The sequence below is a fragment of the Skermanella rosea genome (assembly GCF_016806835.2).
GTDB lineage: Bacteria > Pseudomonadota > Alphaproteobacteria > Azospirillales > Azospirillaceae > Skermanella > Skermanella rosea.
The window spans coordinates 3,952,482-4,010,152 of sequence record NZ_CP086111.1; the positions used below are offsets into that span (position 1 = coordinate 3,952,482).

A 57,671-nucleotide genomic window follows, 5' to 3' on the forward strand; every position below is an offset into this window, starting at 1 on the left:
CAAGTTCTACATGGACACCAGCGACCGGAAGTGGGGCAGCGCTTATCTGAACCGGAAATTCTTCCGCCAGCTGGGCGAGACCATGGCCGACCGGGTCGTGCTGATCCTGGTCGAGGACGACGGCGACTGGGTCGCCGGCGCCCTGAACCTTCTCGGCAGCGATACGCTCTACGGCCGCAACTGGGGCTGCCTCGCCACGTACAAGCACCTGCATTTCGAGGCGTGCTACTACCGCGCCATCGACTTCGCGATCGAGCGAGGACTGAAACGGGTCGAGGCCGGCGCCCAGGGCCAGCACAAGATCCAGCGCGGCTACCTGCCGACCCCGACATACAGCGCCCACTGGATCCGCGATCCGGGATTCCGCGCGGCGGTCGCCGACTATCTCAGGCGCGAGCGGCCCGCCGTGGAAAGCGAGATCGCGATCCTGATGCAGGACAGCCCGTTCCGGCAGGAGAATAGCTGCGGCTGACCCGCGTCAGGCGGTCTTCCAGCGATCCAGTACGGCTTCCGCATCGACCTGCCGGAGAGGCGGCCGGGCCGGCGGCGGACCGCCGTCGACCCGCAGCCCGAACAGGGTCTCGACCAGGGGCTCGGCGTCCCCCGACACCCTCACCTGCCCGCGCGCGGCGACGTGGGGATGGGCGGGGACGTCGGCCAGCTCGGCCACCGTCTCGAAGCAGCAATCCACGCCGGCGAACAGCGCTTCCCAGTGCGCCAGCGGCTCGGCCGCGACCGCGCCGGACACCTCCCGGATCAGGTCCCGCTGCGGCATCGGCTCGAACTGGCGCGGGGTCCAGTCGGGCCGGCCCAGGGTGGCGCAGAAGGCCGCCCAGAACTTCTCCTCGATGGCGCCCAGGCTGACGAACCGGCCGTCCGCCGTGCGATAGATCTGGTAGCAGGCCGCCCCTCCCGTCAGCAGGTCGCCCGCCGGGCGAGGAGGCGCGCCGCGCCGGGCCAGGGTGAGCGGCCAGGACTGCCACCCCAGCACCGTCTCCATCAGGCTGAGGTCCAGGAAAGCCCCCTGCCCGGTCCTGCCCCGGCGGAACAGCGCGGCCGACACGGCGGCGACGGTCTGGATGGCGGCGGCATGGTCGGCCACCGGCGGATGGGCCATCGCCGGCGCACCCGCCGTTCCCGAAGAGGCCAGGCCGCCGCCCAGCGCCATATAGTTGATGTCATGGCCGGCACGCAGGCGATAGGGGCCGTCCTGCCCCCAGCCGGACAGCGCCGCGTGGACGAGCCCCGGATTCAGCTCCCCGAGCCGCGCGCGCGACAGCCCGAGCCGGTCCAGGGTGCCCGGCCGGTAACTCTCGACCAGCACGTCGGCGGCCCGCACCAGGGACTCGAAAGATGTCCGGTCGGCGGCCTGCTTAAGGTCGAGCAGGACCACGGCCTTGCCGGCATTGACCAGCTTGTAGGCGGGAGCCAGCCCGTCCGGATCGGTCCCGCCGAGCCGCCGCATCGGGTCGCCCGTGGGTGGTTCCACCTTGACCACCTCGGCCCCCATGTCCGACAGCATCTGGGCGGCGAACGGACCCGGCAGGTACTGGCTGAGGTCGAGGACGCGGATGCCGTCGAGCAGGCCGCCGGTCATACCGCGCCTGTCCCGAACTTCAGCAGTCCGGGGGCCTTGTCGATGATCTCTTCCAGGATCGCCTCCGCCGTGTCCAGGTCGTTGGCCAGGCCCGTGCTCAGCCGGTTGACATAATCGGGCCGGCGCAGTTTCTCGCGCGCCTCGTACAGGCTGTGCAGCTCGGCGATGAAGATTTCGCGGGCGCCCAGGGGCAGGATGGTGTTGGCCGAGAGGACGAAGAAGAAGCGCATGCTGGCCTTGATCAGCAGGCCCAGCATCAGTATGTCCATCCGCTCGAACTCGGTCTTCAGGTCGTCAACCCGGCCGTCGGCCACATGCTTCAGGCGCCCCTCGATCAGGATGCACAGCGCCTTGAACTCCCCGACCTTCTCGCGGAAATGACGGTACGCGACGAAGCTGTTGTTGGCCGCCTCGCGCTGCGCCTCCGCGGCCAGCTTGGCGGCTTCGCGGGCCTGCCGTTCGAGCGCATGCAGCAGGCCTTCCACTTCGCTGCGCTTGTAGGTGCGTTGGACCAAGGGACGAATTCCGACAGTCAGACCGGGGCAACCCTATAGCATGGTGGCGAAAAATCGTCATGCGTCATGTCGGGAACCGGAAATGCGCTTCCGGCGTCGATGACGTCGTCACGTCGCATCGATCCGGAACCACGGGATCGGGCTGGTATGCCGGCCATGCTTGGTCCATCAGCCGGCTTACGGCATAATGACCCATATACTATCCAAATCATGGTGATTCGGACAGTATATGGGTCACGTCTCTTCGAAATTGGTGATGACGATGAAGCGGACCTATTCCCGTTACGCCCAGCAGGGGCTTGCCCTGTTGGGAAAGTCGATTCGTCTCGGACGCCTTCAGCACCGGATCACGGCGCAGGAGCTGGCCGAGCGTATCGGCGTGTCGCGGAGTACGCTTCAGCGCATCGAGAAGGGCGATGCCAAGGTCGAGATCGGACTCGTCTTCGAGGCTGCGGCCATCGTCGGGATCAAGCTGTTCGATGCGGACGATCGGACGATCACGGGTATGCTGTCCCGGGTGGACGACCGGATAGCCCTGCTGCCGAAGCATGTCTACAAGGCGGGAAAGCAGGTTGAAGATGATTTCTAGAGGGCTGATATCCAAGAATGGAAAGCCCGGGGTGCAGGGACCCGGCGCGCTGAAGCGGACCCGGACGCCCAAGGAGAAGTCCAAGGTCCCGAACAGCGATTCGGCCTATGTCTGGGTGTGGCTGCCAGGATCGGCTGAGCCTGTGGTGGCCGGTCGTCTTCAGGCAAACCGTGGGCTTGTCACCTTCAACTACGGCAAGGGCTATCTCGGCCGGTCCGAAGCGATCCCGCTCTATTTGCCGGAACTGCCGCTGGAGAAAGGCGCGCTGCCGCTGCTGCCCGGCCTCACCATGCCGGGATGCATCCGGGATGCCGCCCCCGATGCCTGGGGGCGCCGTGTCATCCTTAATCGGAAATTCGGCGTCGAGGGCGACGATACTGCCGACCTCAAGCTCTCGGAGGTGACCTTCCTGCTCGAGTCAGGATCGGACCGGATCGGCGGACTCGACTTCCAACTATCGCCGACGGTCTACGAGCCGCGGTCGGCAGCGAATGCGACGATCGAGGAGTTGATGCAGTCCGCCGAGCGGGTGGAAAAGGGAATTCCGCTGTCGCCGGACCTCGACCAAGCGCTACAGCACGGCACGTCGATCGGCGGCGCGCGTCCGAAGGCTTTGATCGAGGACGGTCCGGATAAGCACATCGCCAAGTTTTCGTCCTCGTCCGATCTCTACAGCGTCGTCAAGGGCGAGTTCATCGGCATGCGCCTCGCCGCCCTGTGCGGTATCGACGCGGCACCGGTGTCGCTGGTCAGCGCCTTGGGCAAGGACGTGCTGCTGGTCAAGCGATTCGACCGGGTGCGGGCGCCGGGCGGATGGCAGCGCCGACTGATGGTGTCGGCGCTGACCATGCTCGGACTCGACGAGATGATGGCGCGCTACGCGAGCTACCAGGACTTCGCGGAGATCATCCGCCACCGCTTTGTCGAGCCTGCGGCTACACTGCGCGAGCTTTTCGCCAGGATCGTCTTCAATATCCTGTGCGGCAACACCGACGACCATGCCCGCAACCACGCCGCCTTCTGGGACGGGACGAAATTGGCCCTGACGCCGGCCTACGACATCTGTCCCCAGAACCGGACCGGCCAGGAGGCGACCCAGGCGATGCTGATCGGCGGCGACAACCGCACGAGCCGGATCGCCTCGTGCCTCGAAGCGGCGCATCATTTCCTGCTGTCCGAACCGGAGGCGATTGCGCTCGTCGAGCGACAGCTGAGAGTCATCGGCGGGAACTGGTCGCGAGTCTGCGACGAGGCGGCAGTCAACGAGACGGATCGCCGCCTGTTCTGGGGTCGCCAATTCCTGAACCCTTACGCCTTCACGGCGCTCGACGGTGCCGGGGCGACGCTGGGGAGGCTGGCGGACGACATCCGGGGTGCCGCCTGAGGGCGGCCCGGACGGAAAGCCGCGTCCCCTGAACGGAAATCGGCGCGCACCGAAGTGCGCGCCGATGATCGACCCCAGGGGCCCGATCGGATGACGGAGGTCAGTCCACCATCTCGGGAACCTTCTCCTCCTCGTTGTCCGTCGGCGGCGGATCGGGATAGGTGAAGGTCAGCTTGTCGTCCGCGACGGTCACCTTGACGGTGCCGCCCTTGGCGAGCTTGCCGAACAGCAGTTCCTCGGCCAGCGGCTTCTTGATGTTCTCCTGGATCACGCGGCCGAGCGGCCGGGCGCCGTAGAGAGGATCGTAGCCCTTCCTTCCGAGCCACTCCCGGGCCTCGTCGGTCAGTTCGATCGTCACCCCGCGATCCGTGAGCTGGGCTTCCAGCTGGATGACGAACTTGTCGACGACCTGGCCGATGATCTCCGGCGAGAGCGCGGAGAACGGGATGATGGCGTCAAGCCGGTTGCGGAACTCCGGCGTGAACATGCGGTTGATCGCCTCCATGTCCTCGCCGACCCGCGCCGCCCGCTCGAACCCGATCGCCGGCTTCGCCATGTCGGAGGCGCCCGCGTTCGTGGTCATGATCAGGATCACGTTGCGGAAATCGACCGTCTTGCCGTTGTGGTCGGTCAGCTTGCCGTGGTCCATCACCTGCAACAGGATGTTGAACAGGTCCGGGTGGGCCTTCTCGATCTCGTCGAGCAGCAGGACCGCGTGCGGGTGCTGGTCGATCGCGTCGGTCAGCAGGCCGCCCTGGTCGAACCCGACATAGCCCGGAGGCGCGCCGATCAGGCGCGACACGGTATGCCGCTCCATGTACTCGGACATGTCGAAGCGGATCAGCTCGATCCCCAGCGTCATGCTGAGCTGGCGCGCCGCCTCGGTCTTGCCGACGCCGGTCGGGCCGCTGAACAGATAGTTGCCGATCGGCTTCTCCGGATCGCGCAGGCCGGCGCGGGCCAGCTTGATCGCCGAGGACAGGGCCTCGATCGCCTTGTCCTGGCCGAACACCATGGTGCGCAGGTCGCGCTCCAGGTTCAGCAGCACCTCGCGGTCGTCGCGCGACACGCTCTTGGGCGGGATGCGGGCGATCTTGGCGACCACCGCCTCCACGTCCTTGACCGAGATGGTCTTCTTCCGCCGCGACTCCGGCACCAGCATCTGCGCGGCGCCGACCTCGTCGATGATGTCGATCGCCTTGTCCGGCAGCTTGCGGTCGCCGATGTAGCGGGCCGACAGCTCGACCGCCGAGCGGATCGCCTCGTTGGTGTAGCGGATCCGGTGATACTTCTCGTAGTAGGGCTTCAGGCCCCGCAGGATCTTGACCGCATCCTCGATCGACGGCTCGTTGACGTCGATCTTCTGGAAGCGCCGGACCAGCGCCCGGTCCTTCTCGAAGTAGTTCCGGTATTCCTTGTAGGTGGTCGACCCGACGCACCGCAGCGCACCGCTGGCGAGCGCCGGCTTCAGCAGGTTCGAGGCATCCATCGCACCGCCCGAGGTGGCACCGGCGCCGATCACCGTATGGATCTCGTCGATGAAGAGGATGGCTCCTTCCATCGCTTCCAGTTCGGACAGGACCGCCTTCAGCCGCTCCTCGAAGTCGCCGCGGTACCGGGTGCCGGCCAGCAGGGAACCCATGTCGAGCGAGAAGATGGTCGCGTTCTCCAGGACGTCCGGCACTTCGCCATGGACGATCCGGCGGGCCAGGCCCTCGGCGATGGCGGTCTTGCCGACGCCGGGATCACCCACGTAGAGCGGATTGTTCTTCGAACGGCGGCACAGGATCTGGATGGTCCGCTCGACCTCCTGCTCCCGCCCGATCAGCGGATCGATCTTCCCGCTGGCCGCCTTCTTGTTGAGGTTGACGCAATATGCCTCGAGAGCTTCAGTGCCTTTCTTCACGACCTTCTCCGCCGCAGCGTCGTCGTCAGCTCCCGATACCCGCTTCGTCTCGTTGCGGCCCGGCGCCTTCGCGATCCCGTGAGAAATATAGTTCACCGCGTCGAACCGGGTCATTTCCTGCTCCTGCAGGTAATAGACCGCATGGCTCTCGCGTTCAGAGAACAGCGCAACCAGCACATTGGCTCCGGTCACTTCTTCACGGCCGGAACTTTGTACGTGGATCGCCGCCCGCTGCAGCACCCGCTGGAAGCCGGCAGTCGGCTTCGCGTCCTCGGGACGGTTGGTGATCAGGTTCGAAAGCTCGTTGTCGAGGTATTCGCCAAGCTCCGAGCGCAGCTTGTCGAGGTTCACGCCGCACGCCCGCAGGACGGCTACCGCATCCTGGTCTTCCGTGAGCGCGAGCAGGAGATGCTCAAGCGTGGCGTATTCGTGACGGCGCTCGTTGGCGTAGGCTAGGGCTCGGTGCAGCGATTGCTCGAGATTACGCGAGAGCATGCCGGGCTAATCCTTCTCCAGGGTGCATTGCAAAGGATGCTGGTGTTGGCGGGCAAAGTCCATCACCTGGGTAACCTTCGTTTCGGCTACCTCGTAGGTGAAGACTCCGCAGATGCCGACGCCACGCCGATGCACGTGCAACATGATGCGCGTGGCTTCCTCGCGGTTCTTGTTGAAGAATCGCTCCAACACCAGAACGACGAACTCCATCGGAGTATAGTCGTCGTTCAGCATTAGAACTTTGTACATAGAGGGTTTCTTCGTCTTGGGCTTGGCCTTGACGACCACTCCCGTCACGGTCCCCTCGTCCCCGTGCTTGTCGCTGTCGGCCATGGGCAAATTTAGCAATCATCGCGATGGACATCCTCCGACAATCATATGAGATTTCCGGACGCGCTTGGAAGAGGCGTCTTGCGCCAAATCCACATCGGGGGGAAGGATTCCTGAGAATTGTTCCCAGGCGGCCGACCTCGCGCAATAATCGAAATGCCCCGTCCTCGAAAACGGGCTTACAGGAACGATCGTTCCAATCACGGAATTGCCGAAGGCAGAAGTTACAAACGGCGACGGCCCGGCGGTCACTCTGGACCGCCGGGCCGCCTGCGTTTCGGCTCTGCCGGGACGGCGCGGCGCCGAGGTGCCGCTCCGTCCCGAAGATTTTCCCGCGTTACGCCGCCAGCGGCTTGCCCAGCTTCTCGATGGTGGCGTTGAGGCGCGCGTTGATCGGCTGGAACGCCTCGTTGGCGACCTTGACCGACAGCTCGGACAGCTTGGCGCTTTCGGCCAGCGCGGTGTCGAGCGTGGACTTGGTGTAGCTGGACTGCAGGTCGACCAGGTCGCGGACGGTCTTGACGCTCATCGCGGCCTTGCTGGCGGCGGCGCCGCTCTCCAGCGAGGACTGGGAGTAGGCCAGCGCGCGCTTGCCCAACTCCTCGAAGCCCTTCGCGAGGACGGTGCCGGCCTGGATCAGGGCGTCGACATTCGCCTTGCTGAAGGTGGCGTATTCCTCGTAGCCCTTGACGATCTGGGCGGCCGCCTTCTCCATCTGCTCCTTGGAAACGGTCGCGAACTGCTCGTAATTCGGGGTCGTGGCCATGTGGACTTCCTTTCGGTTGGTCGCCGCCACCAACTCCGTCGAGGGTCGCGGCAGGGTTTCGAGTATGCGTGCGCCAGGCCTCTGAACTTTCATGCTGCACTGCAGCAATGCACTCACTATAGGCATTTTCCCGGCGCCGTCAACGATTTTTGTGCACCGCACAATGACCCTCGGGAAGGCGTTCCCGCGTCATTAACGGGGTGTTCACCAACTCCCGCCATGGTCGGTGGCCGGGCCGGAACCGCGCTTGTGGCGGAACCCCCGGCGTGACAGGATGCGTCGCCTTTTCGCCTTTGGATTTGCCAGAAATGACCTATTGCCTCGGCATCAAGATCCGCGATGGCCTGATCGGCCTGTCGGACGGCCGCATCACCAACGGTTCCCAGCTTTCAGCGGCCCGCAAGGTCACGATCATGGGATCGGGAGGCCATCGGTTCTTCATCATGAACTCGGGCCTGCGCAGCGTGCGCGACAAGACGCTGGCCTATCTGCGCCGGGACATGGGCAAGCGCCCGACCGAAAGCTTCTCGAGCATGCTCGACGCGGTCGGCGCCTTCACGACCTGTCTGCGGCAAGTCGCCGCGGAGGACAAGGAGGCCCTGGAAGCCAGCAAGCTCCACTTCAATCTCCACGCCATCATCGGCGGCCGCCTGTCCGACGACCGCGAGCCGACCATGTTCCTGGTCTATCCCGAGGGCAACTGGATCGAGGTGGACGAGCGCACGCCCTATCTGTCCATCGGAGCCACGGCCTATGGCAAGCCGATCCTGGACCGGGCGCTGCGGTACGACACCTCCATGCAGACGGCGCTGAAGCTGGCCTACCTGTCCTTCGACTCGACCCGGTTCAGTTCGGCCGACGTCGGGTTCCCGATCGACATGGTGACGATGACCAACGGCGACGGCAACTGGCGCCAGACCCAGTTCGACTACGACGACCTGGTCGACCAGCGCCAGTGGTGGAACCGCAACCTGACCGACCTGGCCCAGCGCATGCCCGACGGCCCCTGGATCGACAAGCTGATACCGGCCGCGCAGCCGACGCTGGCGGTGGTCGGCGGCGAGGATCGGGAATAACGGAACAGCGTCCGGGGAGGCCGAAGAGGACGCCGGGCTTCGTCAGATCAGGCCCTTCAACCTTCTGCCGGGGCCGCTATCGGGGTCGTCATCGACGCGGTCCAGGTGGAGATAGTTCGGGTTGAACTTCGCCGCCTTGCGCAGCCCGGCCGCGTCGCGCACGGTCCAGAACCTTCCGTCCGTCGCGATCAGCCCCTCCTCGCGCAGGCGTTGCAGCACCCTGTTGACATATACGGGCGTCAGGCCGGTCGCATCGGCGAGGTCGGACTGGGTGATCGGCCACTCGAACCGCTCGTCCTCCGTCGTGGCGACCGCCCTCAGCCGAATGAGCATCTCATAGACGAGGAACGCGATCCTTCCATAGGCATCCCGACGGCCCTGGTCGATGATCCGCTCGCGCAGGATGCTTTCGTCCTGCAACGTACCCCACCAGAGCGCCAGTGCCACGCCGGGCCGGTTGAGCAGCAGCTCGCGCATCGCGTCGCCCGGAATCGCGGCGATACGGCAGGGGGCGAGGGTGCCGATATGGTGATCCATCTCCTTCAGGATGAAGACCTCGGCGTCGCAGAGGTCGCCCGCCACCAGGAAGGCCAGGATCTGCCGCCTGCCGTCCTCCAGGATCTTGTAGCGACAGGCGAGACCCGAGATGACCAGGTGGTTCTCCGAAGAATGCTCGCCCTCGCGCAGGATATCCTCGTGCGCCCCGTAGCTCCGCAGGTTCCGCGAGGAGAGTTGGTCCAGCAATTCCCTGTCCTCCCGGGAGAACCGGGTGAACTGCTCCATCTTCATGATCCAAGGGTTGGCCATCGATCGGTGCCTCCTGCGCTGTCCCGAGACCTGACGGTACTCCGGGATAACGGAAGACAGGAGATTTGGTCCCCTCCCCGGACTACCGCCCGCTCAATCGGGTGCCGGGGGTCCTGCCGCGTCCGGCGACAGCAGGACGGCCCGTTCGATCGGATCCTCGCGGCGGGACGCCGACACGGCCATGGCGGCCTTGCTGCGCCCGATGCTCTCCCCGGTTCCGGCCCGGAGCCTTTCAAGGTCGGTGCGCCGCTCGGCCGAGACGGTCCTGAACCGCTCCGCCGCCGCGCGGCACCGGAGGACAGCATGCTGGGCCCGGAGAATTGCCCTCCGGGCCTGCTCGATCGCGTTCGGTTTGCCCATGCGTCCCCCTGACGGCTCTGCTGCCCCGGGGACCCTGCGCCCTTCCGCCGACAACGATGTGTCCCTGTCTAGGCTAAAGAGGCCGGTGCCGCCCTATACTGGTATAGTCGCGTGAGTCTTTTCGCCGTCCTTCCGCCGATTCACCGCGGCACCTCCGGGGCCGGTCCCGCCGCGGTCCGGCCGTCGATTATCTCGAGCCGCTCGGCGGGATTGGAGAAGGCGGTCAGGAAATAGGCGCCATCATGGCAGCCGCTGGCCAGCCAGAGCACGCCGCCCGGCTTCGTCCGGAACCCTCGCAGCGGCGTGTCGAAGACGCCGCTGTCGGCGAGGCTGCGGGTCAGCCAGTCGAACTGCTCGGGCGAAAGCCTGATGCGGGCGGCGGCGCCTTCGCCGGTGCCCAGGGCTTCTTCGGGCTGGCGCCGCGCCAGGTCGGCGGCGGGTATCTCGCGCGCTTCCACCACGGCGCCGCCCGGCCGGCCGGAGCGCCCGTCGTCGCCTTCCCCGTGCACCTCGTAGGTCCTGAGCTGGGCGCTCGACCGCGCATTGTAGATCAGGCGGTAGCGGTCGGGAGACTCGGCGGAGCACTGGGCCCGCAGATCCTCCCCGTTGACGTAGCTGAACCAGGTGAGCTTGCGCACGCCCGCATCCTCGGCCGGGCCGAACGAGGCGCACCCGGTCAGGGCTTGACCGAGCAGGAGGAGGGCCGCCGCGGCGGCCGGACCGAACGGAGGCAGGCGCATGACGGACAATATACCACCGCCCGCCGGGGCGGACGATAGAAGCACCCGACAATCTTCCGGTGCGTCACTGCCTCATCCTTTAGGGATCAGGGTCGGAAGTCCACCGTTGCGCCCGTTTAACGAAAGGACGGTAGACATTGATTCAACACGAACTTACCATCCGGCCAAGATTTGTTCAGAAGGTGTATTGGGGGCTCCGCCGTGTCAAATCCGTCCCGCCGACCGGGCTTTCTCGCCACGACCATCCTGGCCCTGTCGTTCGTTCTCATCGGATCCCTGGCGGACCCGGCACAGGCTCAATCGAAATACGCCTCCATCGTGATCGATGCCGGCAATGGGGAGGTCCTGTACCGGGCCAATGCCGACGACCCCAAATACCCGGCGTCGCTGACCAAGATGATGACCCTCTACCTGACCTTCGAGGCGCTGCAGAAGAAGCGGATCAAGCTTGGCCAGAGCCTGACGGTATCCCGCAAGGCTGCATCGCAGCCGCCGACCAAGCTGGACCTCAAGCCCGGCCAGCGGATCAAGGTCGAGCACGCGATCCTGGCGCTGGTGACGAAGTCGGCGAACGATGCCGCGATGGTCCTGGCGGAGGGAGTCGGCGGGTCCGAAAGCCGCTTCGCCACGATGATGACCCGGAAGGCGCGCCAACTCGGCATGTCGCGGACGACTTTCCGAAATCCGCACGGCCTCCCCGACGAGCGGCAGGTCTCGACCGCGCGCGACCTGGCCACGCTGGCGTCGGCGCTGATCCGCGACTATCCGAAATACTATCCCTATTTCAGCCGGGCCAGCTTCACCTATCGCGGCGTGGAGCACCCCAACCACAACCGCCTGATGGGCGCCTACCAGGGCATGGACGGGCTGAAAACCGGGTATATCCGGGCATCGGGCTTCAATCTGGCGGCATCGGCGGTGCGCCAGGGCCGGCGCCTGATCGCGGTGGTCATGGGCGGCGACACGCCGGCCTGGCGCGACGCCCATCTGGCCGAACTGCTCGACCAGGGTTTCGCCACGCCGCGCACGCCGGCGCCGCTGGTCGCCTCGCTCCGCGCGCCCGCCCGACCGGACCGCAAGCCGGACCTCGGCGGCGGCGTCGAGGTCGCCAGCCTGGAGGAGGTCGTCGACAGTTCCGACCTCGCGACGCTGGCCGCCACCTTGAGCCCGCCGCTCGGCACGGCCGGCAGCGCGGTCGCGGCGGAGACCGCCGTCTGGGGGGTGCAGGTCGGCGCCTTCAGCGATGCCGGCGCGGGCCGCAAGGCGCTCGACATGGTGAGCCGCCGCCTGCCCTCGCTGCTCGCCCAGGCCTATCCGCAGATGATCCAGGTGACGACGGGTTCCGGCCGGCTGTTCCGCGCCCGCCTGATGGGCCTGGACGAAACCACCGCGCGGAACGTTTGCGCCAGCCTGGAGCGGGCCGGCGACGACTGCATCATGGTGGCGCCCCAGGGGCTTTGAGGCCCTCCGGAGGCGCCTGTCCGGCGACGGTGCCGTGCGCCGGATCCGGCGTCCCCATGCCGTTGCTCCGCCAGGGGACGCGTCAGCCGGACGCTCGCCCGCCGCGCCCGGTCAGCCCGCGGTGCCTGGCACCGGCGTGTTGAGCAACTGCTGCTCCCACAGGAAGGCGATGCCGCTGCCGGCGGCATGCTGCACGAGCACCTCCGAAAGCTCGGCGGCATGCTCCGTGCGGGCCCAGTCACGCTGCCATTCCGCCGCCACCGCCAGCCAAGTCATCATGTTCGCGCCGGCCGCGATCATGCGTCGGATCGCGACCTCGTGGGCCTCGACCGAAACGCCTCCGGATGCATCGGTGACCACCGTCACGTCCCAACCCTCGCCAAGAGCCTGGATTGCCGGCATCGCGACGCAGATCTCGGTCCAGAGGCCGGCAATGATGAGTTGCTTGCGGCCGGTAGCCTTGACCGCGTCCACGACCTTCCTGTCCTCCCAGGTGTTGATGAAAGTCCGATCGATCACCTCCTGGCCGGGGAAAACGTCGGTGATCTGAGGGAAGATCAGGCCGCCCCTGTCGGCGATCACGCTTGTCAGGATCGTGGGTACGCCGAAGGCTTTGGCGGCCTTCGCCAGCGCCGTCGTATTGTTGACCACCATCTGCGGCTCGTGGCTGTTCACGTTTGCAAGCTGGTAGGGCTGGTGGTCGATCAGAACGAGGACCGAGTCTTCGGGACGAAGAAGCGAACCAAGGCCATTCCGAAAAGTCATTGCGACGTCCTTTCCTGCCGATCGAACGGCATCGGGTTTGCGGGAGACATCCGCCTGGAGCGACTGCCCGCCCGCAATTAACCGTTCCCTCCGGCGATGCGATAGTGCCATGGTCCGGGAAGCTGTGTCGCGTTACCGGGAACGCCGAAGTGGACATCGAAGATCTGCAGACATTCGTCGCCGTCGCCGATGCCGGCGGGGTATCCGCCGCCGCGCGCCGGCTCGGCGTTTCCAAATCGGTCGTGAGCCGGCGGCTCTTTCGGATCGAAGCGGAACTCGGCATCCAGCTTCTCGCACGGACGACCCGCGGTGCCGCCCTGACGGAAGCCGGCGTCACGTTTCGGGACCATGCGGCCCGGGCCAGTGCCGAGATGGACACGGCCAGAGAGGCGATTTTTCCCGATGGCGATCTGCACGGCCGCCTGCGCATCGCGATGCCGTTTTCCTTCGGGCCGACCCATTTCGCACCCGTGGTCGCGGAAATGGCAAAACGCCATCCGCGGCTGCACATCCATTCATCCTACAGCGATCGTTTCGTCGATCTCATCGCGGAGGGCTTCGATTGCGCCATCCGGGTCGGCTACCTCCAGGACTCCAACCTGATCGCGAAGCGCGTCGGGCCGATCTACGGAAAGCTTCTGGCAAGCCCGGCTTACATCAAGTCGCACGGCGCTCCTGAGACACCCGAACAGGTGCCCAACCACCCGGCGCTCATGCAGGGAACGGAAACCTGGCAATTCGCGGATGGCGACAGGATCATCACGGTTCAGCCGCAGGGCAGCTTCAAGGCGGACAACGCGACGGCGCTTGCCGCCGCCGCCGTTGCGGGGCTGGGGATCGCCTGGCTTCCCGACTGCATCACGTACGACCACGTCGCCTCGGGCGCGCTCGTGCCGATCATGACGGGCTATCCACCGCCCCCGGCGGCCGTCTATGTCGTCCGTCCGCCCGGCCAGCATCCCGCCCGGAAGATAAGGGTCCTCACCGAAATGATGACCGAGTATTTCAAACGAAACCCGGACCTTTGGGGTCTCGACTCCTGAACCGGGAACGGCGCGCAACAGGCAGGTTGGACGGGGCCGGCTGGGCAATTCGTTCGCCGCGAAACAGCCCGTCCGGCCGCACCCGCTCCGAACCGGACCTAAGCCAGCCCACCCGCCAGAACGGCGCCGCGCGACGCCATGACGTACAGGCCCATATGGTGGGTCTCCGCCTGGGGATGGGCCGCCGTGTCGGGCAGGCCCAGGTCCCGGGCGATGGCCAGGGGAAGGTCGTAGGTGGCGCATCCGGGCTCGTAGACCACGATGTCCTCCAGGTCCCCCGCCATGCCGTGGTTGCGCGCCGACAGCAGGGTCAACACGAAATCCATCACGCAGATGTCGGTGCAGATGCCGACCGCCAGCACCGCCTTCAGCCGGTTGCCCGTGATCCAGTCCAGCAGGCGGTTGCGGCCGTCCGGCCCGATGGCCCCGATGAAGCCGTTGATGCAGTCCTTCCGGATCAGCGTGGCACCGGGCGAATCGGCAAGCCATTCCAACTCGCCCACCAGGTTCTCCTGACCGGTGCCGATCTCGCAGTGGGGTGGATAGGGCGGCTCGGGCTTGCCTGGGATGTGGGTGTCGAGGAAGGCCAGGGTCGGCCACCCTTCCGCCTCGAACCGGCGCGCCAGCCCGACGGTCTCGGCCACCATCCGGGTGACCTGGGCATTGGGGGCAGCGGGAGCCAGCGGACCGCACCCGACGGTGCAGAACCCGTGGACCTCGTCGACGATGACCAGACCGGTCGGCTTGGAAGCCGGATCGAACCGGCCGAGCGCTATGGGAAGGGTCCGGCTGATGAGGGTGTCCGGCATGGCGATGGTCCTTGATCACCGTAGGTCGGATAGAGCGAAGCGGCATCCGACAAAGCCGGTGGGTGGATGTCGGGTGCCGCTTCGCTCTACCCGATCTACAGGATACGGCAAACTTCTGAAGATCAGAAGTCCGCGGGAGCGGAGATGCCGCTGGCGCCGAGTTGCTCGACCAGCAGTGCCTTCAGCCGCTCCAGCCCTTCCGGGCTGAAGGCCTCGCAGCGGGCGACCAGCACGTCCTGGGTGTTGGAGGCGCGCAGCAGCCACCAGCCGTCCTCGGTGTTGACCCGGACCCCGTCGATATCGTTCACCGTCGCCCCGCTCGCCGCGAGGCGCGCCTTGACCTCCTTCACGACGGCGAACTTGCGCTCCTCGTCGGTCTGGAAGCGGACTTCCGGGGTGTTGAACACCTCCGGCAAAACGTCCCGGAGTTCGGCCAGCGTCTTGTCGGACTTGGCGACCAGGGCCACCAGCCGGATGCCGCAATAGAGCGCGTCGTCGAAGCCGTACCACTTGTCGGCGAAGAAGATATGCCCGCTCATCTCGCCGGCCAGCGGCGAGCCCGTCTCGGCCATCTTGGCCTTGAGCAGGGAGTGGCCGGTCTTCCACATCAGCGGCTTGCCGCCCAGCCGCTCGATCTCGTCGAACAAGGTCTGGCTGGCCTTGACGTCGGCGATGATGGTGCCGCCGGGATGAGTCTTCAGCACCTCGGAGGCATAGATCGCGACGAGCTGGTCGCCCCAGACGATCCGGCCGCCGGCATCGACGGCGCCGATCCGGTCGCCGTCGCCGTCGAAGGCGATGCCCAGGTCGCACTTGTGCTCCGCCACCGCCTGCTGGAGGTCCACCAGGTTCTCCGGCATGGTCGGGTCCGGATGGTGGTTCGGGAAGTTGCCGTCGATGTCCTCGAACAGCAGGATGTGCTTGCCCGGCAGCCTGGCGGTCAGCCGCTTCAGGATCTCGCCGGCGGCGCCGTTGCCGGCATCCCAGGCGACGGTCAGGTCGCGGGCGCCGTCATAATCCTTCAGCAGGCGCTCGACATAGGCGTCGCGGATGTCGATCTTCTCCGCCCTGCCCTCGCCCACGGCATAGTCGCCCTTGGCCGCGATCTCGCCCAGCTCCAGGATGGCCTGGCCATAGACCGGAGCCTTGCCCATCATCATCTTGAAGCCGTTGTAATCAGGCGGGTTGTGCGACCCGGTGATCATCACGCCGGCCGAGGCCTCGCGGTCGCGGACCGCGAAATAGAGCATCGGGGTCGGGCCGAGGCCGATCCGCTCGACATGCAGGCCGGTCGAGACCAACCCCTCGACCAGGGCCGCCTCCAGCTCCACCGAGCTGAGCCGGCCGTCATAGCCGACGCAGACCCGGTCGCCGCCGCCCCTTACCACCACGGTGCCGAAGCTGCGCCCGATCGCGCGGGCATCGGCGGCGGTCAGGGTCTTGCCGACGATGCCGCGGATATCGTACTCGCGCAGGACGGTACCGTGGAACTTGTGCGTTTCACTCATGACTCGAGGACCTTCTCGCGCAGTTCGCGATTGCTGATGCGGAAACGCGAGGGACGCCCGACGCAGGTATAGGCGAACCCGGCCATTTCCATGTCATCCGGATTGTAGACATTGCGAAGGTCTACCATAACCGGTGTTTTCATCAACTCCCGCACGCGCTTCAGGTCTAGCACGCGGAATTCGTTCCACTCCGTGAGGAGTGCCACGGCCGAAGCGCCCTCCAGGGTCTCGTAGGCGTCGCCGCACCATTGGACGCCGGGCAGCAGCTTCTCGGCCTCGTGCCGGCCGGCCGGATCGAAGGCCCGGATCACGGCGCCCTTCTCCTGCAGGGCCGGGACGATGTCCAGCGACGGGCTGTCGCGCATGTCGTCGGTGTTCGGCTTGAAGGTGACGCCGAGCACGGCGATGGTCTTGCCGTCCACGTCGCCGCCGCAGGCCTCTACGATACGGTCGGCCATGGATTGCTTGCGCCTGGTGTTGATGTCCACCACCGTCTCGACGATCCGCAGCGGCGAGCCGTAGTCCTGGGCGGTGCGGACCAGGGCCAGGGTGTCCTTCGGGAAGCACGACCCGCCGTAGCCGGGACCGGGATGCAGGAACTTCTTGCCGATCCTGCCGTCCAGCCCGATGCCCTTGGCGACGTCGTGGACGTCGGCCCCGACCTTCTCGCACAGGTCGGCGATCTCGTTGATGAAGGTGATCTTGGTCGCCAGGAAGGTGTTCGCCGCGTACTTGATCAGCTCGGCGGTTTCCAGGCTGGTCATGACGATCGGCGTCTCGATCAGGTAGAGCGGCCGGTACAGGGCGCGCATCACCGCGCGGGCGCGGTCGCTGTCGGTCCCGATCACCACCCGGTCCGGGCGCAGGAAGTCGCCGATGGCGGAGCCTTCCCGCAGGAACTCGGGGTTGGACGCCACTCCGAAATCGACGTCGGGACGGGTCTTGCGGATGATGCGCGCGACCTCGCGGCCGGTGCCGACCGGCACCGTGGACTTGGTCACGATGACGGTATAGTCGTTGATGCCGCGGGCGATCTCCTCGGCGGCGGCATAGACGTAGCTGAGGTCGGCGTGGCCGTCGCCCCGGCGGGACGGCGTGCCGACGGCGATGAACACCGCGTCGGCATCGGCGACCGAACCCGCCAGGTCCAGGCTGAAGGACAGCCGCCCGGCCTTGACGTTCTTCGCGACCAGATCGTCGAGCCCCGGTTCGTAGATCGGAATTTCGCCGCGGTTCAGCCGGTCGATCTTGCCCGCGTCCTTGTCGACGCACACGACATTGACGCCGAACTCGGAAAAACAGGCGCCCGAAACCAAGCCGACATAGCCGGTTCCGATCATTGCGATACGCATGGGCCGTGCCCTCTATCTCAATATTTCAACGTGAATGCCGGCCGCGGAGCGGCCGGATTACCTGGGTGACCGGATATATACCGGATCAGATCAGCTTTGCGATGGCCTCGCGGACCAGGTGCCCGATGTCGGGACGCTCCAGCGCGAACGCCAGGTTCGCCTCCAGGAAGCCGACGCGGTCGCCGCAATCGTACCGGGTGCCCTCGAACCGGAGGCCGTGGAACGGCTGGTTCCCGATCAGGCGCGCCATGCTGTCGGTGAGCTGGATTTCATTGCCGGCACCGCGCTCCTGACGGTCCAGATGGCCGAAAACTTCCGGCTGGAGGATGTAGCGGCCGATGATCGACAGGGTGGACGGCGCGACTTCGGGCTTCGGCTTCTCGACAAGGCCCTTCACCGCGGCCAGCCGGCCGTCGTCGGACGCCACGTCCAGGATGCCGTACCGGTTCGTATGCTCGCGCGGCACGTCCACGACGGCGACGATGTTGCCGCCGACGTCGTCATAGGCCTCGACCATCTGCTTGAGGCAGGGGGTGCCGGCCAGCACGACGTCGTCGGGGAGCAGGACCGCGAACGGCTCGTCGCCGACCAGCTTGCGCGCGCACCAGACCGCATGGCCCAGGCCGAGCGGCTGCTGCTGGCGGGTGTAGAACAGCTTGCCGGAGCCGATCTCGGTCGACCGGACGGCCTCGAGCGCATCGAGCTTGCCGCGGGTCTCGAGGACCTTGTTGAGATCGCCGTTGATGTCGAAATGGTCTTCGATCGCCGATTTGCCCTGGCTGGTCACGAAGATGATGTCTTCGATGCCGGCGGCGCGAGCTTCCTCGACGGCGTGCTGGATCAGCGGCTTGTCGACCAGGGGCAGCATCTCCTTGGGGATGGCCTTGGTCGCCGGCAGGAACCGGGTGCCCAGTCCGGCAACCGGGAAAACCGCTTTACGCACTGCTTTACGCATGGGTGTCTCTTTTCGCTACGCGTGGAATGATGGGAAGAACCCGAAGCGGCACTTTACGACTTGAATTTTCTGCCACAAGCGTGTGCTGCGGCGCAACCCACGCTTTACGAGCGCAGGAGCAGATCTTTGGCCTGATTGATCTTGGCAGCGAGATATGTCGACCCGCCCTGATCGGGGTGCATCTTCAGCATAAGTCTTCTGTGGGCATCCTTTATTTCGCCCTCGCTTGCGCCGGGCTGAAGGCCTAATACCTCATAGGCTTCCTCGCGCGTCATCGCGCCGCCGGTGCTGCGTGAACCCGCAGACCCGCTCCCATGTTCCCCGGCGCCGTGTTCCCCTGCCCCGGGGGCGCCGGCACGCCAATCCTCCTGCCGGGTCCTGTCGAGATAGGCTTCGAGGATCGCGGCGGACTGGGAGTCGCCGGCCCGGCATTCCTGGAGCAGATCCAGCAGCTCGGCCAACCCCAGGTCGCCCAGGCTCCTGCCCTGGAACCGGCCGCGCAGCACCTCGCCGGTCATCCGGCCGCTGTCATGGTCGAGCCGCATCCGCAGGAACGCGGTCTCGATCTTGGAGCTCTGCCCCTCGCTGGGACCGGCCGCGGCCTTCACGCGGTTCACCAGGGCGCGCCAGCGCAGCACCATCGGCAGGACGAAGGCGGCCACCGCCATCGCGGTGCCGAGACGTCCGGTGATCGCCAGGAAGAAGACCACCACCACCGTGACGCCGATCGTGGTGTATTTCACGCCCCGGGCGAGGGTCTTCGGGTCCGCGTTCACGAAGGCCTGCGCCAGCAGGTAGAAACCCACGAGAAGTGCTATGCCGAGCAGGAACAGCGGGAACATCGGGGCTTCGCGTCCCTACCTGTTGCCGACCTGGTGGGACAGCAGGCGCACCATCTCCCCCTTGCCCCGGCTGTAGTCGGCCAACGCCGGCCGCCCGCCGGCGGCGAAGACCGCGACGGCGCTGAGCAGCTCCTTCAACTGCTGGGCGCTGGAGGCGTCGAACGGGCAATAGGCGCCGCCGCTCAGCCGGGCGATCTGCTCGAAGGCGCGCCGGGCGATCGGTTCGCCCCCCTCGTGGAACATGAACACCGGAACGCCCAGCAGCCCCAACTCGCCGGCATGGTGGCAGAGCTTGTCGACGTCCTCCTCCATGCAGTCGCCGACGAACACGACGGCGTCCACCTTCTCGCGCCGGCTCTCCTTCAGGGCGTGGTTCAGCACGCGATCGATCTGGGTCTGGCCGCCCAGGCAGGTGACCGACGTCATCCGCTTCAGCAGGTCCTTGGCGTTGCCGACCCACGGGCTCGCCTGGCACTGGCGGAAGCCGCGATAGAAGACGAGCTGAACGTCCAGGCCGCCGAGCGCCGCCGTCGCCTCGAACATCTCCGCCTGGATCTGGCAGGCCCTGTCCCAGGACGGCTGCCGGCTGGCGGTCGCATCCATGGCGAACATCAGGCGGCCGCGCCGCCCGGACTGCTTGAGGTTCGGCGTCGCCGCCACCTTGCGCAGGAAGGCATCCACGTCGGACTGGGTGGACTTGGTGGTCGGCAGTGTCTTGTCGTCGTCTGCCATGGCGGCCCGTATCTCCTGTCTATGGGAAACCGAGGGCGTGCACTCCATAAACGGAGATGGAACCGGATTCGTGCTGTTTCCAGAGCCCATTCTTTTGGAGATACGGGCGGAATGCTCACCCCGCCCGCAGCCAGACCGCCGTGTCGTGGAACACCGCCCCGCCGAGCGGACGCCCGGGGTCGGCGCCGGTCAGCACGTTGATCCCGCGGCCCTCGACGAAGCAGTCGTTGGGCCAGATCCCCTCGACCACCACCACCCCGGGCTGGAGCCCGTCGAACCGCCTGACATGGACCAGCACGCTGCCGCGGCGATTGCCGATCCGGACCAGCCCTCCGTCTGCCAGCCCGAGGCCGGCGCAGTCCTCCGGGTGGACCAGGGCGGTCGGCCGCCCCTCGCGCTTCCGGGCGCTCGGCGTCTCGGTGAAGCTGCTGTTGAGGAACTGGCGGGCCGGCGGGGCGACCAGCCGGTAGGGATGCTCGTCGGTCGCGGCTTCGATCACGTCGAAATGGTCGGGCAGCGACGGCATGTCGGCATGGTTCGGGCCGACCCGCGACCAGTCCGGCTTGAAGTGGAAGCGCCGGTCCGGCGTGCCGAACCCGTCGAGGAAATGGCTGTCGGTCTCCGCGATGCAGTCGTGCCAGCGCTGGTCGCGCAGCGTCGCGGCGTCGGGCCAGCCGGACGCCTTCAAGGTGGCGTCGACCAGTTCCCACGCGGTCATGCCGAAGCCGGGATGCTCCGCCCCCAGGCGCCTGGCCAGGCCGCGGATGACCTCGTGGTTCTCCCGGCACTCGCCGGGCGGATCGATCTGCCTGGCCCCGACCTGGAGATGCATCTGGCCGCCGGCGGTATAGAGGTCGTCATGCTCCAGCATCATGGTCGCCGGCAGGACGATGTCCGCCAGCCGGGCGGTGTCGGTCATGAACTGCTCGTGGACGCAGACGAACAGGTCGTCGCGCAGCAGGCCGGCGCGCACCTTCTCGCTCTCCGGCGCCACGGTCGCCGGGTTGGTGTTCTGGATCAGCATCGCGTGGACCTGCGGCCCGGCGCCCAGCGCGTCCCGCTCCCCGACCAGCACCGGGCCGATCCTGGACATGTCGAGCACCCGGACCTTCGGGTCCAGGCGGTCGCGCCCCTCGATCAGGGTCTTGTCCAGGCGGTAGATCGCCGAATTGCTGTAGAGCGCCCCGCCGCCCTCGTGCGCCCAGGCGCCGGTGACGACGGGCAGGCAGCTCACCGCATGCATCTGGGCGGAGCCGTTGCGGCTGCGCGAGAAGCCGTAGCCGAGCCGGAGGAAGCTTCGCCTGGTCGAGCCGTAGAGCCTCGCGAACCCGACGATCGCCTCCTCGTCGAGGCCGGTGATGGCGGCCGCCCAGGCCGGCGTGCGCGTCTCCAGATGCCGTTCCAGCTCGTCCGGCACGTCGGCGTAGCGCGCCATGTAGTCCCGGTCGGCATAGCCTTCCCTGAACAGGACGTGCATCACCGCGCAGGCGAGCGCGCCGTCGGTTCCGGGGCGCGGCGCCAGGTGCAGGTCGGCGCGCTCCGCCGTCCCGGTGCGGTAGGGATCGACGACGACCAGCTTGGCTCCCCGCTCCTTCCGGGCGCGCGAGATCCAGCTCATGACGTTGACCTGGGTCGCCACGGGGTTGCCGCCCCAGACCACGATCAGGTCGGACAGGGCCATCTCGCGCGGGTCGGCGCCGCGCTTCACCCCGTTGCCGGCCAGCCAGCCGGCATCGGCCAGGGCCGTGCAGATCGTCGTCGCCTGGCGGGAATAGCCCATGACGTTGCGCAGCCGCTCGATGCCGTCGCGCTGAACATTGCCCATCGTGCCGGCGTAATAATAGGGCCAGACGGCTTCGGGGCCGTGCTCGCGGGCGACGCGGGCGAACTGCTCGGCCACGATGTCGAGCGCCGCCTCGAACGGTATCTCCCGCCATTTCCCCTCGCCCTTGGCGCCCACGCGCTGGAGCGGCATGGTCAGCCGGTCGGGATGGTGGACCCGCTCGGCATAGCGGGAGACCTTCGCGCAGATCACGCCGTCGGTATAGCTGTTGTCCGGAGCGCCGCGCACCCGGCCGATGCGGTTCGGGGCGATCCGCTCGACTTCCAGCGCGCAGGTGCTGGGGCAATCATGCGGACAGACGGAGGGGACGAAGGTCGAATCAGGCACCGGATGAACTTTCGGTAAAACGCGCCGCGGAGCGGTCCGGGCGGATCTGCGGTAACCAAATCTAGCCACATCCGGAGGTTCCGGCAATCCGCCTTGCCCGGCGGCCTCTCCGCCGTGTTAACGTCGCGCACCGAAATAATCGAACCGAGGAGTTCATGTTCGCCTGGGAACTGATCGTGGTCGTTCTGCTGATCGTGCTGAACGGTTTCTTCGCCATGTCCGAACTGGCCGTGGTATCCGCCCGGCGGGCAAGACTTCAGCAGATGGCCGAGGACGGCAACCGGGGAGCCCGGGCGGCGATGCGCCTGGTGGAAGACCCCAGCAAGTTCCTGTCCACGGTCCAGGTCGGCATAACCCTGATCGGCATCCTCGCGGGCGCCTATGGCGGCGCCACCCTGGCGGAATACCTTGCGGTGGAACTGCGCCGTATCCCGTCGATCCAGCCCTATGCGGACGGCGTCTCGTTCGCCGTGGTGGTCGTCTTCATCACCTACCTGTCGCTGATCATCGGCGAGTTGGTGCCCAAGCGCATCGCCCTGGTCAATGCGGAGCGGATCGCCGCCCTGGTTTCCCGGCCGATGGGCATGATCGCGGCCTTGGGGGCGCCCCTGGTCTGGGTGCTCGGCGTCTCGACCAACCTGGTTCTCCGCCTGCTCCGCCTCAACCAGGTCAAGCAGGCCGAGGTGACCGAGGAGGAGGTCAAGTCGATGATCGCCGAGGGTGCGCGGACCGGGGTGTTCGACCCGGCCGAGCGCGAGATGATCGAAGGCGTGCTGCGGCTGGCCGACCGGAGCGTGCGGACCATCATGACCCCGCGCCCGGACGTCCACTGGCTCGACATCGGGGACGACCCCGAAACGATCCGGCGGGAGATCGCAGAGAGCGGCCGGTCGCGGTTCCCGGTCAGCCGAGGCGACCTGGACGAGATCGTCGGCATCGTCAACACCAAGGACCTGCTCGACCAGCTGCTGACCGGCCGGCCCTTCGACCTCCAGGCATGCATGGACAAGCCCCTGATCATCCATGACGGCACCCAGGTGCTCCGGGTGCTGGAACTGTTCAAGCAGACCGGCCTGCACATGGCGATCGTGGTCGACGAGTACGGCTCGGTCGAAGGCATCGCCACCGCCACCGACATCCTGGAGACCATAGCCGGCGATTTCCCCGAGGCGGGCGAGGACGACGCCGGCGTGGTGCGGCGGGAGGACGGGACCTGGCTGGTGGACGGCATGCTGCCGATCGACGAGGTCGAGCACCGGCTGGGCCTGCGCGGCCTGCGCGGCGATCGCGACTTCCACACGCTGGCCGGGTTCGTCATGGCCGAGTTGGGGCACGTGCCCAGCGCCGGAGAACATTTCGCCTGGCGCGGCAGCCGGTTCGAGGTGATCGACATGGACGGCCGCCGGGTCGACAAGGTCCTGGTCGCGATCCCGCCGGCGGAGGCGGAGGACGAGGATCCGTCGATCTGAACGCCGCGGATCAGCCGCCCGCCCACCAGGAGCGGCCGGCATCCACCGCCGCGCGCACGGGCTTGACGATCCGCTCGACCTCCGCCGCGACCCGGTCCTCGGCCACGCCGGGAAACAGATCGCGATAGCATTGGCTCGCCAACTCGACGGCGGTCGCGTCATCGGCCCTGAGGCTTCGCGCATTGGCGTAAGCCTCCGCCACCGCCACCTCGTCGTCGACACCGCGCGCCATTCGAAGCACCCCTCCAATCGATGGAGGAAACAGTACCGCGAAAACGCTTCGATATTAAACTAAATTTAGTTAGGTATTTCGGTTTAGGACGTTGGAACAGGACGCGGAACGATCGTCTCGATCGCCTTATGCCGCCCCGGCCGGGGGTCGGCACCGGCCTACCGCGAACGATACCGCGGCCGTCAGACCATGGACGCGACGTCGGACCCGCCGGTGGGATAGGCGAAGGGGGTCTCCGCGAGCCGGTCGGCGGCGATCCCGTGGCGGATGGCCAGCGCGAACAGGTTGATCACCTCGTCGGCATGGGGACCGACGAGATGGGCGCCCAGGATCCTGCCGGTGCCCTCCTCGACCAGGACCTTGTGGCCGGAGCAGGGCTCGTTGAGCCGCCGGGCGCTGAACCAGCCGCCGGTGACGGCGTGGTTGACCCGGAAACGCAGCCCCTGGCGCGCGGCCTCCTCCTCCTGCAGGCCGACCGACGCGAGCGGCGGCAGGGAGAAGACGACGCTCGGCATCCCGCCGTAATCCACCCGGCGCTCGGCCCGGCCGGTCAGGTTCGCGACCACCACCTCGGCATCGTGGCTGGCCTTGGGGGTCAGCGGCATGCCGGAGGCGACCGCATCGCCCGCGGCGAAGACGCGCGGGTTGGTCGTGCTGCGCAGATGGCCGTCGACTTCCACCCCGCGCTTGCCCGCGGCGACATTCCCGGCCTCCAGGTCCAGCCCGCCCAGGTTCGGCACCCGGCCGGCAGCGTGGACGACCAGGTCGGCATCGAACCGGAGGCTCCGCCCTTCCTGGTCCGCGTGGACGCGGTAGCCGTCGCCGGTCCGCTCCACCGACGTGACGGCGGTCCCGACCCTGACATCCACCGGCAGGTCGTGGGTCCGCTCGACCAGCAGGTCCACCAGGTCGGGATCGAAACCGGCCAGCAGCCGCACGCCGCGCTGGAGCATCGTGACCTCGGCGCCGGCGCGCACGGCGAGATGGGCGAATTCCATCGCGATGTAGCCGCCGCCGACCAGCGCGATGCGGCGGGGCAGCCGCTCCAGATCCAGGAAGCCGTCGCTGTGCAGCAGCAGGTCGGCGCCCCCGATCGGCAGGTCCGCTGGCCTGGAGCCCGCCGCCAGCACGAAGTGCCCGGCCTGCAGCACGGTGTCGCCGACGGCCATGGCGTCGGGAGAGACGAAGCGGGCGGTGCCGTGCAGCGTGGCGATGCCGGCTTCCGCCAGGGAGGCTTCCTTGGACGGCGTCACCGGGTCGGTGAAGCGCCGCTTGAAAGCCATCATCGCGCGCCAGTCCGGCACCGCCGGCTCGCCGAAGACGCCGACCTCGCCGAGCTGCGCCATGGCCGCGACGGGCTCCGCCGCCGCGCGCAGCACCTTCTTGGGATCGCAGCCCCGGAGCTGGCACGTACCGCCATAGGGAAGCTCGTCGACGATCGCGACGTCGAGACCCGCCGCCCGGCAGCCTTTCGCGATGGCCGTTCCGGCGACACCGGTCCCCACCACGACGATGTCAAAGCTTCGGGTCATATCGGTCCTCCCCAGTCGTTCCTCCCCAGGGCCGAGCGCCCTTCGATCAGACAGCGATGCCGTTCCGCGTCCTGCAACAACATCCCGGACGGAGACTTGTCATCATGCCTCGCGCGAGGGATATCAGGCGACCTGCTCCGTCCAGACAAGGAAACTCTTGAGGGTATGGGGTCCGAAGGTCGTAATCATCGCGACATCCGCGGCATCGCGGCCCTTCGCGATGGGGATGCGGCCGATCCGCGGCCCGTTGTGGCGCGCGTCGAACAGGTGCCAGCCTCCGTCCAGGTAGACCTCGAACCAGGCGTTGAAATCCATCGGTAACGGCAGCGCCTCGATCCCGATGTCGCCCAGGTAGCCGTTGACGAACCGGGCCGGGATGTTCAGGGCCCGGCACAGCGCGATGGACAGGTGGGCGTAGTCGCGGCACACGCCCTTCCGTTCGTTGAAGGTCTCCAGCGCCGTCCGGGTATTGCGGGCGTGCCGGTAGCCGAACTCGACCGCGCCGCTCACCCAGTCGCAGACTGCCTGCACCCGGTCCCAGCCCTCCGGCACGGAGCCGAACAGGTCCCAGGCGGCATCGGACAGCAGGTCGGTCTCGCAGTAGCGGCTGCCGAACAGGAAGGGCAGCACTTCGGGCGGCAGCCGGTCGACGCCGTGCTGGCGGGCACCCGCATGCCTCAGGTCCGGCATGCCGCTGTCCCGCACCAGCCCGATGGAGCGGAAGGTGGTGACGCCGGGGCCGACCACGGCGCGGGAGCACCGGTTGCCGTAGCCGTCGAGGAATTGCTCCACCGGGATCGCGGGAAAGGTCTCCACCACGTCGCGCTTCAGCAGGCTGCGTTCGCGGCTGGGGTGGACGCCGAGCAGGAGCATGACCGTGGTCGGCCGGGCCACCTCGATGGAAAATTCATATCCGACCTTGATGACGATTCCGGGGTCGGTTTGCTCCATCCGAAATGGTGAAATGATGATCGACACGCGCTTCGACACTCCAAGCCAAATTTCGCGGACCTTATTATTGCCGATATGTCGGGTCAAATGCCCGTGACGAATAGCTGGCTGCGGCATTTTGGGTGGATTGATTAAAAAATTTGCATCTTGCCGCCAATCCGTTCGTTACCCGTTACTGATGATCGGAACAGACGACGCCGGGATCCTATGCCGCTCCATTTCATCCTGACGGCTCTTCTTCTGCTGTTGCTGCCGCCCCCGCCGGCCCTTGCCCACGGGCTGACCGTGATCCCGCCGGAGGGGGTCTGGTACGCCTGGTCGATCGATCCCCTGGTGCTGGTCCCGCTCGTCCTCGCGCACTGGCTCTACGGGCGTGGGCTGGCGCGGATGTGGAGCCGAGCGGGAGCCGGACGGGGCGTTCCCCGCTGGCGCGCCGCCTGCTTCCTGGCCGGCGAACTCACGCTCGTGCTGGCGCTGGTATGGCCGTTCGACGCGGTGGGCGGCACGCTTTTCTCGGCCCACATGGTCCAGCACATGCTGCTGATGGTCGTGGCCGCGCCGCTGCTGGTGCTGGGAACCCCGCTCGCCCCGATGATGCGGGCGCTGCCGGAGGGCTGGCGACCCGCTGCCGCCGGGATGGTGCGGAAGCTCCGGCCGGGACGGTTCCTGACCAGGCCCTCGGTGGCGGCGGTGATCCAGGGCGTCGCCCTGTGGGGCTGGCACGCGCCGGCGCCGTTCCAGGCGGCGCTGGTGGACGACGCGATCCACACGGCCGAGCACGTCACCTTCATGGCGAGCGCGGTGCTGTTCTGGTGGAGCGTGCTGCATGCCGGGCGGGACGGTCCCGGCGGCTACGGCGCCGCCGCGGCCTGGACGCTGGTGACCGTGATCCACGGGGGCATGCTAGGAGCCCTGCTGACCTTCGCCCGGGCTCCGCTCTACCCGGCCTACGGCGATTCCGCGTCGCTCTGGGGACTGACCGCGCTGGAGGACCAGCAGCTGGCCGGCCTGATCATGTGGGTCCCGACCGGCATCATCCATCTGGGCGCCGGGCTGTGGCTGATCGGCGCCTGGCTGTCCGCCGTCTCGCGTCGCAACACAAACGTCACGGAACCGACCTGAGGCTGCGCTGTTGGGGACGGACGATCGCGAAGAGAGACCCCTCGACACGCGAGACGAGTTCAACCCGGCAAAGGAGCACACCATGGCTGTCAAGACGATGCAGGATCTGATGATCGAGGAACTGCGCGACATCTATCATGCGGAAAAGCAGCTGACCCGCGCGCTCCCGAAGATGGCTCGGGCCGCGTCGAACGAACAGCTCAAGCAGGCGTTCACCCAGCATCTCGAGGAGACCCGCGGCCAGATCGAGCGCCTGGAGCAGGTCTTCGAGAAGCTGGACACCCGGACCCGCGGCAAGCATTGCCACGCGATGGAAGGCCTGATCGAAGAGGCCAAGGAGATCATGGAAATGGGCTTGGCGCCCGAGCTGCTCGACGTGGCCCTGATCGCCGCCGCCCAGAAGGTGGAGCATTACGAGATCGCCGGTTACGGCACGCTGCATGCCCTGGCCTCGGCTTCCGGCATGAACGAGGTCGCCCAGCTCCTCGAAGAAACCCTCAACGAGGAAAAGAAGACCGACGAGCTGCTGAACAAGCTGGCGGTCGGCGACGTCAACAAGAAGGCCATGAAGGCCGCCGCCTGACCTTCCGGCGCACCTGAGGACCGCCCCGCCCCCTCCCGGGGGCGGGGTTTTCGTTGCCCGCCTACTCCACGATCAGCTTTTCCAGGGTCTCCAGCCGGTCGGCCTCGGCCGGCGGCTTGTCCCAACGGATGCGGGCGACGCGCGGGAAGCGCATGGCGACCCCGCTCTTGTGGCGCGTCGAGCGGTGGACGCTGTCGAACGCCACCTCCAGCACCAGCCCCTGCTCGACCTCGCGCACAGGGCCGTAGCGCCGGGTGGTATGGTTGCGCACCCAGCGGTCCAGCATTCCCAGCTCCTCGTCGGTGAAGCCGGAATAGGCCTTGCCGACCGGCACCAGTTCGTCGCCCTTCCAGGCGCCGAACGTGTAGTCCGAATAGAAGGACGACCGCTTGCCGTGGCCGCGCTGGGCGTACATCAGCACGGTGTCCAGCGTCAGCGGCCCGCGCTTCCACTTGAACCACGGCCCCTTCGGCCGGCCGGCGACATAGGCGCTGTCGAACCGCTTCAGCATCAGCCCCTCGATGGAGCTCTCCCGCGCGCCGTTGCGAAGCTCCGCCAGCTCGCCCCAGGTCGAGAAGGGCAGCATGGGGGACAGGTCCATCCGGCGCGGGCCGGTCCGGGCATACCAGTCCTCCAGCCGGCGGCGGCGCTCCTCGAAACCGAGCTGCCGCAGATCCTCCGGCCCGTCGAACAGGATGTCGTAGAGCCGGACATGGGCCGGGAAGTCCAGCAGCATCCTGGCGGTCACGGTCTTGCGGTTGAGGCGCTGCTGAAGGTCGTTGAACGGCGCCACGGCGCCGTCGCGCAGCACCAGAAGTTCGCCGTCCAGGACGGCGTCGAACGCCATCGCCTCCAGCATGTCGGGAAAGGCCGGGCCGATGTCGTCGCCGGTCCGCGAATAGATCCGGCACTCGCCGCCCTTGGCGACGAGCTGCACCCGGATGCCGTCCCACTTCCATTCCGCCCGGTAGAGGTCGGCGCCCAGCGCGGCGATGTCCTCGTCCTCCAGCGGGTTCGCCAGCATCAGGGGGCGGAAGCCGGCCCCCTCGCCGACGGCGGGCCGCTCCTCCCGCCCTTCCAGCCAGGCGAACAGCGGCAGGTAGGGCGGCGTCAGGCCGTGCCAGACCTCCTCGATGTCGTCGACATTCTGCCCGCCCCACTCGGCCAGCGCCGTCTTGGCCAGACGGGCCGAGACGCCGATCCGCAGCGAGCCGGTGATCAGCTTGATCAGGGCGTAGCGGCCCTGGGCGTCCAGCGCGTCGAGCCAGCGCTCGACCAGCCGGGGCACGTCGGCGCGCTTGGTCTCGGCCAGCGTCTCGACCACCTCCGCCAGGGTCGGCTGGTGGTTGGCGCCGGGGCGCTGCGGCCAGATCAGGGAAATGGTTTCCGCCGTGTCGCCGACGAAGTCGTAGGACCAGCCGTAGAGCACCGGATCGACCCGCGTCATCACGAGGTTGCGGAGCGCCGCCGGCTTGGCGTCGGTGAAGGTCAGGCCGCCGGTCAGCGCGGCCAGCGCGATGCCCCGTTCCGGGTCGGGCGTATGGCTGAAATAGTCCGCCATCAGCCGGATCTTGCCGTTGCGCGACGGGGTGAAGACCAGGGCGTCGATCAGTTCGGCGAACCGCTTCACAGCAGCGCCCCCTGGGCCGGGGCCGCCCCTGCCGCCGGCGGCTGCTCCAGGTCGGGAAGCTCCCCCTGCTCCTCCCCCTGGCCCTCCTCGTCGAAGCCGACCAGCGCCAGGGCGCGGGCGCGGATGCCCCGGCCGGTGGCGTAGTGGACGAGCGCCTCCTCCCGCCCGTGGGTCACCCACACCTCGGGAGCGCCGACTTCCTCGATGGTCATGCACAGCTCGTCCCAGTCGGCATGGTCCGAGATCACCAGCGGCAGCTCGACTCCGCGCTGCCGGGCCCGCTGGCGCACCGTCATCCAGCCCGACGCCATGGCGACCACGGGGTCGGGCAGTCGGCGGGCCCAGCGGTCCGCCACCGCCGAGGGCGGCGCCATCACGATATGGCCGACGAAGGCGTCCTTCTTCAGCCCGGTCGCCGGCACCAAGTCGCCGAGGTCCACCCCCAGCTCCCGGTAGAGGTTGCACAGCGGGATGTGCGCGCCGTGCAGGAAGATCGGCTTGTCGTAGCCGGCCTTGCGGATCAGGGCGATCACCCGCTGGCATTTGCCGAGCGCGTAGGCGCCGACCACGTGGCTGCGCTCCGGGAACAGCTCGACCGAGTGGAGCAGACGCGCGATCTCGCCGCCGTCCGGCGGGTGGCGGAACACCGGCAGGCCGAAGGTCGCCTCGGTCACGAACACGTCGCAGGGCACCGGCTCGAACGGCGCGCAGGTCGGATCGGCCCGGCGCTTGTAGTCGCCCGAGACGACGATCCTGCAGCCCCGGTACTCCATTACCGCCTGGGCGCTGCCCAGCACGTGGCCGGCCGGGACGAACCGGACGTCCACCTCGCCGATGCGCACCGTCTCGCCGTAGGGCAGCGGTTGGAGCGATCCGCCGGCGGCCTCGCCGTAGCGGGCGTGCATGATCGCCAAGGTGTCGGGGGTCGCGAGCACCCGTTCGTTGTTGGGGCGGGCATGGTCGGCGTGACCGTGGGTGATCACGGCGCGCGCGGCCGGGCGCACCGGGTCGACGAAGAAGTCGCCGGGTTCGACATAGAGACCCTGGGGCAGCACCTTGATCCAGGATTCGGGAGGCCAAGCTTCTGGAAGAGCGGTCGGAGCGGTCATGATGGATATATGGGCAACATCGCGGGAAAAAGCCAAACCCGCCGTCATCCCGGCTCTTGCGGTATCACCCGTTCTAAGTTCATCCTGTTCTTTAGAAGGATTCCACGAAGGAGAGGCTTACCCCATGGAGCCCACCGTCGCCTGCATCGGTGCAGCGCATATCGACCGCAAGGCCACGGCTGCCGGCCCGGTCGTCCCGGGAAGCTCCAATCCCGTCAGCATGCGGGTGGGAATGGGCGGGGTCGCCCGCAACGTGGCGGAGAACTTGGCCCGCCTCGGCCTTTCGGTGACGATGGTCAGCCGGGTCGGCGCAGACCGCGAGGGCGACTCGGTGCTCCAGGGCTTGGCCGACGCGGGCATCGGGACGGAAGATTGCACCCGCTCCGCCGCCTCGCCGACGGCCTCCTACACCGCCCTGCTCGACCGCGGCGGCGAACTGGTGGTCGGGCTGGCCGACATGGCGATCTACGACGAGCTGACGGTCGAGTTGATCGAGCCGCTGCTGCCCCGCCTGGAGCGCATCCCGGTCTGGTTCATCGACTGCAACCTGCCGGCGGAGTCGCTCCGCCTGCTGCTGCGCCGCAAGCCGGAGGGCTGCACCGTCTACGTGGACTGCGTCTCGGTCGCCAAGGCGGCCAGGCTCCAGGGCATCCTGCGCGGGATCGACACGCTGTTCGCCAACGGGGACGAGGCGGCCTATCTCTCCCACGTGCCGATCCGCGCGCCGCTGGACGTGTGCGAGGCCGGCTACCGCCTGATGTGCAACGGCGTGGGCAGCGTGGTGATCACCCGCGGCCAGGAAGGGGCCTTCGTCGCCTCCCCCTTCGACTACGACTTCTTCCTGCCGCCGCCGGTCGATGTGAACGAGGTGACGGGCGCCGGCGACGCGCTGGTGGCGGGGGTGATCTTCGGCCGGATCGGCGGCCATTCCATGGAGGACTCGATGCGGATCGGCCTCGCCTGCGCCGCCTGGGCGGTGGAGGCCGCCGAAACGGTGAATCCCGCGCTCAACGCCGATCTGGCCATCGAACGCGCGGGACTTTTGCGGAAATCCGCGTAGACTGCCGGCATGCACGATTACCTTGCCATCCACCCCGAGGTCGCCGAGGCGCTCCAGGCCAGAAAGGCCGTGGTCGCGCTGGAATCGACCATCATTTCCCACGGCATGCCCTATCCGCGGAACGTGGAGACGGCCCGCCTCGTGGAAAAGACCATCCGCGACGGCGGCGCCGTCCCGGCGACGATCGCGGTGCTCGACGGCCGCATCCGGATCGGCCTGACCGACGACGACCTGGAGCATCTCGGCAACAGCCAAGCCCAGGGCCGCGAGGTCATGAAGCTGAGCCGGCGCGACCTGCCGGTGGCGCTCGCCACCCGCGCCGACGGCGCCACCACGGTCGCCGCCACCATGATCTGCGCCGCGCTGGCCGACATCTCGGTCTTCGCCACCGGCGGCATCGGCGGCGTACACCGGGGCGCGGAAAGCACGCTCGACATCTCCGCCGACCTGGACGAGCTGGCGACCACCAACGTCGCGGTGGTCTGCGCCGGCGCCAAGGCGATCCTCGACCTGCCCAAGACGGTCGAATACCTGGAGACCCGAGGCGTCCCCGTGCTGGGCTACGGCACCGACGAGCTGCCGGCCTTCTACACCCGCTCCAGCGGCATCAGGCTGGCGTCCCGCTGCGACAGCCCGGCGATGGTCGCCCGCATCCTGCGCGCCAAGTGGCAGCTCGGCCTGAACGGCGGCGCCGTCATCGCCAACCCGATCCCGCAATCGGCGGCGCTCGACCAGGAGTTCGTCGACGGCGCCATCGCCCGGGCGCTGGCCGATGCCGACGCGCAGGGCGTCAAGGGCAAGGACGTGACCCCGTTCCTGCTGTCCCGCCTGGAGGAACTGACCGGCGGCGCCAGCCTGGAGGCCAACATAGCATTGGTCCGCAACAACGCGGCGGTCGCTGCCTCCATCGCCCACGCCTATGCCGAGCTGAGCGCGGAAACGGCGCTGCCGCCGAAGCCGCACCTGACGCGGACGCGGCCCTGGTACTGACGGGGAGCCGGCGCTTCCGGTTTTTTGGCCACAGATGGACACAGATAAACTCAGATGAGCTTCGGCATGCAGGATCTCCTGTGATCCGCCGGCGCTGATCCATGATTCATATCTGCGCCCATCTGCGTGCATCTGTGGCCAAGAAATAGAACCTTCCAACGCCTCCCCGTTCGCCGTCAGCCATTACCCCGTGGCCCACGGCTTGCTTGTCCGTCACGCGATGCAGCGGTGATGACAGCCCACAGGAACGTTGGAATTGCGCCTTCTGGTCGTCGACGAGAACCCCGAGAGGTCCGATGTCGTCCTGTCCGGCCTCAAGGAGGCCGGTTACGACGTGGTCGCCACCATCAGCAAGGACGACGACCTGCGCGAGGGCATCAGGGCCCACCGGCCGGACCTGGTCATCATCGACCTGGAGTCACCCTACCGCGACTATCTGGAGAACCTGATCACGATCAACCGCGAGAACCCGCGGCCGATCGCGATGTTCGTTGCCCAGGAAGACAGCACGCTCATCAACGAGGCGATCGAGACCGGGGTCAGCGTCTATGTCGCCGACGGGCTCAGCCCGAAGATGGTCAAGTCGATCCTCCAGATCGCGATCGTGCAGTTCACCAAGTTCCGCAGGCTCCAGGAGGAACTGGACAGGTCCAAGACGGCGCTGGCCGACCGCAAGGTGGTCGAGCGGGCCAAGGGCCTGCTGATGGCGCACAAGGGCGTGACCGAAGAAGAGGCATACCGCTTCCTCCGCAAGCTCGCCATGGACCAGAACAAGCGCCTCGCGGAGATCGCGGAGAACATCCTGTCGCTCTCCCGACTGTTCAAGGGCTGACGAGGTCGTCACCCAAGCCGTTGAAATAGCTTGGTTTGCTCGACCAGCATCTGGTCATTTTCCAGGCAGAATTCCGCACTGCACAATTTTTGACCGGCAGTGGCGGGATCGCAGGCATTTCAGCGGCCGTTCGGACGGTCGGGCTGGAGCGGAAGTCAGCCTTTCCGCGGCTCTCCGCGCCTGGAGAGTATTGGCACGCGGCTTGCTAGAATAAACAGCGTGCGGCGCGGCGATCCAATGGCGGAGCGCCAGTCGCGCAAGACAGTGTCGGTCCAACGGCGGAACGACCTACCCCGGATAATGGCGTCCGAATGTCGAGCGGCTCCCAACAGCCCGCTCGACGTTCCGGCGCCTTTTTTATTGCCGAAGTTTCGGCCGATGGAGCGAGCGATGTCCAAGGACCCTGCACTGTTCACCTCCAAGCTCACCGCCCGGCAGGACCGCCGCGGCATCCTCAAGGCCGGTGCCTCGCTCGCCGGCACCGCCGCACTGCTCTCCGCGATCAGGGCGGCCACCCCGGCGGGCGCCTGGGCGGCCGGCACCGACGGGATCGAGAAGCCGAAGCTGACCCTGGGCTTCATCCCGCTGACCGACTGCGCGCCGCTGGTGATCGCCTCCGAAAAGGGCTTCTTCAAGAAGCATGGCCTGGACGTGGCGCTGTCCAAGGAGGCGTCCTGGGCGAATATCCGCGACAAGGTGATGATCGGGGCGCTCGACGGCGCGCACATGCTGGCCGGCATGCCGCTCGCCGCGACGCTCGGCATCGGCGCGATCCAGAAGCCGACGGTCACCGGGTTCTCCATGGACCTCAACGGCAACGCCATCACCGTTTCGACGGCCCTCTACGACCGCATGGTCGAGATCGACCCCGACACCATGAGAAAGCACCCGGTCGGCGCCGCCGCCCTGAAGAAGGTGATCGATGCCGACAGGAAGGCCGGCAAGGAGCCGCTGACCTTCGCCATGGTCTTCCCGGTCAGCACCCACAATTACGAACTGCGCTACTGGATGGCGTCGGCCGGGATCGATCCGGACGAGGATGTCCGCCTGATCGTGATCCCCCCGCCGCAGATGGTCGCCAACCTCCAGGCCGGCAACATCCAGGGCTACTGCGTCGGCGAGCCGTGGAACGCGCGCGCCGTGCAGGCCGGGATCGGCCGCACCCTGGTGACGAACTACGACATCTGGAACAACAAGATCGAGAAGGTCTTCGGCGTCAACCAGGACTGGGCCGACGCCAACCCCAACACCCACAAGGCCCTGATCCGCGCGCTGATCGAGACGGCGCAGTGGATGGACGAGCCGGGCAACAGGATGGAGGTGGTCGAGATCGTCTCGCAGAAGGCCTACGTCAACGCCCCGGCCGACGTGGTCAAGATGTCGATGACCGGCACCTTCCAGTACGCGCCCAAGGAACCGGCGCTGCCGATGCCGGACTTCAACGTGTTCCACCGCTACGCCGCCAACTTCCCGTGGCGCAGCCAGGCCGTATGGTACCTGACCCAGATGGCGCGCTGGGGCCAGATCGAGCAGCCCATCAATTTCGCCAGGACCGCCGAGGCGGTGTTCCGCACCGACATCTATCGCGAGGCCGCCAAGGAACTGGGCGTCCCCTACCCGACCGTGGACTGGAAGTCGGAAGGGACCCGCTCGGAGCCTTGGGTCCTGGCGGACGCGACCCGGCCCATCGCCATGGGACCGGACCGCTTCCTCGACGGCCGAACCTTCGATCCGGCCGATCCCGTGGGCTACCTGCGCGGCTTCGAGGTCTCCAAGCCCAGGATCGACCTGGACGCTCTCGCCCAGGCGAACGTCTGAACCGTCCGTTCATCCCGCTTCATCAAGGATCTCCCGACATGACCAGCGTCCCGGTGGACGAGACCACGCGCTCGCCCGCAGTCCAGCCACAATCCTCCCTTCCCGCAGCCCCGTCGGCAGCGGCCCGCCTCCGCGAACGGGTGTTCCAGGCTCTGCCCGACATCGTGCTGCCGGCCATCACCCTGCTGGTGGTCCTGCTGGCGTGGCACCTGGTGGCCACCAACCTGGGCGGCGGCTTTCCCGGCATCGGGGAGACGTGGGACCGCGGCGTCGAGCTGCTGTCCGACCCGTTCTACAGCAACGGCCCCAACGACATGGGGCTGTTCTGGCAGGTGCTCTATTCCCTGGGCCGCGTGATGGCGGGTTTCCTGCTGGCGGCCCTGGTGGGGGTTCCGGTCGGGTTCCTGATGGGCTCCAGCGCGATCTTCCGCAAGGGCTGGGCGCCGCTGATTCAGATCCTGCGGCCGGTCAGCCCGCTGGCCTGGCTGCCGATCGGCCTGCTGCTGTTCCGGGCGGTCGATCCCTCGGCGATCTTCGTGATCTTCATCACCAGCATCTGGCCGATGATCCTGAACACCGCTGCCGGGGTCGAGGCGATCCCCAACGACTACCGCAACGTCGCCGCCGTCCTGCGACTGAACCGGATCGAGATGGTCCGCCACATCCTGCTGCCCGCCACCCTGCCCCACGTGCTGACCGGCATGCGCCTGTCCCTGGGCATCGCCTGGATGGTCATCGTGGCGGCCGAGATGCTGACCGGCGGCATCGGCATCGGCTTCTTCGTCTGGGACGAATGGAACAACCTGAACGTGTCGAGCATCATCGTCGCCATCGTCGTGATCGGGCTGGTCGGCATCCTGCTGGATCTGGGCATGACCCTGATCCAGCGCCGCTTCGACCACAGCAAGCGCTGAGGAGACCGCAGGCATGACCGCATATCTCAGCATCGAAGGCGTCGGCATCACCTTCAATCCCCGCAAGTCGCCGGTTCCCGCCGTGCGCGACGTGGACCTCAAGATCGCCCGGGGCGAGTTCGTCAGCATCATCGGCCATTCCGGCTGCGGCAAGTCCACCGTGCTGAACATCGTCGCCGGCCTGCTGAAGCCGACGCTGGGCGGGGTCTTCCTGGAAGGGAAACTGGTCGACGCACCGGGCCCCGACCGGGCCGTGGTGTTCCAGAACCACTCCCTGCTGCCCTGGCTGACCGTCTACGACAATGTCCGGCTGGCCGTGGACAAGGTGTTCGGCAAGACCCGCGGCGCGCAGGAGCGCCACGACTGGACCCTGCACAACCTGAACCTGGTCGGCATGGCGCACGCCGTCGCCAAGCATCCGTCCGAGATTTCCGGCGGCATGAAGCAGCGGGTCGGCATCGCCCGGGCCCTGGCGATGGAGCCCAAGGTGCTGCTGATGGACGAGCCGTTCGGCGCGCTCGACGCCCTCAACCGCGCCCGGCTCCAGGATGCCCTGATGCAGATCCAGACCGCCCTGCGCAACACCGTCGTCATGATCACCCACGACGTGGACGAGGCGGTGCTGCTGTCCGACCGCATCGTGATGATGACCAACGGCCCCGCCGCCACCATAGGCGAAGTGCTGGACATCCCGCTGGAGCGTCCGCGCAAGCGCCTCGACCTGGCCGACGACGCGACCTACGCCCACTGCCGCGGCGAGGTGCTGCGCTTCCTCTACGCCCGGCATCGCCCCGCCGACGCCGACGCCGCCTGAGCCGGAGAACCGACCCATGAACATGATGGCAAGAACCAGGGAACGCCTCGTCGTCGTCGGCAACGGCATGGCCGGCATCCGCACCGTCGAGGAACTGCTCAAGCGCGATCCCGACCGCTACGACATCACCGTGTTCGGCGCAGAGCCCCACGTGAACTACAACCGCATCATGCTCTCCCCGGTGCTGGCCGGCGAGAAGACCTTCGACCAGATCGTCCTGAACGACCGTTCCTGGTACGAACGGAACGGCATCACCCTGCTGACCGGCGAGAAGGTCGAGACGATCGACCGGGAGGCCCGGACGGTGACCTCGGTCGGCGGCAGGACGGTCGGCTACGACCGGCTGCTGCTGGCGACAGGGTCGGACCCCTTCATCATCCCGGTGCCCGGCCACGGCCTGCCCGGCGTGGTGACCTTTCGCGACATGTTCGACGTGGAGGCCATGCTGAGGAAGGCGGCCGACGGCGGCAGGCACGCCGTCGTGATCGGCGGCGGCCTGCTCGGCCTGGAAGCGGCCAACGGGCTGGCGGTCAACGGCATGAAGGTGACCGTGATCCACCTGATGGGCACGATCATGGAACGCCAGCTCGACGAGGCCGCGGGCTTCCTGCTCCAGCGGGAACTGGAGGACCGCGGCATCGACGTGATGACGAATGCCGACACCAAGGCCGTCCTGGGCGATGGACACGTGACCGGCGTGCTGCTGAAGGACGGGCGCGAGATCCCGGCCGACCTGGTGGTCATGGCGGTCGGCATCCGGCCGAGCACCGGGCTGGCGAAGGCCGCCGGCCTCGCGGTCGAGCGCGGCGTCGTGGTGGACGACCATATGGCGACCTCCGACCCCGCCATCCTGGCGGTCGGCGAGTGCGTCCAGCACCGCGGGGCGACCTATGGCCTGGTGGCGCCGCTGTGGGAGATGGCCCGGGTCTGCGCCGACCAGCTCGCGGGCAGGCGGGACTCCGCCTATGCCGGCTCGGTCACCAGCACCAAGCTGAAGGTGACCGGCATCGACGTGTTCTCGGCCGGCGACTTCGGCGGCGGCAAGGATTGCGAGGACATCGTCTTCCGCGACGCCGCGCGCGGCGTCTACAAGCGCATCGTGCTGAAGGGGGACAGGATCGCCGGCGCCGTGCTGTACGGCGACACCAAGGACGGGGCTTGGTATTTCCAGATGCTGCGCGAGGCGGAGAACGTCGCCCCCTTGCGCGAAACCCTGATCTTCGGCCAGGGATTCGGGGGCCAGGGATTCGGGGGCCAGGGCTTCGGGGGTGCCGCCGCAAACCCTAAGGCCGCCGTTGCCGCCCTCTCCGACGGTGCGGAGATCTGCGGCTGCAACGGCGTGTGCAAGGGCGCCATCACCAGGGCCATCGCCGACAAGGGCCTGACCACGCTGGACGACGTGCGGTCGCACACAAAGGCGTCCGCCTCCTGCGGATCCTGCACCGGGCTGGTCGAGCAGTTGCTGGAGCTGACGCTCGGCGACGGTTACCAAGCCGCCGCGGCCGCCAAGCCCCTCTGCAAATGCACCCACCATCCCCACGACGACGTGCGCCGGCTGATCGTGGCGGGGGAGCTGAAGAGCATCCCGGCGGTGATGCAGGCGCTGGAATGGAAGACAGCCAACGGCTGCCATGTCTGCCGGCCGGCGCTCAACTACTACCTGCTGGCGGCATGGCCGGGCGAGTACCGGGACGATTACCAGTCCCGCTTCGTCAACGAGCGGGTCCACGCCAACATCCAGAAGGACGGCACATATTCGGTCGTGCCGCGGATGTGGGGCGGCCTGACCTCCGCCAAGGAGCTGCGGGCCATCGCCGACGTGGTGGACAAGTTCGCCATCCCCACGGTCAAGGTCACCGGCGGCCAGCGGATCGACCTGTTCGGCGTGAAGAAGGAAGACCTTCCCGCCGTCTGGAGGGACCTGAACGACGCCGGCATGGTCTCCGGCCACGCCTATGCCAAGGGGCTGCGGACCGTGAAGACCTGCGTCGGGTCCGAATGGTGCCGGTTCGGCACCCAGGACTCCACCGGCATGGGCGTCAAGCTGGAGCGGATGACCTGGGGCACCTGGACGCCGCACAAGGTCAAGCTGGCGGTGTCGGGCTGCCCGCGCAATTGCGCCGAGGCGACGATCAAGGATTTCGGCGTCGTCGCGGTGGACAGCGGCTGGGAGCTTTACGTCGCCGGCAACGGCGGCATGAAGGTCCGCGAATGCGACTTCCTGACCAAGGTCGAGACCGAGGAACAGGTGCTGGAGTATTGCGGGGCCTTCCTTCAGCTCTACCGGGAGGAGGCGCGATACCTGGACCGGACGGCGCCGTGGGTCGAGCGGGTCGGCCTCGACTATGTGAAAAGGCGGGTGGTCGAGGACGGCGAGGGCCGGCGCGCCCTGTTCGCCCGCTTCCAGTTCTCGCAGATGTTCTCGCAGACCGACCCTTGGGAGGAGCGCGCTTCCCGGGGCATCGACTCCCACGAGTTCGCGCCGCTCGCGACGGTAGGGTGAGGATCATGAAGGAAGACATCACCTGGATCGAGGTCGGCCGGGTCGCCGACATCCCGCCGGCCGGCGCGCGGGTCGTGAAGACGAAGCACGGCGACGTCGCGGTCTTCCGCACGGCCGACGACGACGTGTTCGCGGTACGCGACCGCTGCCCGCATGCCGGCGGCCCCCTGTCCCAGGGCATCGTCCACGGCGCTCGGGTCACCTGCCCGCTCCACAACTGGGTCATCGACCTGGCATCCGGCGAGGCCACCGGACCGGACGAGGGCTGCGCCGGGACCTTCCCGGTGCAGGTCGAGGACGGCCTGATCCGGCTGGGCCTGCGCCTGGGCCAGCTTGCGGCGGCATCATGACCGGCTCCGTCCGCACCACCTGTCCCTATTGCGGCGTCGGCTGCGGCGTGGTCGCCAAGGCCGGCGGTGCGGGCGGCTGGACGATCTCGGGCGACCCTGGGCATCCGGCCAATTTCGGCCGGCTCTGCTCCAAGGGCAGCGCCCTGGGGGAGACGCTGGGGCTGGAGGGCCGGCTGCTGCATCCCGTCGTGGACGGCGGGCGCGCTACCTGGGACGAGGCGCTGGACAGGGTGGCGAGCCGCTTCCGCGCGGTCATCGACGAGCACGGGCCGGACTCCGTCGCCTTCTACGTTTCGGGACAATTGCTGACGGAAGACTACTATGTCGCCAACAAGCTGATGAAGGGCTTCATCGGCTCGGCCAACATCGACACCAACTCCCGCCTGTGCATGGCGTCGAGCGTGGCCGGCCACAGGCGGGCGTTCGGCGGCGACGTGGTGCCGGGCAGTTACGAGGACCTGGAGCTGGCCGACCTGGTCGTGCTGGTCGGCAGCAATCTCGCCTGGTGTCATCCCGTGCTCTACCAGCGGCTGGTGCGGGCGCGGGCAGAGCGGGGCACGCGCATCGTCGTGGTCGATCCGCGCCGGACGGCGACCTGCGACGCCGCGGACCTGCATCTGGCGCTGAAGCCGGGCAGCGACGTGGCCCTGTTCAACGGTCTGCTCGCATATCTGGACCGCGCCGGCGCCCTGGACCGGGACTACATCGCCCGGCACACCCGCGGCTTCGCGGAGGCCTTGTCTGCCGCGGCCGGGGAGCCGCAGGCGGTGGCCGCGGCCTGCGGGCTGGACGCCGACGAGGTCGAGCGGTTCTACGGCTGGTTCGCCGGGACGGAAGCGACCGTCACGGTCTATTCCCAGGGCGTGAACCAGTCGTCGTGCGGGACCGACAAGGTCAACGCGATCGTCAATTGCCACTTGGCGATCGGGCGCATCGGCCGCCCGGGCATGGGGCCGTTCTCGGTCACCGGCCAGCCCAACGCCATGGGCGGACGCGAGGTCGGCGGGCTTGCCAACCAGTTGGCAGCGCACATGGCGTTCACGCCGGAAGCGGTCGAGCGGGTGGAACGGTTCTGGCGGGCGCCCCGGATCGCGCGGCGGGAGGGGCTGAAGGCGGTGGACCTGTTCCAGGCGGTCGAGGACGGCCGCATCAAGGCGCTGTGGGTGATGGCGACCAATCCTGCCGTCAGCCTTCCCGACGCCGACCGGGTGACCCGCGCGCTGGAGTCGTGCGAGTTCGTCGTGGTCTCCGACTGCACCCGCGATACCGACACCACGGCCCATGCCGACGTGCTGCTGCCGGCGGCGGCCTGGGGGGAGAAGGACGGCACCGTCACCAACTCCGAGCGCCGCGTCTCGCGCCAGCGCGCCTTCCTGCCCCCTCCGGGCGAGGCCAGGCCGGACTGGTGGATCGTCGCGCAGGTCGCGGCCCGCATGGGCTGGGGCGAGGCGTTCGGCTACGGCTCGGCGGCGGAGATCTTCCGGGAGCACGCCGCACTTTCCGGGTTCGAGAACGACGGCAGCCGGGTCTTCGACATCGCCGCCCTGGCCGATGCCGATTACGATGCGCTGGACCCCGTCCAGTGGCCGGCACCCGGAACCTCCCGGCTGTTCGGGGACGGCCGCTTCCCGACGGCGGACGGCCGAGCGGCCTTCGTGCCGGTGCGGGCGGCCGCTCCCGGAACGGTGACGGGCGCCGAATTCCCGTATGCCCTGAACACCGGCCGTATCCGCGACCAGTGGCACACCATGACGCGCACCGGCCGGGTGCCCCGCCTGTCCAGCCACATCGCCGAGCCATTCGTCGCGGTCAACCCGGCGGATGCCGAGGCGGCGAGGCTGGAGGATGGCGGGCTCGCGCTGGTCCGCTCCGCCCGGGGCCGCGCCATCCTGCGGGTCCGCGTCACCGGCGACCAGCCGCCGGGCCGGCTCTTCGCGCCGATGCACTGGAACCGGCAATTCTCGGCCGAGGGCGGCGTCAACGCGCTGGTCGCCCCGGTCACCGACCCGGTCTCGGGCCAGCCGGAGCTGAAGCATACCGCGGTCAGCCTGGTCCCCTTCGAACCGGCCTGGACCGCCTTCCTGATCACCCGGGAGGAGGCCCACCCGCCGGAAGGTGCCGAATACTGGTCGCGGACCAGGGCGGCGGGCTGCATCGTGCTGACGCTGGCGGGCACAGCCGCGCCGGCGGATGTCGCGGGCTGGGCCGAGGCGCTGCTGCCCGCGTTGCCGGGGATCGACTACCACGATGTGCGGCGCGGCGTTCACCGCTGGGCTCGGCTCGACGGCGACCGGCTGGAGGCCTGCCTGTTCCTCAGCTTCGGCCCTGCCCTGCCCGCGCGGGAATGGCTGGTCGGCCTGTTCGACACCCCATCGATCGACACGGATGCCCGTTGCGGGCTGCTGAGCGGACGGGCGCCGGCCGGAGGGCCGGACGAGGGGCGAGTCGTCTGCGCCTGCTTCAATGTGGGCTTGAACCGCATCGCCTGCGCCATCCGCGACGGCGGGCTTACCTCGGCCGAACAGGTCGGTGCGGCGCTCAAGGCCGGCACCAACTGCGGATCCTGCATTCCGGAGCTGAAGGAGCTTATCGCCGATGCGCGACGCGACCAGGCAGCCTGAGCCGCTTCCCTATATGCCGCTCTTCATGGACCTGACGAAGGGACGGCCGTGCCTGGTGATCGGCTCCGGCGACATGGCGGGAAACAAGACGGCCCTGCTGCGCCGGGCGGGCGCCGACGTCCGCAACCTGGCCGCCGCCGACTTCACCCCGGCGGCCCTGGACGACGTCGCCCTGGTGGTGGATGCCGCCGACGACGCGCGGCTGACAATTGAGCTGGTCGCCCTCGCCAGGGCGCGCGGGGTTCCGCTGAACGTCGTGGACAAGCCGGAATTCTGCGACTTCATCTTCCCGGCAATCCTGGACCGCTCGCCGGTGGTGGTCGCCGTCTCTACCGGCGGGCTGGCGCCGGCGCTGGCCCGGCTGATCCGCCAGCGGCTGGAACTGGCGGTCCCCTCGGCTTTCGGAAGGCTGGCCCGGCTCGCCGGGGAGTTCCGCCGCAAGGTGCAGGACGCGCTGCCGACCGCGCGCCAGCGCCTGCGCTACTGGGACGAGGTCCTGGACGGGCGCGCCGGCGAGTTGGCGATGCATGGCCGGGAGGACGAGGCCCGCGCGGAGATGGAGCGCCTGCTCGGCCGGACCGCTGCCGACGGCGCGGACTCCGGTCCCGGCATGGTCCATCTGGTGGGCGCCGGGCCGGGCGACCCCGACCTGCTGACCCTGGCCGCGATCCGGGCCATCAAGCGGGCCGACGTCATCCTGTACGACCATTTGCTCGGCGAGGGAGTCCTGGAGTTCGCCCGCCGGGATGCCGAGCGGATTTCGGTCGGCAAGCGGGCCGGGCGTCATTCGGTGAAGCAGGCCGACATCAACGCCCTGCTGCTCGAACATGCCTGTCGGGGCCGGCGCGTGGTCCGGCTGAAGGGCGGCGACCCGCTGATGTTCGGCCGCGCGGGCGAGGAGGCGGAATATCTGCGCCGCCACGGCATCGAGGTATCGATCGTGCCCGGCGTGACGGCGGCGCTCGGCTGCGCCGCGGCGGCGCAGATCCCGCTGACGCTCCGCGGAGTGTCGCGCAGCGTCCAGTTCGTGACCGCCCACTGCCTGGACGACGACGCGACCCGGGCGATGGACTGGAGCAGGCTCGCCAATCCGGACGGGACGCTGGCGATCTACATGGGGCGAAGCCAGCTGGCGCATTTCAGCGCCCGGCTGATCGAGGCGGGGCTTTCGCCGGACACGCCGGCCGCCGCCATCGAGAACGGCACCCGTCCCGACGAGCGCCGCTGCTTCGCGACCCTCGCGAGCCTTCCGGCCCGTGCTACCGCGGAACTGGGCGACGGGCCGACGCTGGTCATGGTCGGAGCCGCGATCGGCCACCGCCCACAGGAGGCCGCCGCCCCGCAAAACGAGCCGGAGCCGGCGCGCTACGCGATGGAGCGTGCCGCCGCCGGCTGAAGCAGTTCCAGATAGCGGTCCACCGCCCGCTCGACGGTGAACTCCTCCGCCTTGGCGCGCAGCAGCTCGGCGGGGACCGGATTGTCCAGCCCCTGCTCGATCGCCCGGGCCAGCGCCTCGGAATCGCCAACGGGAACCAGCCCGCCGAGCCTGCCGTCCTCCAGGATCTCGCGCGGTCCGCTCGGGCAATCGGTCGAGACCGTGCTGGTGCCGCAGGCGATCGCCTCGATCAGGACGGTGGGCAAGCCCTCGAACTGGGACGACAGCACGAACAGCGAGGCCTTCGCCATGAACGCCATGGGATTGTCGACGAAGCCCGGCAGCTGCACGTCCCTGGAGACGCCCAGTTCGTCGGCAAGCTGCTCCAGGTCCGGGCGGAGCGCCCCCTCGCCCAGGATCAGCAGGCGGGCCGGTCGCTTGGCCCGGATACGGGCGAAGGCGAGCAGCAGGTTGGCGAAATCCTTCTGCGGGGACAGCCGGCCCACCCCCAGGATCACTGGCGGCTCCCCTTCGGCGAACCAGGGATGGTTGACCGGCTCGGCGGCGCGGGCCAGCAGGTCGGGCGTGACCACTGGATTGTGCGCCACGTCGATTCGCCCCCGGTCCAGCCGCGCGAAGCGGGTCAGGTCGTCGGCGACGCCGCCGGACACGGCGATGATCTTCGCCGCGCGGGGATACAGGTAAGGAACGAGCCGGTAGGCCATCCGGAGCGTCGAGTTCGCCTTCGCCCCCATGTTCCGGCTGATCTGGTTGTGCTCGGTTATGGCGATCCGGGTCCGGCCGCCGGCCAGGAGACGGGCCAGCAAGGCCGCGATGTTGACATGGACCAGCGCCGTCAGCAGCACGACGGGCCGCTCGCGCCGGAGATAGCGGGCCAGCGCCACGACGCTGTTGACGGTGCGCCGCGTACCGAGCTCGACCACGCGGATGCCGGGCGGGATGTCGTCCACATAGGCCCCTTCCCGCCGTACCAGGACGAGATCGACGGGGTAGCCGCGCCGCGCGATCCCGGTGGCGAGCGCCAGCATCACGCGCTCGGCCCCGCCGCCGTAGAGATCCTGGAGAAACACGGCGATACGCGAGGGGGCTTCCTGCGCTCCGGCCCGCTGGGTCTGCAATATTTCGCCGAGGGAGATCGCGTCGTCAGTGTGCATGGTCAAAGTGACATCTCCTCAAGGCGGGAGGATCCGGGTTGGCCGGATGCTCCACTTCGAACAAGATTTAAGTAAAAGGGACGGAGCGATGACAGTCGAAGACATCAAGCCAAGCCCATTCCAGACCTGGATCGACTCTAAAGCATTGAGTGCCTATCCTATCAACATTCTGCCTATTTTCTAGGTGTCTGAATGCACATGTTCTGAACATTACGCAGCATACACTGCCCCACCGTCATTTATATCTGTTCTCCGTAAAGCGGTTTTCAGCCCTAACCCCGCAGATCATCAACCAATTATTGGTTTTGACCAACTCCTCTAGAAGAGGTAGCTGGTGTTTTTCTTTGTCGAAAGGCGAAGATTCCAGCCGTAAGCGGGCGGTAGCCGGACTTCCCGTCGGCCTGCGGACTTCCCCTCAAAATCTCAGTGTCATTGGTGGTAGAAATATACTACGATCGATAGTCGCAAAGCGTGTTTCTACTTTGTAATTTTACGCGGGAGTTTTTTCGATGAAGCATCACGGCAATTTTTCGGCGTACCTGCTCGCGTCGTTGGCGCTGCTCGCCGTCCCGGCCCAAGCGTCGGATCCCGATTACGGCGTCCCGCTGCCCAATCCCGCGATTCCCGATTACGTGTTCCCGGCGCCGGAAACGGCGCTCCTCACCGCCGTCAACAACGCGGACACGGCCGCGATCTACCGGCACGGCTGGGGCCTCTGGGCCTCGCTCACGGCACCCACGAGCCAGACGGCCTATGGCATCGCCAATGCCCCCGTCTACCTCACCTGGCTGACGAAGCAGGACCTGGTCAACATGAGCACGGCCACGACCTCGGCCACGCCGTCGGCCGCGACGGCCGGCGCGACCCGGGCCGCGGCGTCCGGGCCAGGCCGCAGCCTGGGCCTGAAGCCGCTCAGCCAACTCCGGAAGTTCGGGATCGACAGCTCGGCGCCGAAGCCCAAGGCGGCGACGCGGGCCGCGGCGGTGACCCCGGACACGCAGATCTTCGAAACGGTCGCATACGATCCGACGGCCGCCAAGTTCATCAACGACAACAAGCTGTTCGTCCTGTCGACCATCCAGGCCCTGTACACGGCGGGCCAGGCAGAGATCCCGACCTTCCCGGTCACGGCGGTGTCGATCAAGCCGGTTTACAAGATCATTTCGCAGTCCGAACTGATCGGCGGCAAGTACTATGCCATGCCGGCCTGGCCGGGCACTCCGGTCGTGACCGCCGAGATCGTGGCCTCGGGATATCCGGAATCTTCGTGGCCCGGATGTGTCTACGTGGACGTCACGAATCCGGGCGCGTCCACGTCCACCGGGATCGACGGCACCTGCAGCGGCCAGTCCGCGGCATCGACCTACGGGCTCGGCGACTTCATCAATTATGCCGTGACGTCGAGCAACGTCGCCGCGTTCAACGCCGAAGGATACAACGTCTCCGCCGGAGACTACCTCCTGCTGATGGCGATGCATGTCACATCGCGCGAGATGTCCGAATGGACGTGGCAGACCTATTTCTGGACGCCGGCTCCCATGAACCCGCCCCTGCCCAGCAGCGACGCCATCGCCTCGGCCCAGCCCGCGGCGCTGAGCATGCCGGCCGCCCACTACGCCATGTCGATCGGCTACCAGATGATCAGCCCGAACCAGCCGATCAACGGCGGCAACAACGACGGCAAGCCCGTGGTCGTCTACAATCCGTACCTGGAGTCCGGGTTCAATGCCCAGGTCTTCAGCGTCAGCCGGCCGGTCACCGATCCCAACACGGGCGTCGCCTGGACCGGTCAGGTGGGCGTGGAGACCAACTGCATGACCTGCCATTCCCTGGCCGCCGTCAATTTCGGGACCGGAAGCGGCACGGGATACGCGACCACCTTCTATATCGGCCGTAACGACCCGATCTTCGCCGGGACGGTGCAGACCGACTTCCTGTGGTCCATCGCCGACGTCGTGTCCTCCCAGCAGACGGCCTCCGCGGTCAAGAAGTAGTCCCCGGGTCCCCTGAAGCCGCCATGCCGGGACAAGTGCCCGCATGGCGGCCCCGCACCGAAGTTCCTTGGTTGCCAAGGGGGTGCCGCAGTACGATCTGATCCGAGGGACCAAGTCGGATCGGAACGGACAGAGCAAGCAATGACCCAGGTCGGCAATTCGGCGGCGAGCCGCGACAAGGCGTTCTACCTGCACCCCTACACCAACCTCAAGGCGCACGAGGAAGTCGGACCGCTGGTGATCGAGCGGGGCGCCGGCGTCCACGTCTTCGACGACACGGGCAAGGCCTACATCGAGGGGATGGCCGGCCTGTGGTGCACCGCGCTGGGCTTCGGCGAGGAAAGGCTGGTGGAGGCGGCGACGCGCCAAATGCGCAAGCTGCCGTTCTACCATGCCTTCGGCCACAAGGCGCATGATCCCGGCATCGACTTGGCCGAGGCGCTGATCCGCATCGCCCCGGTGCCGATGTCGAAGGTCTTCTTCACCAACTCCGGGTCGGAAGCCAACGACACCGTCGTCAAGCTGGTCTGGTACTACAACAACGCGCTCGGCCGGCCGAGCAAGAAGAAGATCATCGCGCGGCAGAAGGGCTATCACGGGGTTACCGTGGCGGCCGCCAGCCTGACCGGGCTGCCGCACCTGCACCGCGACTTCGACCTGCCGATCGCCGGAATCCTTCACACCGACTGCCCGCACTTCTACCGCTACGGGGAGGAAGGCGAGACGGAGGAGGACTTCGCGATCCGCCTGGCCGACCAGCTCGAGCAGCTGATCCTGGCCGAGGGGCCGGACACCGTCGCCGCCTTCATCGCCGAGCCGGTGATGGGCGCCGGCGGCGTGATCGTGCCGCCCGCGACGTATTTCGACAGGATCCAGCCGGTCCTGAAACGTTACGACATCCTGTTCATCGCCGACGAGGTGATCTGCGGGTTCGGCCGCACCGGATCGATGTTCGGCACCCAGACCTTCGACCTCAAGCCCGACATCATCACCGTCGCCAAGGCGCTGTCGTCAGCCTATCTGCCGATCGCGGGGGTCATGATCTCCGAGCCGATCTACCGGGCCATGGTCAGCCAGTCCGAGAAGATCGGCACCTTCGGCCACGGATACACCTATTCCGGCCATCCCGTTCCCGCGGCGGTAGCGCTGGAAACCCTGAAGATCTACGAGGAACGGGACATCGTCGGCCATGTCCGGGCGGTGGCCCCCCATCTGCAGGAAGGCCTGCGCCGGTTCGCGGGCCATCCCCTGGTCGGCGAGGTGCGTGGGGTCGGCCTGATCGCCGGCGTGGAGATCGTGGCGGACAAGGCGACCAAGGCCCCGTTCGACCCGAAGCTGGCGATCGGCGGCCATGTCGCCCGCTTCGCACAGGAGCACGGGCTGATCGTCCGCGCCATGGGCGACACCATCGGCTTCTCGCCGCCGCTGGTGATCAGCCCGTCCGAGCTGGACGACTTGGTCGAGCGGTTCGGGAAGGCTCTCGACGACACCCTCGCCATGGTGACGGAGAAGGGTCTGGCCGCCGTCGCCTGATGGCGGGTTGCGACCGGGATCCTTGACCAGGATCAATGCCGGATGGACTGAATCGTCTAGTTTCTCGCGGCGGCCCGGCGGATCCGGGCCACCGCGACACGGTGCCACGCTGTATCTCCGTGCTGCCGATTTACATGTTCCATAAAGTGTCGAATTCTGACACGTTGTTGAAAAAAGAGAACCTACGGATCACGCGCCATGGATTACGAAGCCTTCTTCCGGACCCAGATCGACAATCTGAAACGTGAAGGCCGATACCGGGTCTTCGCCGATCTGGAACGCCGGGCAGGCAATTTCCCCAAGGCGAAGCGCTACGACGGGGCGAGCGGCACCGTCCAGGAAGTCACGGTCTGGTGTTCCAACGACTATCTCGGCATGGGCCAGCATCCGGCCGTCCTGCGCGCCATGCACGAGGCGCTGGAAGCCTGCGGCGCCGGTGCCGGCGGTACCCGAAACATCTCCGGGACGAACCACTACCACGTCCTGCTGGAGCGCGAGCTGGCCGACCTCCATGGCAAGGAAGCGGCGCTTCTGTTCACCTCGGGCTACATCTCGAACCAGGCGACCCTGAGCACGCTGGGCAAGCTGCTGCCCAACTGCGTGATCCTGTCCGACGCGCTGAACCACAACTCGATGATCGAGGGCATCCGCCAGTCGGGCGCGGAGAAGTACGTCTTCCGCCACAACGACCCGGAGCACCTGGACCAGCTGATGAGCCGGCTGCCCGCCGACCGGCCGAAGCTGGTGGCGTTCGAATCGGTCTATTCCATGGACGGCGACATCGCTCCGCTCGCCGAACTGTGCGACGTCGCGGACAAGCATAACGCCATGACCTACCTGGACGAGGTCCATGCCGTCGGGATGTACGGGCCGCGCGGTGCCGGCGTCGCGGAGCGGGACGGCGTGATGCACCGGCTGACCATCATCGAGGGCACGCTGGGCAAGGCGTTCGGCGTGATGGGCGGCTACATCGCCGCGTCGTCGGCCCTGGTCGACGTGGTGCGCAGCTTCGCCTCGGGCTTCATCTTCACGACCTCGCTGACTCCGTCGATCGCCGCCGGCGCGCTCGCCAGCGTGCGCCACCTGAAGCAGAGCGACGCCGAGCGGATCTCCCACCAGGAACGGGCCGCGACGCTGAAGCGCCGGCTGCTGGACGCCGGCCTGCCGGTGATGCCGTCGGTCAGCCACATCGTTCCCGTCTTGGTCGGCGATCCGAGACTGTGCAAGCAGGCGAGCGACGACCTGCTGGAGCGGCACAACATCTATGTCCAGCCGATCAACTACCCGACGGTCCCGCGCGGCACCGAGCGCCTGCGGATCACCCCCTGCCCGCTCCACACCGACGGCGACATGGACCATCTGGTCGATGCCCTGCTCGACGTCTGGGGCCGGCTGGAGCTGAAGAAGGCGGCCTGATCCCCGGGGACCGGACCGCCTTCGCGACAGCTTCCGTCGTCGGGGATCAGTTGCCCTGGCGCGCCTGGTCCTCGGCGGTCTGGGGCTGGATCTCGGCCTGGGTGGCGTTCACGCGGATGGTCTGGGCCCGCTTGTCCACCCCGCCCACCTTGTTCCAGGGCACTTCGTAAATCGTATCGCCGATCGCCCCGAGCAGCCCGCCGGTGCTGACCAGCAGGGTATCAATGCTGCCGGTTTCCACATTGAGGACAGTGCCCGCGACGTCGCCGAAATCCTCCTTGTCGGACAGGTCGACGGACATCTTCGCCAGATCCTCGACATAGACCTGGTTGGCCGCCAGGCCGCCGCCGCCGCGGGTATGGGTCGGCGACTGCGCCTCGGTCGTGTTGAGCGCCGCCGGACGGTCCCTATCGGACCCCGCGTCGGCCTGCGGCGTCCCCCCGTCGCGCGTCTTTCCCCCGGAACCCGCCGGCGGCGTCACGTTGGTCGCCGCGGTGTCGCCTTCCTGGCCGCCCACGGCGGGCTGGCGGGCGCCTTGCGGCTGGACCTTCGGATCAGCCGGCTTGGCCTGCTGCGTCCCGTCGGGTCCGCCCATCTGCCGGCTCGACGGCAAGGTCTCCGGCGTCTGGACGCCTTCCATCTGGTCGGTGGTCGGGCGCCCGCCCATTGCCGGCGTATCCTGCGCATAGGCCCCGGTACCCAGGGTGGTCAGGATCGCGGTCGCCGCCAGAAGTGTTTTGAGGGACACGGTTGTCTCCTTGATCGTGTGAATCTGCTATGCTCCCCAACAGGACGACTCGTGCGGCGTTCCGTACCGTCGTTCGGCGGCGGACGAAATGCGAATGCGTCGCAAAAGCATCTATGGACTTATGGGCCGGGCCGCACTATCTTCTATGGCGAGCCGTTGGACTGTTCCGAGGGAGTGGCACCATGTACCGCGACAATTCACTGATGCCGAAGGAGGCCGTGCGCCTCGCCGTTCTCGGAACGCTGGCCCAGGCGGGGTCCATGCGCTACGCCGATCTGGCCGGCGCGCTTCGCCATTTCACCAGCCGCATCGTCGGCCCGTCGCTCGACCTGATGGGCACGTCGCTGGAACTGCTGCGCTATGACGGCTCGATCGAGGCGCTGGACGGCACCGGGATGGAGGATAACGCGGTCCTCGCCGTGACCGACGCCGGCCGCCGGGAGTTCGAGACCCTGATGCGCGCCAATGTCCGCGCCCCGTCCTCGGACGACCTGAACAAGCTGGTCATCACCCTGAAGCTCCGCTTCCTGCATCTCCTGGACAGAGAGGAACAGCAGGAACAGATCGATATGCTCGCCAGCCTGTACGAGACGGAACTTGCCCGCCTGCAGGACCTGCGGCGCCATCACGAGGGCGACTCCGGCCACCTGACCGAGTGGCTGGACCATGACATCGCCCAGGTCGAGGCCCGGCTCCGCTGGTTCCAGGACCTGTACGACCGCACCTGACTTCCTTCGAATGCCGGGGGCTGCGCCGGTAGGCCTAGCACAAGACGAGTAGTGCCAAATTAGCGCCAAAAGGGTTATGATGTACTCCCTTTTCCCAGCGCCGTGGCCATGCCCCCGATGTCAGCCAATCTCGATGCCGACGACCTAGCCGATCAACTGCGTGTCGAATTCAAGGACGATGCGCAGGATCGCCTCGATATCGTTTACCAGACGCTGGACAAGCGCCAGAACGACACCCTGTCGGACGAAGAGGCGCTGATGATCCTCCGCCGCGAGGCCAGCAAGCTTCGCGGTATCGGCGCCTCCTGCGGGTTTCCCCTGGTCAACCTGATGGCCCACCGGCTGGAGACCTATCTGGGGGGCAATCTCACCCGGCTGAACGAGCGCCAGATCGAGGACGTCACGCGGTTCGCCGACCGCCTCGCCCAGGCCGTGGACCGGGAAGAGCTTCCCGACGTCGCGACGACCAACCAGATCATCCGCTCCCTGCCCGTCCGCTACGAGTTCGACATAACCGACATCGAGGTGCACGACGTCGAGATCATGCTGGTGACGCCGTCCAAGGTGGTGAGCAAGCTGGTCAGCACCGAGATGGCGGCCTGCGGTTTCCGCACCGTCATCGTCCGCGACCCGATCGAGTCGATCGCGCTGGCGGTTCGCATGCCGCCGGACATGATCATCGCGTCGGCGGTGATGGACGGACTGGGCGGGCTCGACCTGCTACGCGGCCTGCGCGCCATGTCCCCCACACGGGACGTGCCGATGGCGCTGCTGACCAGCCTCGACACCGTCATCAAGGATGTGCCGGACGGGATCGCGGTGATCCGGGTCGGCACCCATTTCGGCGACGACTTCGCCGGGGCGATCACGCGCTTCAACCTGGGCTGACGGGTCCGTTCATTTCCACTGGCCGCAGCACCTCTTGAACTTCCGGCCGCTGCCGCAGGGACAGGGGTCGTTGCGGCCGACATACCGGTACGGATTCAGGACGGTCTGCTGTCCGCCGAGGCCGATGGACGGCATCCCCGGGAAAGCCATGGCGGGAGAGCCGGGAGCATCCCACCCGGCCAGCGCCGGCTCACGCTGTCGCAGGGATTCGGCGATCCGGACCACCTCCTCCTCGATATCCTCCTGGTCGATGTCCTCCCGGTCTGCTTCGGATTCCGGGTCGTCGCGAATCGTCCAGCCCCGGAGTTCGGAGACGATGTCGCCGAACGGGCGGTACTCGTCGCCGATCCCGGCCATCACCTCCCCGGCCTGGGCATCGGCGAGCATCCGCTCGAAGTCCTCATGGGAGAGGAACTGCGGATCGATGATCCCGGCGCAGAAACTCTGCTCGACCGCGCCGCGCAGGTCGGAAAAGCCCAGTTGGGCGATCAGTTCAGCCCATCCGGACGATACGAGCCCGTTCGGGTCACCGGCCAGATTGCCCTCCAGCCGGCGGAGATAATCCGCCATGGCCGGCCGTTCGATCCGGCCGGCGACCGTCAGCATTCCCATGGTGTCGAGCATGCGGCGCCTGACCTGGCAGTCCGCGGCCGGATTCTCGATCAGGTCCATCAAGGGCGCCGGATCGCCGTCGAACAGGTTGAACATCACGCGATGGATCGTGAAGGCCACGGCATCGCCCAGCAGCATGTCGAGCCTCTCGACGTCCCGTGCCAGCAGGTCCGCGACCGCTCGATAGGCCGGGGTGGCTCGCCACGAGCCGAGCAGATGCACCGCCAGGAACACCAAGCCGTCCTCCCCGGCCAGCGCCGGCATCGGCGCGTCGGCCGACCGGGCCACGACCCCGATCAGGACCGGGACCATCTCGTCGCGCCGGGACGTGGCTTCGCGAACGGCTTCGGCCGGAACGCTCGTCGCTTCCCTGAGTGCAGCGATGATCTGCTGGCTCTCCATGGCTTCCCCCTTTGCGCCAGCCGCAGTTTAGCAGCAAGCCGGCCGGGGTGAAGTCCCTCGCGACATTTATCCTCAACTTGCGCAGTGTTGCCGCCACATCATGCGGTACGCCGCTTCCAGGCCGCGGGTGAATGCCGCACCGTCGCACAGGAGTGAGGCGGCCATGCGGCCGCGCAGGCCGGACCGCAGCGCGGCGAGGGCCTGGCGGTCCCGCGACAGATCGGCGGCGATCCGCACATACTCGTCGGCATCGGCCGCCGCCCACTCCGGGTGGCCCAGCACCGTGACGTGGCTCAGGCTGTGGCGGGAGCAGAATCGCCGGCCCGGCAAGGTGACGACGGGCACTCCCATCCACAGCCCCTCCAGGGTCGTGAGGCCGCCCGAGTAGGGAAACGGGTCCAAGGCGATGTCGACTCCGGCGTAGGCCTCCAGCATGTCCGCATGACCGCCGCCCTGCGCCAGTTCCAGCCGGTCGGAGCCTATCCCGGCAGCCCCGAACCGCGCCGCGACACGGTCGCGCAGGTCGGGGCACCGGAGTTCCCGGGTACTGAGGAGCAGCCGGCTGCCGGGTACCGCATCGAGAACCCTGGTCCACAAGGCGATCACGCCATCCTGGATCTTGGCGAGCCGGTTGAAGCAGCCGAAGGTGACATGGCCCGAACCCAGGGCCGGCAGCGGTGCCACGGGCGGGGCATAGGCGGGCGGCCCATAGGGGACGTATCCCCCGGGAAGCCGGAAGATCCGTTCAGTATAGAACTCCTCCGTCCCGGCCGGGCATTGCCGCGGGTCGCCGATCAGCCAGTCCATGGCCGGAAGGCCCGACGTGCCGATCAGCCCGCCCCAGGTCGCCAGGACCGGAGCCGGAGTCCGGGCGAACACCCCAAGGCGATTGTGGGCGGTATGGCCCGAGAGATCGACCAGCAGGTCGATCCCGTCGGCGCGAATCCGCCCGGCCAGCGCCGCGTCGTCCATACCGACGGTCGAGACCCAGGAATCGCAGTGCCGGCGCAGATGGTCGGTCACCTCATCCTCGACCACCCGGCCCGAGTAGGCATGGATCTCCACCGCCGCCGGATCATGGTTGGGCAGGACCGGCGAGAGGAACCAGCCGACCGGGTGCTTTCCGAAATCGGCGGAGACATAGCCCACGCGGAGCCGCCGGTCGGAGTCGCGCCCGCGATCCGGTCGCGGTTCGGCGAGGCTGGACAGACTGGAACCCCAGGCCCGCAGTTCCGCGGCAAGGTCCCGGTCGTCAACTGTGGGGGAAAGATGGAGGGCGTAGAGCCGGTTCTCCGTGGCGCCGCGATGGTCCGGCTCCCGTCCGATCACCCGGGCGTAGGTGGCGACGGCGGCATCGGGATCGCCGGCATCGATCAGGACGTTGCCGAGCTGCAGCAGCGCCGCGGCATCGGCGGGGGCGATCGCCGCCGCATGGCGGGCGGCGCGCTCCGCCTGCCCGATCAGGCCCGAGGAGGCCAGGACGATCGAGTGCACGACATGCGTTGCGGCATGGTCGGATCGGGCAGCAACGGCGCGGTGGGCGAGCGCCAGGGCCTCCTCGGTCCGCCCCAGGCGACTCAGGACGATGGCGAGGTTGGCAAGGGCGTCGGCCTGCTCCGGTGCCGTCAGCACGGCGCCCTCGAGCACGCCGGCGGCATCGTCCAGTTGCCCGGCCTCCATCAGGGCGCAGCCGAGATCGTTCAAGGCGAGGGCATCATCGGGCGCCAACCGGGCCGCCGCGCGGTAATGGACAAGCGCGCCGGGCCGGTCGCCTCGCTTGTCCAGGAGCAATGCCAATGCCCGCCGGCCGTCCGCCGACTCCGGGCACAGGTCCACCGCCCGCTCCAGCAGGTCGAGCGCCTCGCCGGCTTGTCCCTGCTGGTGGCGCAGCAGCCCGAGGAACCGGAGCAGATCGGGATGGCTGGGATGGACGGCGAGGAGGCTTCGGTAAGCGGCCTCCGCCTCCTCCAGCCGGCCGGCGCGATGGAGCGCCAGAGCGTCGTCCAGGCTCATGGCCGATGCCGGTTCCATGCCCCTCTCCTCCCCCACACGGTCGAATGCGAACGGAAAAGGCCGCCCCGGTTTCCCGGAGCGGCCTTCTTTCCATGCCTGGCGTCGGACCCGCGGCTTACGCCACGTTGGGCCGGCTTTCCGGCAGGCCCGGCATGACGCTCTCGCTGCCATCGTGCTCGATCGGGGTGGTTTCCCGGTCGCGCTCAGCGGCGATCTGCTTCAGGCGGTTGACCACCGAACCGGTACCGGCCGGGATCAGGCGACCGACGATCACGTTCTCCTTCAGGCCGTCCAGGTTGTCCACGCGGCCCGAGACGGCGGCCTCGGTCAGCACGCGGGTGGTTTCCTGGAACGACGCGGCGGAGATGAACGACTTGGTCTGGAGCGAGGCCTTGGTAATGCCCTGAAGGACAGGGCGCGCCTTGGCCGGACGAAGCTGGACGCCGTCGGCGCCGGCTTCCGCGATGACCTTCTCGTTCTCGATGTCGAACTCCTGACGGTCCACCTGCTCGCCCACCAGGAAGGTGGTGTCGCCGGCGTCCTCGATCTCGACCTTCTGCAGCATCTGGCGGACGATCACCTCGATATGCTTGTCGTTGATCTTCACGCCCTGGAGCCGGTAGACCTCCTGGATCTCATTGGTGAGGTAGGCGGCCAGCGCCTCCACACCCATGACCGCCAGGATGTCGTGCGGCACGGGGTTGCCGTCCATCAGCAGGTCGCCGCGCTGGACATAGTCGCCTTCCTGGACCGAGATGTGCTTGCCCTTGGGGATCAGGTACTCCTTGGGCTGCTCGCTCTCGTCGTTGGGAACGACCACGATCCGGCGCTTGGTCTTGTAGTCCTTGCCGAACTCGACCCGGCCGTCGGTCTCCGAGATGATCGCGAAGTCCTTCGGGCGGCGGGCCTCGAACAGCTCGGCCACGCGCGGCAGACCGCCGGTGATGTCACGCGTCTTGGAGCCTTCGCGCGGGATGCGGGCCAGCACGTCGCCCGCCCGCACGCGGGCGCCGTTCTCGATCGACAGGATAGCGTCGACCGACATGTAGTAGCGCGCCTCCATGCCGTTCGGCAGCTTGACCACGTCGCCGGTCTCGTCCCGCAGCGTGATGCGCGGACGGAGGTCGGCACCGCGGGGCTGCTGGCGCCAGTCGACCACCACCTTGCTGGAGATGCCGGTCGCCTCGTCCATGACCTCGCGGACGGACACGCCCTCGATCAGGTCGACGTAGTTGGCGATACCCTCGCGCTCGGTGATGATCGGCAGGGTGTACGGGTCCCACTCGGCCAGCTTGCGGCCGCGCTCGACCTTCTCCTCCTCGGCCGCCAGCAGCTTGGCACCGTAGGGAATACGGTGACGCGCCTTCTCGCGGCCCTGGTCGTCTACCAGCACCAGTTCGCAGTTCCGGCCCATGACGACCGGCACGCCTTCGGAGTTCAGAACCACGTTGCGGTTCTTGATCTGAAGGGTCGCGTCGAACGCCGCCTCGACCGAGGACTGCTCGGCACCGCGCTGGGCGGCACCGCCGATGTGGAAGGTACGCATGGTCAGCTGGGTGCCCGGCTCGCCGATCGACTGCGCCGCGATGACGCCGACCGCCTCGCCGACGTTCACCAGGGTGCCGCGGGCCAGGTCGCGGCCGTAGCACTTGGCGCACACGCCGTCGCGGGTGTGGCAGGTCAGGACCGAACGGATCAGCACCGAGTCGATGCCGGCCTGCTCGATCTTGTCCACCAGCGCCTCGTCGATCAGCGCGCCCGCGTCCACGACGACCTCGCCGGTCAGCGGGTTCTTAAGCTCGACGGCCGTGGTACGGCCCAGGATGCGGTCGGCCAGCGGCGCGATCACCTCTCCGCCCTCGATCACGGCCTTGACGGTGATGCCGTCGGTGGTGCCGCAATCGACCTCGACGATGATCGCGTCCTGAGCCACGTCGACCAGGCGGCGGGTCAGGTAACCCGAGTTCGCCGTCTTCAAGGCGGTGTCGGCCAGACCCTTACGGGCACCGTGGGTGGAGTTGAAGTACTCCAGCACGGTCAGGCCTTCCTTGAAGT

Annotated in this window: 50 protein-coding genes (2 of these 50 cut by a window edge); 24 read left to right on the top strand and 26 right to left on the bottom strand. The window is 67.7% G+C overall.

Annotated features, from left to right (window positions below; all coding sequences use genetic code 11):
• A protein-coding gene (locus tag JL101_RS18435; protein WP_203097018.1) for a GNAT family N-acetyltransferase crosses the window boundary here: on the top strand, positions 1-472 show its end. 695 nt of this gene lie to the left of the window's left edge; only the last 472 of its 1,167 coding nucleotides appear in the window; its start codon lies beyond the left edge, outside the window; it ends in the stop codon at positions 470-472.
• A 6-nt stretch (positions 473-478) separates the two neighbouring features.
• Here the strand turns inward: JL101_RS18435 and JL101_RS18440 are convergent, their stop codons facing one another.
• A complete protein-coding gene (locus JL101_RS18440; protein ID WP_203097017.1) occupies positions 479-1,597 on the bottom strand; it encodes a CaiB/BaiF CoA transferase family protein in 1,119 nt (372 codons plus the stop codon).
• On the bottom strand, positions 1,594-2,112 hold the full coding sequence (locus tag JL101_RS18445) for a hypothetical protein (protein WP_203097016.1): 519 nt from the start codon (positions 2,110-2,112) through the stop codon (positions 1,594-1,596). Before JL101_RS18445 ends, JL101_RS18440 begins: the two co-directional genes overlap by 4 nt.
• 256 nt (positions 2,113-2,368) lie before the next feature.
• Between JL101_RS18445 and JL101_RS18450 the strand changes: the two genes are divergently transcribed.
• Both JL101_RS18450 and JL101_RS18455 read left to right on the top strand, forming a co-directional pair.
• Positions 2,369-2,701: a helix-turn-helix transcriptional regulator gene (locus tag JL101_RS18450; RefSeq protein WP_203097015.1), complete on the top strand. Its 333-nt coding sequence runs from the start codon at positions 2,369-2,371 to the stop codon at positions 2,699-2,701.
• 31 nt (positions 2,702-2,732) lie between these two features.
• A complete protein-coding gene (locus JL101_RS18455; RefSeq protein ID WP_228434943.1) occupies positions 2,733-4,085 on the top strand; it encodes a type II toxin-antitoxin system HipA family toxin in 1,353 nt (450 codons plus the stop codon).
• 100 nt (positions 4,086-4,185) lie between these two features.
• Here the strand turns inward: JL101_RS18455 and clpA are convergent, their stop codons facing one another.
• From clpA to JL101_RS18470, 3 genes are all read right to left on the bottom strand, one after another.
• Positions 4,186-6,486, bottom strand: coding sequence for an ATP-dependent Clp protease ATP-binding subunit ClpA (gene clpA / locus JL101_RS18460; RefSeq protein ID WP_201078689.1), 2,301 nt, complete (start codon positions 6,484-6,486; stop codon positions 4,186-4,188).
• A gap of 6 nt (positions 6,487-6,492) precedes the next feature.
• Entirely contained in the window at positions 6,493-6,819 is a 327-nt protein-coding gene (gene clpS, locus JL101_RS18465; RefSeq protein WP_158046428.1) for an ATP-dependent Clp protease adapter ClpS, read from the bottom strand.
• A gap of 334 nt (positions 6,820-7,153) precedes the next feature.
• Positions 7,154-7,582, bottom strand: a complete 429-nt coding sequence (locus JL101_RS18470; RefSeq protein ID WP_203097014.1) for a phasin family protein — start codon at positions 7,580-7,582, stop codon at positions 7,154-7,156.
• A gap of 308 nt (positions 7,583-7,890) precedes the next feature.
• Between JL101_RS18470 and JL101_RS18475 the strand changes: the two genes are divergently transcribed.
• Positions 7,891-8,658, top strand: a complete 768-nt coding sequence (locus JL101_RS18475) for a peptidase (protein ID WP_203097013.1) — start codon at positions 7,891-7,893, stop codon at positions 8,656-8,658.
• Between the two features lie 42 nt (positions 8,659-8,700).
• Here JL101_RS18475 and JL101_RS18480 read toward each other — a convergent pair whose 3' ends face one another.
• The 3 genes from JL101_RS18480 to JL101_RS18490 all read right to left on the bottom strand — a co-directional run bounded on the left by JL101_RS18480 (position 8,701) and on the right by JL101_RS18490 (position 10,565).
• Complete coding sequence (locus JL101_RS18480; RefSeq protein ID WP_203097012.1) at positions 8,701-9,465, bottom strand: Crp/Fnr family transcriptional regulator; 765 nt, start codon at positions 9,463-9,465, stop codon at positions 8,701-8,703.
• A gap of 93 nt (positions 9,466-9,558) precedes the next feature.
• Complete coding sequence (locus JL101_RS18485) at positions 9,559-9,825, bottom strand: hypothetical protein (protein WP_203097011.1); 267 nt, start codon at positions 9,823-9,825, stop codon at positions 9,559-9,561.
• 140 nt (positions 9,826-9,965) lie between these two features.
• Positions 9,966-10,565, bottom strand: coding sequence for a hypothetical protein (locus JL101_RS18490; protein ID WP_203097010.1), 600 nt, complete (start codon positions 10,563-10,565; stop codon positions 9,966-9,968).
• Between the two features lie 201 nt (positions 10,566-10,766).
• Between JL101_RS18490 and JL101_RS18495 the strand changes: the two genes are divergently transcribed.
• Complete coding sequence (locus JL101_RS18495) at positions 10,767-12,026, top strand: D-alanyl-D-alanine carboxypeptidase family protein (RefSeq protein ID WP_203097009.1); 1,260 nt, start codon at positions 10,767-10,769, stop codon at positions 12,024-12,026.
• A 111-nt stretch (positions 12,027-12,137) separates the two neighbouring features.
• On the opposite strand, the gene JL101_RS18500 is transcribed toward JL101_RS18495, so the two are convergent.
• Positions 12,138-12,902 carry a hydrolase gene (locus JL101_RS18500; RefSeq protein WP_228434945.1) on the bottom strand — a complete coding sequence of 255 codons (765 nt, stop codon included), beginning with the start codon at positions 12,900-12,902 and terminating at the stop codon, positions 12,138-12,140.
• Positions 12,903-12,940: 38 nt separating this feature from the next.
• On the opposite strand from JL101_RS18500, the gene JL101_RS18505 reads away from it, so the two are divergent.
• Positions 12,941-13,834 carry a LysR family transcriptional regulator gene (locus JL101_RS18505; protein ID WP_203097008.1) on the top strand — a complete coding sequence of 298 codons (894 nt, stop codon included), beginning with the start codon at positions 12,941-12,943 and terminating at the stop codon, positions 13,832-13,834.
• A 98-nt stretch (positions 13,835-13,932) separates the two neighbouring features.
• Here JL101_RS18505 and JL101_RS18510 read toward each other — a convergent pair whose 3' ends face one another.
• From JL101_RS18510 to JL101_RS18540, 7 genes are all read right to left on the bottom strand, one after another.
• Positions 13,933-14,643, bottom strand: a complete 711-nt coding sequence (locus tag JL101_RS18510; RefSeq protein ID WP_203097007.1) for an isochorismatase family protein — start codon at positions 14,641-14,643, stop codon at positions 13,933-13,935.
• A 122-nt stretch (positions 14,644-14,765) separates the two neighbouring features.
• On the bottom strand, positions 14,766-16,151 hold the full coding sequence (gene pgmG, locus JL101_RS18515; protein WP_203097006.1) for a phosphoglucomutase/phosphomannomutase PgmG: 1,386 nt from the start codon (positions 16,149-16,151) through the stop codon (positions 14,766-14,768).
• Positions 16,148-17,503 carry a UDP-glucose dehydrogenase family protein gene (locus tag JL101_RS18520; RefSeq protein ID WP_203097005.1) on the bottom strand — a complete coding sequence of 452 codons (1,356 nt, stop codon included), beginning with the start codon at positions 17,501-17,503 and terminating at the stop codon, positions 16,148-16,150. Before JL101_RS18520 ends, pgmG begins: the two co-directional genes overlap by 4 nt.
• An 85-nt stretch (positions 17,504-17,588) precedes the next feature.
• Entirely contained in the window at positions 17,589-18,458 is an 870-nt protein-coding gene (gene galU / locus JL101_RS18525) for a UTP--glucose-1-phosphate uridylyltransferase GalU (protein WP_203097004.1), read from the bottom strand.
• Between the two features lie 104 nt (positions 18,459-18,562).
• Entirely contained in the window at positions 18,563-19,300 is a 738-nt protein-coding gene (locus JL101_RS18530; protein WP_228434947.1) for a DnaJ domain-containing protein, read from the bottom strand.
• 15 nt (positions 19,301-19,315) lie between these two features.
• Entirely contained in the window at positions 19,316-20,032 is a 717-nt protein-coding gene (locus JL101_RS18535) for a vWA domain-containing protein (RefSeq protein WP_203097003.1), read from the bottom strand.
• A gap of 115 nt (positions 20,033-20,147) precedes the next feature.
• A complete protein-coding gene (locus JL101_RS18540; RefSeq protein ID WP_203097002.1) occupies positions 20,148-22,202 on the bottom strand; it encodes a molybdopterin-containing oxidoreductase family protein in 2,055 nt (684 codons plus the stop codon).
• 155 nt (positions 22,203-22,357) lie between these two features.
• Here JL101_RS18540 and JL101_RS18545 point away from each other — a divergent pair, with 155 nt between their 5' ends.
• Complete coding sequence (locus JL101_RS18545; RefSeq protein WP_203097001.1) at positions 22,358-23,671, top strand: hemolysin family protein; 1,314 nt, start codon at positions 22,358-22,360, stop codon at positions 23,669-23,671.
• Between the two features lie 10 nt (positions 23,672-23,681).
• Here the strand turns inward: JL101_RS18545 and JL101_RS18550 are convergent, their stop codons facing one another.
• From JL101_RS18550 to JL101_RS18560, 3 genes are all read right to left on the bottom strand, one after another.
• The gene (locus tag JL101_RS18550) at positions 23,682-23,903 is read right to left on the bottom strand and encodes a hypothetical protein (protein WP_203097000.1); all 222 of its coding nucleotides are present in this window, start codon (positions 23,901-23,903) and stop codon (positions 23,682-23,684) included.
• 182 nt (positions 23,904-24,085) lie between these two features.
• Positions 24,086-25,435: a dihydrolipoyl dehydrogenase family protein gene (locus JL101_RS18555; RefSeq protein ID WP_203096999.1), complete on the bottom strand. Its 1,350-nt coding sequence runs from the start codon at positions 25,433-25,435 to the stop codon at positions 24,086-24,088.
• A gap of 123 nt (positions 25,436-25,558) precedes the next feature.
• Positions 25,559-26,386 carry a transglutaminase-like domain-containing protein gene (locus JL101_RS18560; RefSeq protein WP_211111129.1) on the bottom strand — a complete coding sequence of 276 codons (828 nt, stop codon included), beginning with the start codon at positions 26,384-26,386 and terminating at the stop codon, positions 25,559-25,561.
• Between the two features lie 207 nt (positions 26,387-26,593).
• On the opposite strand from JL101_RS18560, the gene JL101_RS18565 reads away from it, so the two are divergent.
• Together JL101_RS18565 and JL101_RS18570 are read left to right on the top strand one after the other, a co-directional pair.
• Positions 26,594-27,508, top strand: a complete 915-nt coding sequence (locus JL101_RS18565) for a cytochrome c oxidase assembly protein (protein ID WP_203096998.1) — start codon at positions 26,594-26,596, stop codon at positions 27,506-27,508.
• A gap of 82 nt (positions 27,509-27,590) precedes the next feature.
• Positions 27,591-28,091 carry a YciE/YciF ferroxidase family protein gene (locus JL101_RS18570; RefSeq protein ID WP_203096997.1) on the top strand — a complete coding sequence of 167 codons (501 nt, stop codon included), beginning with the start codon at positions 27,591-27,593 and terminating at the stop codon, positions 28,089-28,091.
• A 61-nt stretch (positions 28,092-28,152) separates the two neighbouring features.
• Here JL101_RS18570 and JL101_RS18575 read toward each other — a convergent pair whose 3' ends face one another.
• On the bottom strand, positions 28,153-29,721 hold the full coding sequence (locus tag JL101_RS18575; protein WP_203096996.1) for a cisplatin damage response ATP-dependent DNA ligase: 1,569 nt from the start codon (positions 29,719-29,721) through the stop codon (positions 28,153-28,155).
• Positions 29,718-30,830 (bottom strand): ligase-associated DNA damage response exonuclease, encoded by a 1,113-nt coding sequence (locus tag JL101_RS18580; protein WP_203096995.1) that lies wholly within the window; start codon positions 30,828-30,830, stop codon positions 29,718-29,720. The genes JL101_RS18575 and JL101_RS18580 overlap by 4 nt, the downstream gene beginning before the upstream one ends.
• 124 nt (positions 30,831-30,954) lie before the next feature.
• Here JL101_RS18580 and JL101_RS18585 point away from each other — a divergent pair, with 124 nt between their 5' ends.
• From JL101_RS18585 to cysG, 10 genes are all read left to right on the top strand, one after another.
• Entirely contained in the window at positions 30,955-31,890 is a 936-nt protein-coding gene (locus JL101_RS18585; protein WP_203096994.1) for a carbohydrate kinase family protein, read from the top strand.
• Between the two features lie 9 nt (positions 31,891-31,899).
• Positions 31,900-32,880: a pseudouridine-5'-phosphate glycosidase gene (locus JL101_RS18590; protein ID WP_203096993.1), complete on the top strand. Its 981-nt coding sequence runs from the start codon at positions 31,900-31,902 to the stop codon at positions 32,878-32,880.
• A gap of 256 nt (positions 32,881-33,136) precedes the next feature.
• Entirely contained in the window at positions 33,137-33,712 is a 576-nt protein-coding gene (locus tag JL101_RS18595; RefSeq protein WP_203096992.1) for an ANTAR domain-containing response regulator, read from the top strand.
• A gap of 390 nt (positions 33,713-34,102) precedes the next feature.
• Positions 34,103-35,530 (top strand): CmpA/NrtA family ABC transporter substrate-binding protein, encoded by a 1,428-nt coding sequence (locus tag JL101_RS18600; protein WP_203096991.1) that lies wholly within the window; start codon positions 34,103-34,105, stop codon positions 35,528-35,530.
• Between the two features lie 38 nt (positions 35,531-35,568).
• Positions 35,569-36,444: a nitrate ABC transporter permease gene (gene ntrB / locus JL101_RS18605; protein WP_203096990.1), complete on the top strand. Its 876-nt coding sequence runs from the start codon at positions 35,569-35,571 to the stop codon at positions 36,442-36,444.
• Positions 36,445-36,457: 13 nt separating this feature from the next.
• Positions 36,458-37,258: an ABC transporter ATP-binding protein gene (locus JL101_RS18610; RefSeq protein ID WP_203096989.1), complete on the top strand. Its 801-nt coding sequence runs from the start codon at positions 36,458-36,460 to the stop codon at positions 37,256-37,258.
• A gap of 22 nt (positions 37,259-37,280) precedes the next feature.
• Positions 37,281-39,761, top strand: coding sequence for a nitrite reductase large subunit NirB (gene nirB / locus JL101_RS18615; protein WP_203097246.1), 2,481 nt, complete (start codon positions 37,281-37,283; stop codon positions 39,759-39,761).
• A 5-nt stretch (positions 39,762-39,766) separates the two neighbouring features.
• Complete coding sequence (gene nirD, locus JL101_RS18620; protein ID WP_203096988.1) at positions 39,767-40,111, top strand: nitrite reductase small subunit NirD; 345 nt, start codon at positions 39,767-39,769, stop codon at positions 40,109-40,111.
• Positions 40,108-42,732, top strand: coding sequence for a nitrate reductase (locus JL101_RS18625; RefSeq protein WP_203096987.1), 2,625 nt, complete (start codon positions 40,108-40,110; stop codon positions 42,730-42,732). Before nirD ends, JL101_RS18625 begins: the two co-directional genes overlap by 4 nt.
• Positions 42,707-44,128, top strand: a complete 1,422-nt coding sequence (cysG, locus tag JL101_RS18630; protein WP_203096986.1) for a siroheme synthase CysG — start codon at positions 42,707-42,709, stop codon at positions 44,126-44,128. Before JL101_RS18625 ends, cysG begins: the two co-directional genes overlap by 26 nt.
• Here cysG and JL101_RS18635 read toward each other — a convergent pair.
• Positions 44,098-45,282, bottom strand: a complete 1,185-nt coding sequence (locus JL101_RS18635; protein ID WP_228434949.1) for a glycosyltransferase — start codon at positions 45,280-45,282, stop codon at positions 44,098-44,100. The genes cysG and JL101_RS18635 overlap by 31 nt on opposite strands.
• 509 nt (positions 45,283-45,791) lie before the next feature.
• Here JL101_RS18635 and JL101_RS18640 point away from each other — a divergent pair.
• The 3 genes from JL101_RS18640 (at position 45,792) to hemA (ending at position 50,225) form a co-directional block, all read left to right on the top strand.
• A complete protein-coding gene (locus tag JL101_RS18640) occupies positions 45,792-47,276 on the top strand; it encodes a hypothetical protein (protein WP_203096984.1) in 1,485 nt (494 codons plus the stop codon).
• Between the two features lie 141 nt (positions 47,277-47,417).
• Positions 47,418-48,809: an aspartate aminotransferase family protein gene (locus JL101_RS18645; protein WP_203096983.1), complete on the top strand. Its 1,392-nt coding sequence runs from the start codon at positions 47,418-47,420 to the stop codon at positions 48,807-48,809.
• Positions 48,810-49,007: 198 nt separating this feature from the next.
• Positions 49,008-50,225 carry a 5-aminolevulinate synthase gene (hemA, locus tag JL101_RS18650; RefSeq protein WP_203096982.1) on the top strand — a complete coding sequence of 406 codons (1,218 nt, stop codon included), beginning with the start codon at positions 49,008-49,010 and terminating at the stop codon, positions 50,223-50,225.
• A 46-nt stretch (positions 50,226-50,271) separates the two neighbouring features.
• Here hemA and JL101_RS18655 read toward each other — a convergent pair whose 3' ends face one another.
• On the bottom strand, positions 50,272-50,973 hold the full coding sequence (locus JL101_RS18655) for a PRC-barrel domain-containing protein (protein ID WP_203096981.1): 702 nt from the start codon (positions 50,971-50,973) through the stop codon (positions 50,272-50,274).
• Positions 50,974-51,155: 182 nt separating this feature from the next.
• On the opposite strand from JL101_RS18655, the gene JL101_RS18660 reads away from it, so the two are divergent.
• Both JL101_RS18660 and JL101_RS18665 read left to right on the top strand, forming a co-directional pair.
• A complete protein-coding gene (locus JL101_RS18660; protein WP_203096980.1) occupies positions 51,156-51,701 on the top strand; it encodes a hypothetical protein in 546 nt (181 codons plus the stop codon).
• 117 nt (positions 51,702-51,818) lie between these two features.
• Positions 51,819-52,589 carry an Hpt domain-containing protein gene (locus JL101_RS18665; protein ID WP_203096979.1) on the top strand — a complete coding sequence of 257 codons (771 nt, stop codon included), beginning with the start codon at positions 51,819-51,821 and terminating at the stop codon, positions 52,587-52,589.
• A 9-nt stretch (positions 52,590-52,598) separates the two neighbouring features.
• Here the strand turns inward: JL101_RS18665 and JL101_RS18670 are convergent, their stop codons facing one another.
• The 3 genes from JL101_RS18670 to rpoC form a co-directional block, all read right to left on the bottom strand.
• Positions 52,599-53,603, bottom strand: a complete 1,005-nt coding sequence (locus JL101_RS18670) for a DUF1186 domain-containing protein (RefSeq protein WP_228434951.1) — start codon at positions 53,601-53,603, stop codon at positions 52,599-52,601.
• Positions 53,604-53,675: 72 nt separating this feature from the next.
• The gene (locus JL101_RS18675) at positions 53,676-55,634 is read right to left on the bottom strand and encodes an O-linked N-acetylglucosamine transferase, SPINDLY family protein (RefSeq protein ID WP_203096978.1); all 1,959 of its coding nucleotides are present in this window, start codon (positions 55,632-55,634) and stop codon (positions 53,676-53,678) included.
• A gap of 97 nt (positions 55,635-55,731) precedes the next feature.
• Positions 55,732-57,671: the final stretch of a DNA-directed RNA polymerase subunit beta' gene (rpoC, locus tag JL101_RS18680; RefSeq protein WP_203096977.1), read on the bottom strand. The gene runs 2,254 nt beyond the window's last position; 1,940 of the gene's 4,194 nt are visible here — the last part of the coding sequence; its start codon lies off the right edge, out of view; the stop codon is at positions 55,732-55,734.

Bases quoted from the DNA above. Each gene is read 5' to 3' on its own strand.
- JL101_RS18440 (WP_203097017.1), bottom strand. From the start codon at position 1,597: ATGACCGGCGGCCTGCTCGACGGCATCCGCGTCCTCGACCTCAGCCAG.
- JL101_RS18450 (WP_203097015.1), top strand. From the start codon at position 2,369: ATGACGATGAAGCGGACCTATTCCCGTTACGCCCAGCAGGGGCTTGCC.
- clpA (WP_201078689.1), bottom strand. From the start codon at position 6,486: ATGCTCTCGCGTAATCTCGAGCAATCGCTGCACCGAGCCCTAGCCTAC.
- clpS (WP_158046428.1), bottom strand. From the start codon at position 6,819: ATGGCCGACAGCGACAAGCACGGGGACGAGGGGACCGTGACGGGAGTG.
- JL101_RS18470 (WP_203097014.1), bottom strand. From the start codon at position 7,582: ATGGCCACGACCCCGAATTACGAGCAGTTCGCGACCGTTTCCAAGGAG.
- JL101_RS18475 (WP_203097013.1), top strand. From the start codon at position 7,891: ATGACCTATTGCCTCGGCATCAAGATCCGCGATGGCCTGATCGGCCTG.
- JL101_RS18480 (WP_203097012.1), bottom strand. From the start codon at position 9,465: ATGGCCAACCCTTGGATCATGAAGATGGAGCAGTTCACCCGGTTCTCC.
- JL101_RS18485 (WP_203097011.1), bottom strand. From the start codon at position 9,825: ATGGGCAAACCGAACGCGATCGAGCAGGCCCGGAGGGCAATTCTCCGG.
- JL101_RS18490 (WP_203097010.1), bottom strand. From the start codon at position 10,565: ATGCGCCTGCCTCCGTTCGGTCCGGCCGCCGCGGCGGCCCTCCTCCTG.
- JL101_RS18500 (WP_228434945.1), bottom strand. From the start codon at position 12,902: ATGGCACTATCGCATCGCCGGAGGGAACGGTTAATTGCGGGCGGGCAG.
- JL101_RS18510 (WP_203097007.1), bottom strand. From the start codon at position 14,643: ATGCCGGACACCCTCATCAGCCGGACCCTTCCCATAGCGCTCGGCCGG.
- pgmG (WP_203097006.1), bottom strand. From the start codon at position 16,151: ATGAGTGAAACGCACAAGTTCCACGGTACCGTCCTGCGCGAGTACGAT.
- JL101_RS18520 (WP_203097005.1), bottom strand. From the start codon at position 17,503: ATGCGTATCGCAATGATCGGAACCGGCTATGTCGGCTTGGTTTCGGGC.
- galU (WP_203097004.1), bottom strand. From the start codon at position 18,458: ATGCGTAAAGCAGTGCGTAAAGCGGTTTTCCCGGTTGCCGGACTGGGC.
- JL101_RS18530 (WP_228434947.1), bottom strand. From the start codon at position 19,300: ATGTTCCCGCTGTTCCTGCTCGGCATAGCACTTCTCGTGGGTTTCTAC.
- JL101_RS18535 (WP_203097003.1), bottom strand. From the start codon at position 20,032: ATGGCAGACGACGACAAGACACTGCCGACCACCAAGTCCACCCAGTCC.
- JL101_RS18545 (WP_203097001.1), top strand. From the start codon at position 22,358: ATGTTCGCCTGGGAACTGATCGTGGTCGTTCTGCTGATCGTGCTGAAC.
- JL101_RS18550 (WP_203097000.1), bottom strand. From the start codon at position 23,903: ATGGCGCGCGGTGTCGACGACGAGGTGGCGGTGGCGGAGGCTTACGCC.
- JL101_RS18555 (WP_203096999.1), bottom strand. From the start codon at position 25,435: ATGACCCGAAGCTTTGACATCGTCGTGGTGGGGACCGGTGTCGCCGGA.
- JL101_RS18560 (WP_211111129.1), bottom strand. From the start codon at position 26,386: ATGGAGCAAACCGACCCCGGAATCGTCATCAAGGTCGGATATGAATTT.
- JL101_RS18565 (WP_203096998.1), top strand. From the start codon at position 26,594: ATGCCGCTCCATTTCATCCTGACGGCTCTTCTTCTGCTGTTGCTGCCG.
- JL101_RS18570 (WP_203096997.1), top strand. From the start codon at position 27,591: ATGGCTGTCAAGACGATGCAGGATCTGATGATCGAGGAACTGCGCGAC.
- JL101_RS18580 (WP_203096995.1), bottom strand. From the start codon at position 30,830: ATGACCGCTCCGACCGCTCTTCCAGAAGCTTGGCCTCCCGAATCCTGG.
- JL101_RS18585 (WP_203096994.1), top strand. From the start codon at position 30,955: ATGGAGCCCACCGTCGCCTGCATCGGTGCAGCGCATATCGACCGCAAG.
- JL101_RS18590 (WP_203096993.1), top strand. From the start codon at position 31,900: ATGCACGATTACCTTGCCATCCACCCCGAGGTCGCCGAGGCGCTCCAG.
- JL101_RS18600 (WP_203096991.1), top strand. From the start codon at position 34,103: ATGTCCAAGGACCCTGCACTGTTCACCTCCAAGCTCACCGCCCGGCAG.
- ntrB (WP_203096990.1), top strand. From the start codon at position 35,569: ATGACCAGCGTCCCGGTGGACGAGACCACGCGCTCGCCCGCAGTCCAG.
- JL101_RS18610 (WP_203096989.1), top strand. From the start codon at position 36,458: ATGACCGCATATCTCAGCATCGAAGGCGTCGGCATCACCTTCAATCCC.
- nirB (WP_203097246.1), top strand. From the start codon at position 37,281: ATGATGGCAAGAACCAGGGAACGCCTCGTCGTCGTCGGCAACGGCATG.
- nirD (WP_203096988.1), top strand. From the start codon at position 39,767: ATGAAGGAAGACATCACCTGGATCGAGGTCGGCCGGGTCGCCGACATC.
- JL101_RS18625 (WP_203096987.1), top strand. From the start codon at position 40,108: ATGACCGGCTCCGTCCGCACCACCTGTCCCTATTGCGGCGTCGGCTGC.
- cysG (WP_203096986.1), top strand. From the start codon at position 42,707: ATGCGCGACGCGACCAGGCAGCCTGAGCCGCTTCCCTATATGCCGCTC.
- JL101_RS18635 (WP_228434949.1), bottom strand. From the start codon at position 45,282: ATGCACACTGACGACGCGATCTCCCTCGGCGAAATATTGCAGACCCAG.
- JL101_RS18640 (WP_203096984.1), top strand. From the start codon at position 45,792: ATGAAGCATCACGGCAATTTTTCGGCGTACCTGCTCGCGTCGTTGGCG.
- JL101_RS18645 (WP_203096983.1), top strand. From the start codon at position 47,418: ATGACCCAGGTCGGCAATTCGGCGGCGAGCCGCGACAAGGCGTTCTAC.
- hemA (WP_203096982.1), top strand. From the start codon at position 49,008: ATGGATTACGAAGCCTTCTTCCGGACCCAGATCGACAATCTGAAACGT.
- JL101_RS18660 (WP_203096980.1), top strand. From the start codon at position 51,156: ATGTACCGCGACAATTCACTGATGCCGAAGGAGGCCGTGCGCCTCGCC.
- JL101_RS18665 (WP_203096979.1), top strand. From the start codon at position 51,819: ATGTCAGCCAATCTCGATGCCGACGACCTAGCCGATCAACTGCGTGTC.
- JL101_RS18670 (WP_228434951.1), bottom strand. From the start codon at position 53,603: ATGGAGAGCCAGCAGATCATCGCTGCACTCAGGGAAGCGACGAGCGTT.
- JL101_RS18675 (WP_203096978.1), bottom strand. From the start codon at position 55,634: ATGGAACCGGCATCGGCCATGAGCCTGGACGACGCTCTGGCGCTCCAT.